General features: G+C 62.7%; 56 protein-coding genes (1 of these 56 running past the window's edge). 38 read left to right on the forward strand and 18 right to left on the reverse strand.

The window, feature by feature from the left end; genetic code table 11:
- Positions 1-236 precede the first annotated feature (236 nt).
- A complete protein-coding gene (locus tag NKH90_RS15970; RefSeq protein WP_352820048.1) occupies positions 237-1658 on the reverse strand; it encodes an MFS transporter in 1422 nt (473 codons plus the stop codon).
- 295 nt (positions 1659-1953) lie between these two features.
- On the opposite strand from NKH90_RS15970, the gene guaB reads away from it, so the two are divergent.
- The 3 genes from guaB to NKH90_RS15985 are packed head-to-tail and all read left to right on the forward strand — an operon-like array spanning position 1954 to position 4474.
- A complete protein-coding gene (guaB, locus tag NKH90_RS15975) occupies positions 1954-3456 on the forward strand; it encodes an IMP dehydrogenase (protein WP_352458563.1) in 1503 nt (500 codons plus the stop codon).
- A gap of 31 nt (positions 3457-3487) precedes the next feature.
- Positions 3488-4027, forward strand: coding sequence for a hypothetical protein (locus NKH90_RS15980; protein WP_352766924.1), 540 nt, complete (start codon positions 3488-3490; stop codon positions 4025-4027).
- A gap of 27 nt (positions 4028-4054) precedes the next feature.
- Positions 4055-4474 carry an MAPEG family protein gene (locus NKH90_RS15985; protein ID WP_352766922.1) on the forward strand — a complete coding sequence of 140 codons (420 nt, stop codon included), beginning with the start codon at positions 4055-4057 and terminating at the stop codon, positions 4472-4474.
- A 12-nt stretch (positions 4475-4486) separates the two neighbouring features.
- Here NKH90_RS15985 and rnd read toward each other — a convergent pair whose 3' ends face one another.
- Positions 4487-5638: a ribonuclease D gene (gene rnd, locus NKH90_RS15990; RefSeq protein WP_352766920.1), complete on the reverse strand. Its 1152-nt coding sequence runs from the start codon at positions 5636-5638 to the stop codon at positions 4487-4489.
- Between the two features lie 73 nt (positions 5639-5711).
- Positions 5712-6959: an MFS transporter gene (locus NKH90_RS15995; RefSeq protein WP_023674455.1), complete on the reverse strand. Its 1248-nt coding sequence runs from the start codon at positions 6957-6959 to the stop codon at positions 5712-5714.
- Positions 6960-7349: 390 nt separating this feature from the next.
- Here NKH90_RS15995 and NKH90_RS16000 point away from each other — a divergent pair, with 390 nt between their 5' ends.
- The 4 genes from NKH90_RS16000 (at position 7350) to aspS (ending at position 12387) form a co-directional block, all read left to right on the forward strand.
- Complete coding sequence (locus NKH90_RS16000) at positions 7350-8618, forward strand: ABC transporter substrate-binding protein (protein WP_352766918.1); 1269 nt, start codon at positions 7350-7352, stop codon at positions 8616-8618.
- 68 nt (positions 8619-8686) lie between these two features.
- Positions 8687-9559 carry a carbohydrate ABC transporter permease gene (locus tag NKH90_RS16005; protein ID WP_352472057.1) on the forward strand — a complete coding sequence of 291 codons (873 nt, stop codon included), beginning with the start codon at positions 8687-8689 and terminating at the stop codon, positions 9557-9559.
- Between the two features lie 19 nt (positions 9560-9578).
- The gene (locus NKH90_RS16010; protein WP_352472041.1) at positions 9579-10403 is read left to right on the forward strand and encodes a carbohydrate ABC transporter permease; all 825 of its coding nucleotides are present in this window, start codon (positions 9579-9581) and stop codon (positions 10401-10403) included.
- 193 nt (positions 10404-10596) lie between these two features.
- Positions 10597-12387: an aspartate--tRNA ligase gene (aspS, locus tag NKH90_RS16015; RefSeq protein WP_352820089.1), complete on the forward strand. Its 1791-nt coding sequence runs from the start codon at positions 10597-10599 to the stop codon at positions 12385-12387.
- Positions 12388-12467: 80 nt separating this feature from the next.
- On the opposite strand, the gene NKH90_RS16020 is transcribed toward aspS, so the two are convergent.
- Complete coding sequence (locus NKH90_RS16020; protein WP_352820049.1) at positions 12468-13661, reverse strand: aq_1923 C-terminal domain; 1194 nt, start codon at positions 13659-13661, stop codon at positions 12468-12470.
- A 361-nt stretch (positions 13662-14022) separates the two neighbouring features.
- Between NKH90_RS16020 and parC the strand changes: the two genes are divergently transcribed.
- Together parC and NKH90_RS16030 are read left to right on the forward strand one after the other, a co-directional pair.
- Positions 14023-16275, forward strand: coding sequence for a DNA topoisomerase IV subunit A (parC, locus tag NKH90_RS16025; protein ID WP_352820050.1), 2253 nt, complete (start codon positions 14023-14025; stop codon positions 16273-16275).
- Between the two features lie 247 nt (positions 16276-16522).
- On the forward strand, positions 16523-17743 hold the full coding sequence (locus tag NKH90_RS16030) for an AI-2E family transporter (RefSeq protein WP_352542394.1): 1221 nt from the start codon (positions 16523-16525) through the stop codon (positions 17741-17743).
- Here the strand turns inward: NKH90_RS16030 and NKH90_RS16035 are convergent.
- The 3 genes from NKH90_RS16035 to NKH90_RS16045 all read right to left on the reverse strand — a co-directional run bounded on the left by NKH90_RS16035 (position 17731) and on the right by NKH90_RS16045 (position 20123).
- A complete protein-coding gene (locus NKH90_RS16035) occupies positions 17731-18627 on the reverse strand; it encodes a DMT family transporter (protein WP_352472036.1) in 897 nt (298 codons plus the stop codon). The two genes, NKH90_RS16030 and NKH90_RS16035, sit on opposite strands and share 13 nt — an antisense overlap.
- A 122-nt stretch (positions 18628-18749) precedes the next feature.
- Positions 18750-19514, reverse strand: coding sequence for an arginyltransferase (locus NKH90_RS16040; protein WP_352472035.1), 765 nt, complete (start codon positions 19512-19514; stop codon positions 18750-18752).
- Between the two features lie 138 nt (positions 19515-19652).
- Entirely contained in the window at positions 19653-20123 is a 471-nt protein-coding gene (locus tag NKH90_RS16045) for an RDD family protein (RefSeq protein ID WP_352472034.1), read from the reverse strand.
- A gap of 210 nt (positions 20124-20333) precedes the next feature.
- Between NKH90_RS16045 and sthA the strand changes: the two genes are divergently transcribed.
- Positions 20334-21722: a Si-specific NAD(P)(+) transhydrogenase gene (gene sthA, locus NKH90_RS16050; protein ID WP_352472033.1), complete on the forward strand. Its 1389-nt coding sequence runs from the start codon at positions 20334-20336 to the stop codon at positions 21720-21722.
- Positions 21723-21731: 9 nt separating this feature from the next.
- Here the strand turns inward: sthA and NKH90_RS16055 are convergent, their stop codons facing one another.
- Positions 21732-22406 (reverse strand): alpha/beta hydrolase, encoded by a 675-nt coding sequence (locus tag NKH90_RS16055; RefSeq protein ID WP_352820051.1) that lies wholly within the window; start codon positions 22404-22406, stop codon positions 21732-21734.
- Between the two features lie 216 nt (positions 22407-22622).
- Between NKH90_RS16055 and NKH90_RS16060 the strand changes: the two genes are divergently transcribed.
- Positions 22623-23798 carry an OpgC family protein gene (locus tag NKH90_RS16060; RefSeq protein WP_352820052.1) on the forward strand — a complete coding sequence of 392 codons (1176 nt, stop codon included), beginning with the start codon at positions 22623-22625 and terminating at the stop codon, positions 23796-23798.
- Between the two features lie 23 nt (positions 23799-23821).
- On the opposite strand, the gene NKH90_RS16065 is transcribed toward NKH90_RS16060, so the two are convergent.
- Entirely contained in the window at positions 23822-24904 is a 1083-nt protein-coding gene (locus tag NKH90_RS16065; RefSeq protein WP_352501502.1) for a LacI family DNA-binding transcriptional regulator, read from the reverse strand.
- A 163-nt stretch (positions 24905-25067) separates the two neighbouring features.
- On the opposite strand from NKH90_RS16065, the gene NKH90_RS16070 reads away from it, so the two are divergent.
- Together NKH90_RS16070 and NKH90_RS16075 are read left to right on the forward strand one after the other, a co-directional pair.
- The gene (locus NKH90_RS16070) at positions 25068-25211 is read left to right on the forward strand and encodes a hypothetical protein (protein ID WP_352472030.1); all 144 of its coding nucleotides are present in this window, start codon (positions 25068-25070) and stop codon (positions 25209-25211) included.
- Between the two features lie 57 nt (positions 25212-25268).
- Positions 25269-25412 (forward strand): hypothetical protein, encoded by a 144-nt coding sequence (locus tag NKH90_RS16075; protein ID WP_352472029.1) that lies wholly within the window; start codon positions 25269-25271, stop codon positions 25410-25412.
- A gap of 26 nt (positions 25413-25438) precedes the next feature.
- On the opposite strand, the gene NKH90_RS16080 is transcribed toward NKH90_RS16075, so the two are convergent.
- Together NKH90_RS16080 and NKH90_RS16085 are read right to left on the reverse strand one after the other, a co-directional pair.
- Positions 25439-25807, reverse strand: a complete 369-nt coding sequence (locus tag NKH90_RS16080; RefSeq protein WP_352542399.1) for a DUF423 domain-containing protein — start codon at positions 25805-25807, stop codon at positions 25439-25441.
- A gap of 53 nt (positions 25808-25860) precedes the next feature.
- On the reverse strand, positions 25861-27111 hold the full coding sequence (locus NKH90_RS16085; protein ID WP_352820053.1) for a multidrug efflux MFS transporter: 1251 nt from the start codon (positions 27109-27111) through the stop codon (positions 25861-25863).
- Between the two features lie 196 nt (positions 27112-27307).
- Between NKH90_RS16085 and NKH90_RS16090 the strand changes: the two genes are divergently transcribed.
- Entirely contained in the window at positions 27308-27970 is a 663-nt protein-coding gene (locus NKH90_RS16090; RefSeq protein WP_352472024.1) for a GntR family transcriptional regulator, read from the forward strand.
- A 96-nt stretch (positions 27971-28066) separates the two neighbouring features.
- Positions 28067-28324, forward strand: a complete 258-nt coding sequence (locus NKH90_RS16095) for a DUF982 domain-containing protein (RefSeq protein ID WP_023674477.1) — start codon at positions 28067-28069, stop codon at positions 28322-28324.
- 51 nt (positions 28325-28375) lie between these two features.
- On the opposite strand, the gene NKH90_RS16100 is transcribed toward NKH90_RS16095, so the two are convergent.
- Positions 28376-28534: a hypothetical protein gene (locus tag NKH90_RS16100; protein ID WP_254817539.1), complete on the reverse strand. Its 159-nt coding sequence runs from the start codon at positions 28532-28534 to the stop codon at positions 28376-28378.
- 113 nt (positions 28535-28647) lie between these two features.
- Positions 28648-29691 carry an aldo/keto reductase gene (locus tag NKH90_RS16105; protein WP_352472022.1) on the reverse strand — a complete coding sequence of 348 codons (1044 nt, stop codon included), beginning with the start codon at positions 29689-29691 and terminating at the stop codon, positions 28648-28650.
- Positions 29692-29971: 280 nt separating this feature from the next.
- On the opposite strand from NKH90_RS16105, the gene ppk2 reads away from it, so the two are divergent.
- Complete coding sequence (ppk2, locus tag NKH90_RS16110) at positions 29972-30892, forward strand: polyphosphate kinase 2 (RefSeq protein ID WP_352472021.1); 921 nt, start codon at positions 29972-29974, stop codon at positions 30890-30892.
- A gap of 48 nt (positions 30893-30940) precedes the next feature.
- Here ppk2 and NKH90_RS16115 read toward each other — a convergent pair whose 3' ends face one another.
- From NKH90_RS16115 to NKH90_RS16125, 3 genes are all read right to left on the reverse strand, one after another.
- Complete coding sequence (locus tag NKH90_RS16115; RefSeq protein WP_352472020.1) at positions 30941-31588, reverse strand: dihydrofolate reductase family protein; 648 nt, start codon at positions 31586-31588, stop codon at positions 30941-30943.
- Between the two features lie 400 nt (positions 31589-31988).
- Complete coding sequence (hemB, locus tag NKH90_RS16120) at positions 31989-33020, reverse strand: porphobilinogen synthase (RefSeq protein WP_352542426.1); 1032 nt, start codon at positions 33018-33020, stop codon at positions 31989-31991.
- An 86-nt stretch (positions 33021-33106) separates the two neighbouring features.
- Complete coding sequence (locus tag NKH90_RS16125) at positions 33107-33931, reverse strand: DUF8605 domain-containing protein (RefSeq protein WP_352472018.1); 825 nt, start codon at positions 33929-33931, stop codon at positions 33107-33109.
- A 145-nt stretch (positions 33932-34076) separates the two neighbouring features.
- On the opposite strand from NKH90_RS16125, the gene NKH90_RS16130 reads away from it, so the two are divergent.
- The 17 genes from NKH90_RS16130 to NKH90_RS16210 all read left to right on the forward strand — a co-directional run bounded on the left by NKH90_RS16130 (position 34077) and on the right by NKH90_RS16210 (position 50457).
- Positions 34077-35120, forward strand: coding sequence for an enoyl-CoA hydratase/isomerase family protein (locus NKH90_RS16130; protein WP_352820054.1), 1044 nt, complete (start codon positions 34077-34079; stop codon positions 35118-35120).
- Entirely contained in the window at positions 35117-35539 is a 423-nt protein-coding gene (locus tag NKH90_RS16135) for a DUF6163 family protein (RefSeq protein ID WP_023674485.1), read from the forward strand. Before NKH90_RS16130 ends, NKH90_RS16135 begins: the two co-directional genes overlap by 4 nt.
- 202 nt (positions 35540-35741) lie before the next feature.
- Positions 35742-36257, forward strand: coding sequence for a transcriptional regulator LdtR (ldtR, locus tag NKH90_RS16140; RefSeq protein WP_023674486.1), 516 nt, complete (start codon positions 35742-35744; stop codon positions 36255-36257).
- 338 nt (positions 36258-36595) lie between these two features.
- Positions 36596-37849 carry a L,D-transpeptidase family protein gene (locus NKH90_RS16145; protein WP_352820055.1) on the forward strand — a complete coding sequence of 418 codons (1254 nt, stop codon included), beginning with the start codon at positions 36596-36598 and terminating at the stop codon, positions 37847-37849.
- A gap of 129 nt (positions 37850-37978) precedes the next feature.
- Positions 37979-39625: a Na+/H+ antiporter gene (locus NKH90_RS16150; protein WP_352820056.1), complete on the forward strand. Its 1647-nt coding sequence runs from the start codon at positions 37979-37981 to the stop codon at positions 39623-39625.
- A 116-nt stretch (positions 39626-39741) separates the two neighbouring features.
- Positions 39742-41055, forward strand: coding sequence for a serine hydroxymethyltransferase (gene glyA / locus NKH90_RS16155; protein WP_352820057.1), 1314 nt, complete (start codon positions 39742-39744; stop codon positions 41053-41055).
- Between the two features lie 70 nt (positions 41056-41125).
- Positions 41126-41707, forward strand: a complete 582-nt coding sequence (locus tag NKH90_RS16160; RefSeq protein WP_352820058.1) for an invasion associated locus B family protein — start codon at positions 41126-41128, stop codon at positions 41705-41707.
- A gap of 152 nt (positions 41708-41859) precedes the next feature.
- On the forward strand, positions 41860-42369 hold the full coding sequence (gene nrdR / locus NKH90_RS16165; RefSeq protein WP_352456580.1) for a transcriptional regulator NrdR: 510 nt from the start codon (positions 41860-41862) through the stop codon (positions 42367-42369).
- A gap of 2 nt (positions 42370-42371) precedes the next feature.
- Positions 42372-43502, forward strand: a complete 1131-nt coding sequence (ribD, locus tag NKH90_RS16170; protein WP_352820059.1) for a bifunctional diaminohydroxyphosphoribosylaminopyrimidine deaminase/5-amino-6-(5-phosphoribosylamino)uracil reductase RibD — start codon at positions 42372-42374, stop codon at positions 43500-43502.
- A gap of 30 nt (positions 43503-43532) precedes the next feature.
- Entirely contained in the window at positions 43533-44150 is a 618-nt protein-coding gene (locus NKH90_RS16175; protein WP_352820060.1) for a riboflavin synthase, read from the forward strand.
- Positions 44151-44280: 130 nt separating this feature from the next.
- Positions 44281-44775 carry a 6,7-dimethyl-8-ribityllumazine synthase gene (gene ribH, locus NKH90_RS16180; protein WP_352820061.1) on the forward strand — a complete coding sequence of 165 codons (495 nt, stop codon included), beginning with the start codon at positions 44281-44283 and terminating at the stop codon, positions 44773-44775.
- On the forward strand, positions 44772-45272 hold the full coding sequence (nusB, locus tag NKH90_RS16185) for a transcription antitermination factor NusB (protein WP_352449306.1): 501 nt from the start codon (positions 44772-44774) through the stop codon (positions 45270-45272). Before ribH ends, nusB begins: the two co-directional genes overlap by 4 nt.
- Positions 45269-46486 carry an MFS transporter gene (locus tag NKH90_RS16190; protein WP_352820062.1) on the forward strand — a complete coding sequence of 406 codons (1218 nt, stop codon included), beginning with the start codon at positions 45269-45271 and terminating at the stop codon, positions 46484-46486. The genes nusB and NKH90_RS16190 overlap by 4 nt, the downstream gene beginning before the upstream one ends.
- A 159-nt stretch (positions 46487-46645) precedes the next feature.
- Positions 46646-47557: a glycine betaine ABC transporter substrate-binding protein OsmF gene (gene osmF, locus NKH90_RS16195; protein ID WP_352472009.1), complete on the forward strand. Its 912-nt coding sequence runs from the start codon at positions 46646-46648 to the stop codon at positions 47555-47557.
- A gap of 43 nt (positions 47558-47600) precedes the next feature.
- Complete coding sequence (locus NKH90_RS16200) at positions 47601-48776, forward strand: ABC transporter permease (protein ID WP_352501519.1); 1176 nt, start codon at positions 47601-47603, stop codon at positions 48774-48776.
- Positions 48773-49711, forward strand: coding sequence for an ABC transporter ATP-binding protein (locus tag NKH90_RS16205; RefSeq protein WP_352770060.1), 939 nt, complete (start codon positions 48773-48775; stop codon positions 49709-49711). The genes NKH90_RS16200 and NKH90_RS16205 overlap by 4 nt, the downstream gene beginning before the upstream one ends.
- Positions 49708-50457, forward strand: coding sequence for an ABC transporter permease (locus NKH90_RS16210; protein WP_352820063.1), 750 nt, complete (start codon positions 49708-49710; stop codon positions 50455-50457). The genes NKH90_RS16205 and NKH90_RS16210 overlap by 4 nt, the downstream gene beginning before the upstream one ends.
- A gap of 27 nt (positions 50458-50484) precedes the next feature.
- On the opposite strand, the gene NKH90_RS16215 is transcribed toward NKH90_RS16210, so the two are convergent.
- A complete protein-coding gene (locus tag NKH90_RS16215; protein WP_352820064.1) occupies positions 50485-50718 on the reverse strand; it encodes a hypothetical protein in 234 nt (77 codons plus the stop codon).
- 79 nt (positions 50719-50797) lie between these two features.
- On the opposite strand from NKH90_RS16215, the gene NKH90_RS16220 reads away from it, so the two are divergent.
- Both NKH90_RS16220 and NKH90_RS16225 read left to right on the forward strand, forming a co-directional pair.
- Positions 50798-51298 carry a DUF2165 family protein gene (locus NKH90_RS16220; protein WP_352820065.1) on the forward strand — a complete coding sequence of 167 codons (501 nt, stop codon included), beginning with the start codon at positions 50798-50800 and terminating at the stop codon, positions 51296-51298.
- 251 nt (positions 51299-51549) lie between these two features.
- Entirely contained in the window at positions 51550-53691 is a 2142-nt protein-coding gene (locus tag NKH90_RS16225; RefSeq protein WP_352501522.1) for a sodium-translocating pyrophosphatase, read from the forward strand.
- Between the two features lie 123 nt (positions 53692-53814).
- Here NKH90_RS16225 and NKH90_RS16230 read toward each other — a convergent pair whose 3' ends face one another.
- Positions 53815-54348, reverse strand: a complete 534-nt coding sequence (locus NKH90_RS16230; RefSeq protein WP_352472003.1) for an outer membrane protein assembly factor BamE — start codon at positions 54346-54348, stop codon at positions 53815-53817.
- Between the two features lie 114 nt (positions 54349-54462).
- On the opposite strand from NKH90_RS16230, the gene NKH90_RS16235 reads away from it, so the two are divergent.
- The 3 genes from NKH90_RS16235 to plsX all read left to right on the forward strand — a co-directional run.
- Complete coding sequence (locus NKH90_RS16235) at positions 54463-55002, forward strand: ubiquinol-cytochrome C chaperone family protein (RefSeq protein WP_352501523.1); 540 nt, start codon at positions 54463-54465, stop codon at positions 55000-55002.
- A gap of 40 nt (positions 55003-55042) precedes the next feature.
- The gene (locus NKH90_RS16240; RefSeq protein WP_352456592.1) at positions 55043-55591 is read left to right on the forward strand and encodes a YceD family protein; all 549 of its coding nucleotides are present in this window, start codon (positions 55043-55045) and stop codon (positions 55589-55591) included.
- 123 nt (positions 55592-55714) lie between these two features.
- Positions 55715-56273, forward strand: the 5' portion of a protein-coding gene (gene plsX / locus NKH90_RS16245) for a phosphate acyltransferase PlsX (RefSeq protein WP_352472001.1). 512 nt of this gene lie beyond the right edge of the window; only the first 559 of its 1071 coding nucleotides appear in the window; its start codon is at positions 55715-55717; its stop codon lies off the right edge, out of view.

A 56273-nucleotide genomic window follows, 5' to 3' on the forward strand; every position in this document is an offset into this window, starting at 1 on the left:
GGCATCCCGAACCTCCCGGCGCAAAGCGCGCCAAACTGTTCGCGATGTCCTCGCACACCTGTTCGCGATGTCTCCGGTCCAAACAGGGGGGAGATCGGATGTCATCGCGACCTTCGCAAACCTTCGACTGTGAAGAGTGAGTGCAGTGCCGAAGCTGCCAATCTCCCTCCTTGAGGGGGAGATGGCCGGCAGGCCAGAGGGGGTGCCGTCGCGCCGGCGGTGGAGGGCGCCACTCCTCAACTCCCCGGCGGGCTCACCGGCTCCAGTGTCTTCGGCGGCGTCAACCGGCCATGTCCAGACACGGCATTGCCGGCGTCCGGCGCCAGCCGCATGAACGACAGCGAGGCTGCCGCCGACACCGCCGCTACGATGAAGAAGGCGGTGTGGAAGTCGCTCAGCGTCAGCGGGCCGCCATGGATCTTGGTCGACACTTCGAGGATGCCGCCGGCCAGCGCCACGCCGAGCGCGATCGCCAACTGCTGGAACACGGCCGTGATCGGCGTCGCCTTGCTGGTGTCGGCGGCCGAAATCTCGGCGTAGGCAAGCGCATTGATGCCGGTGAAGAACATCGAGCGGATGAAGCCCCCGGCGAGGAGCATGGCGAGGATCAGCCCGTAGGGCGTGTCGGGTGTGAACAGGCCGTTGATGGCGATGGACGCGGCAGCGATGAGCGAGCCTGAAATCAGCACCCGGCGGAAGCCGGCGACCCTGAAGATCAGCGCGGTGACGAATTTCATGCCTATGGCGCCGATTGCCGAGACGAAGGTGATCATGCCGGACTGGAACGGCGTCAGCCCGAAACCGATCTGGAACATCAGCGGCAACAGGAAAGGTACGGCACCAATGCCGATGCGGAACAGTCCGCCGCCGAGCACCGACGAGCGGAACACCCGATTGCGAAACAGCTCGAGCGCCAGCAGCGGGTTCTTGGCGCGGCGCGCGTGCAGCAGGTAAAGCACCGCCGATGCCAGCCCGATGGCAACGGTGATAAAGCCGGCGACTGGCGGCAGAGCCGGCAGGCTGACCACCGACAGGCCGAACACGATGCCCGATGCCGCCAGCCCGCTCAGCACGAAACCGATGAGATCGAGCGGCGGCGTCTGCGCGGCGTCGGTCTTCGGCAGGAAACGCGTGGCCAGCCAGATGCCGATCAGCCCGATCGGCACATTGATCAGAAAAATCCAGTGCCAGGAAAAATAGGTGGTGATGAAGCCGCCGACCGGCGGGCCGACCAGGGGGCCGACCAGAGCCGGGACAGTCAGCCACGACATGGCGGCGACGAGCTCGCTTTTCGGCGTCGCGCGTACCAGCACCAGGCGTCCGACCGGCGTCATCATGGCGCCGCCAATACCTTGCAGGAAACGTGACACCACGAAAGCCGGCAGCGAATTGGAAATGGCGCACGCGACCGAACCGACGATGAACACGGCGATCGCGGCGCGGAAGACATTCTTGGCGCCGAAGCGGTCGGCCATCCAGCCGCTGATCGGAATGAAGATCGCCAGCGATACCAGATAGGCGGTCAGCGCCAGCTTGAGCGCGATCGGGCTGGTGTGGATGTCGATGGCGATCGCCGGCAACGATGTCGCAATGACGGTCGAATCCATGTTTTCCATGAATAGAGCGACCGCCAGGATAAGCGGAATGGTGCGGTTCACGATGGATCCGGCCTTGAAATGTGCGTCGCGATTGCTTGCCGGCCCTGGGGGCCAAACCGACAGGTAGGGCGGTTATCATGGTTTGGCCCGGATGTCGTATTAATTTGCTGTCACGTTTGTGCGACCGCAAGTCCCGCAGCCCCTGGGGCAAAATGCAGCTTCGCCACTACACAACCATCGGCTTTTCAACGGCCACGGGACGTGTTACGAGCCAGCGCCAATCCTGAAAGGGAAGAAGACGAGTCGGCGCTGTCCATCCAGGGCGAGCGCCTTTCCTGCATTCCGAGGGCTGGCCATGGCAAAAATCATCGAGACGTCCACCGGCGCATTGGCGCTGACCTTTGACGACGTGCTGCTGCAGCCGGGTCATTCCGAGGTCATGCCCGGCGAGACCGACATCCGCACCCGCATCGCCGGCGACATCGACCTCAACGTGCCGATCCTGTCGGCCGCCATGGACACGGTTACCGAGGCGCGGCTCGCCATCGCCATGGCCCAGGCCGGCGGCATCGGTGTCATCCACCGCAATTTCTCGCCGGCCGAACAGGCCGAGCAGGTGCGGCAGGTGAAGAAATTCGAGTCCGGCATGGTGGTCAACCCGGTCACCATCGGTCCCGAGGCGACGCTTGCCGATGCGCTGGGTCTGATGCGCACCTACAGCATTTCGGGCATTCCGGTGGTCGAGAACGGCGGCACCGGCGGCCACACGGTCGGCCGGCTCGTCGGCATCCTGACCAACCGCGACGTCCGCTTCGCGTCCGATCCGGCGCAAAAGGTCTATGAGCTGATGACCCGCGAGAACCTGATCACGGTCAAGGAGAACGTCGATCAGGACGAGGCCAAGCGGCTACTCCACCAGCACCGCATCGAGAAGCTTGTTGTGGTCGATCGGGACGGCAATTGCGTCGGGCTGATCACGGTCAAGGACATCGAGAAGTCGCAGCTCAACCCGCACGCCACCAAGGATGCGCAGGGGCGCTTGCGCGCAGCCGCCGCCACCAGCGTCGGCGATGACGGTTTCGAACGCGCCGAGCGCCTCATCGACGCCGGCGTCGACCTTCTCGTGATCGACACCGCGCACGGTCATTCGCAGCGCGTTCTGGATGCGGTGACGCGGGCCAAGAAACTGTCCAACTCGGTTCGCATCCTGGCCGGCAACGTCGCCACCGCGGAAGGCACCTTGGCGCTGATCGATGCCGGCGCCGACGCGGTCAAGGTCGGCATCGGACCAGGCTCCATCTGCACCACCCGCATCGTCGCCGGCGTCGGCGTGCCGCAGCTCTCGGCGATCATGTCGGCGGTCGAGACGGCGCAGAAATCCGGCGTTTCGGTCATTGCCGATGGCGGCATCAAATATTCGGGCGATCTCGCCAAGGCGCTGGCCGCCGGCGCAAGTGCTGCGATGATCGGCTCGCTGCTGGCCGGCACGGACGAGAGCCCGGGCGAGGTCTATCTGCACCAGGGCCGCTCCTTCAAAGCCTATCGCGGCATGGGCTCGGTCGGCGCGATGGCGCGCGGCTCCGCCGATCGGTATTTCCAGGCCGAGGTGCGCGACACGCTGAAACTGGTCCCGGAAGGCATCGAAGGGCAGGTGCCGTACAAAGGACCTGTGTCTGGCGTGCTGCACCAGCTTGCAGGCGGCCTGAAAGCCGCTATGGGTTATGTCGGTGGCCGCGACCTTGCCGATTTCCGCGAGCGCGCCACTTTTGTGCGGATATCCAATGCCGGACTTCGTGAAAGCCACGCCCATGACGTCACGATTACCCGCGAAAGCCCGAATTATCCTGGCGGAGCCTAACCGTCATGCGTCTTGGCGCAATCTGGCGGCAATGATCCTGCGGCTGTCGCGCCACGCGGCCGCACTCTGTGTCGCCACCGTGGCGGTTTTCATCATCATGACGGCAATGGAGTTCCTCTATTTTCGCCAATTGAGCGGCGGTCTGCCGTCGCTCGACATGCGCTATGCCGGTTTCACCCCGGATGAGGGCATGGCCTGGCTGACGGCACTCGGCCGGCGCGGCAGCGAAATTATTCTCGTCTGGCATTACCTGACCTTCGACCTGCTTTTTCCGGCGCTGCTGTCGCTGACGATGGTCAGCCTGATCCTGGCCACGGGCCGGCGGCTGAAGAATTTCCGTGCACTGCCTGCGCAAACCCAGTCGATATTCGCGGTTGTGCTGGTGCTGCCCTACCTGCTTACCGACTATGCCCAGAATATCGCCGTGGCTCGTCTTTTGTCCGATTTTCTGTCGGCCAATCCGGATTCGCTATCCTTCGCCTCGGCGCTGATCGTCACCAAATTCGCCCTACTGGCGATACCAGTGACCGTCACTGCGGCTTTCACTCTGATGGCTCAGAGACGGCCTTGAAGGCTGGGTGACAACGAAAGGGGCGTCTTGAACCAGACCGCGATCTTCTGGCCGATGCTGGCGCAGGTGCTGCTGGTCTATATCGTCCATATCATAATGGGCCGGCGCCGCTATGGTGCGGTCAGGTCGGGCGAAGCCAAGACCGGCCAGTTCAAGACGCGCTCGACGGAGCCTGGGTCCAGCATCACCGTCGCCGACAATCTGAGCAACCAGTTCGAACTGCAGGTGCTTTTCTACGTCTTATGCTTGACGCTGCACGTGACCAATGGCGTCAATTATCTGACCTTGGCTCTGATGTGGATCTTTGTCGTCTCCCGCTATCTTCACGCGTCGGTCCACTTGACCAGCAATCGGATAATCCTGCGCAGCAGGGCATTCTACCTGGGCGCGGTAGTTCTTGCACTTGGCTGGATATGGCTAGCGCTGCATCTGCTCGGCTTGGTCTGAGCAAGCTCAAGGCTACAAATCGAACACAGCGATCTTGCGCTTGTCGAACCTGATGGCGAGTTCACCGCGCACCAGCCTGAGCGCGGCCTCGCCGAAGACGGCACGCCGCCAGCCTTGCAATGCTGGCACGTCGGCTTCCTCGCCCTCGGCAGCGATGCGGTCGATGTCGTCGCTGGAGGCGAGTACCTTCGATGCGACGCCTTCCTTTTCGGCAACGATCCGCAGCAGCACCTTCAGCAACTCCGCCGCGGCGCTTGACCCCTCCGGCGGCTGGAAGCTCTTCGGCAGCTTCGGCATCTCTTCCCTGGGCAGGGCAAGGGCAGCGTTTACCGCGCCAAGCAGTGCCGTCGCCGTCGACGAGCGCTCCCAACCCTTCGGCGTGGTACGCAGCTTGCTCAGCGCCGCAGCGTCGCGCGGCGCCTGCTGCGCCACTTCGTAGATCGCATCGTCCTTGAGCACCCGGCCGCGCGGCACGTCGCGCTCGCGCGCTTCGCGTTCGCGCCAGGCGGCCACCGCCTGCACGATCGCCAGTTCCTGCGGCTTGCGCAGCCGCATCTTGAGCCGCTTCCAGGCATCCTCGGGATGCGGATCGTAGGTCTCGCGCGAGGTCAGCACGTCCATCTCCTCGTTCAGCCAGTGGGCGCGGTTTTCCCGCACCAACTCGGCGCTGAGATGCTTGTAGACCTCGATCAGGTGGGTGACGTCGGCGAGCGCGTAGTCGAGCTGCTTTTCGGACAGCGGACGGTGGCGCCAGTCGGTGAAGCGCGAGGACTTGTCGAGCCGCGCTCCGGTGATGCGCTGCACCAGCTGGTCGTAGGAGACGCTGTCGCCGAAGCCGCAGACCATTGCCGCGACCTGGGTGTCGAACACCGGATGCGGCACCAGATCGCCGAGATGCACGATGATTTCGATGTCCTGGCGCGCCGCATGGAAGACTTTGACGATCGCCTCGTTGGACATCAGCCTGAAGAACGGTTTCAGGTCGATGTCGGGCGACAGCGGATCGATCAGCGCGGTCACCCCGGGCGCTGCCATCTGGATCAGGCACAGGATCGGCCAGAAGGTCGTTTCGCGAATGAATTCGGTATCGACGGTCACGAATTCCGCCTTTTCGAAGGCGGCAATAGCGGTCTCGAGTTCTTTCTGGGTGGTGATGACGTGCATCAAATCGCTTTTGGCAAGGGATAGGGTCTCTTTCAATTTCAGCCGCGCGCGCTTTCGTCAAGCGCAAGCACCTCTATCCAGGCTTTGCGGGTTCATCGGGATCGGCATTCCGCTTCGCCAACCGGGCAAAAACCGTCGAGGTGCGCAACAGCGCCGTAAAGCGGCTGCGATGGGTGGCCGGCACGGCGGAGCGCGCCTGCATCCGGTAAAGGATGACGGCCACGAAGATCGCATAGACGGTGGCGCTGAACACGAACAGCGCGCTCGGCCCGAAAAATTGCATCACCGTCGAGGCTGCGAACGGCCCGCCGATGGCGCCGAAGGAATAAAACAGCATCAAGGCAGCGTTGATCAGCACGAACTCGCCCTTGTCGGCGCGGTCGTTGGAATGCGCCGCTGACAACGAATAGAGCGGCATGGCGAAGCAGCCGAAGATGAAGACGAGCAGGAAGTTGAGAAACGGGCTGCCGCCTGCCACGAATGCCAGCGCCAATGCCGCCACCATCGCACAGCACGTCGTCATCAGCAGCACCGAGCGCCGGTCCCAGCGGTCGGAGAGATAGCCAAGCGGGTATTGGATGATGGCGCCGCCGAAAATGCCGACGCTGACGAAGGTGACGACGTCGGCGACCGACATGCCGATCTGCTCGGCATAGACCGGCGACAGGGTGCGGAAGGCGCTGTTTGTGACGCCGACGGCGATACAGCCGAAGCAGCCGAGCGGCGAGATCCGCCAGACGCGCGCCAAATCGAGCTTGACGTCTTCCGGCGGCGTCGGATTGGAGCGGTCGCCGAGCGAAACCGGCACCAGCGAAACGGTGATCATCATCGACATGATGGCGAAGATTGCAAAGCCGCCGGCGCCAAAGATCGGGATCAGGAACTGGGCGCCCGTCACCGAGCCGATGTCGACCATCCGGTAGATGGCAAGCACCCGCGCCCGGTCGGTGTTGGTGACGCCGGAATTCAGCCAGGCTTCCATGATGGTGAACAGGCCGGCAAAGCAGAACCCGCCGGCAAAGCGCACGGCGCACCACATCACCGGATCGATGACCAGCACCAGAAGCAGCGTTCCCGCCGAGGCGATCGCCGCAAGTGCCGAAAAGGCGCGCACATGGCCGACGGACTTCATGATGCGGGTCACGGCAAGGCAGCCGAGCAGGAAGCCGGCGAAATAGAACGTGCCCATCAGGCCGATCGAGGAAGCGGGAAAACCTTCCTGCGCACCACGCAGCGCAATCAACGTGCTCTGCAGGCCGTTGCCGCCGAGCAGGATGCCGGCGGCGATCAGGAGGGGGATCAGCGGGCGGATGGAGGACATGAAGGAAAGCCTGTCGTTGATCCTTCTTGAACCATCGGCTTCGCCAATGCCAGCGGCAATTCCCGGTGGCGTTGGGGCCAGCCGGGGGCCTTAATGCATGTCGCGCAAAAGTGTGCAGCGGTTTTGCGATAACGACATGTATAAAAACAAGGACCTAAAGCGCGTCGCATGAGGCCGATCGAACGCGACACGTTTTAGGTGCATTACCGCGGGGGAACTTGCGCTACCGCGTGGCGCCGGACCCTCCGTGTTGGGAACCAAGGCGTATCTTTGTAGTTCAGTGCTGGTGGGCGAATACGCGTCTTGTGAGCCGCCGGTGTGCGGAGACGGTGTCAGCATCGACGTCGTTTCTGCTGCCCGGCCTGAAGCTCCAAAGGGAGGTCCGCCATCATGAAATTTCATTCCGCATTTGCGGCATTTGCCGTGGCCGCAGTTCTGGCGGCCGGGCCGGCGCGGGCTGTCGACCTCGCCATGGTGTCCGGAGATACCGGCAACGGCCAGAGAATCCTTCGCGAGATCCTCGATCAATACGAGAAGAAGACCGGCAACAAGGTTAGCGTCGTTCCGCTGCCTCCCTCGGCGACGGACCAGTTTGGCCAATACCGGCTCTGGCTTGCCGCCGGAAGCAGCGACGTCGACGTCTATCAGACGGACATCATCTGGGCCCCCCAGCTTGCAAGGCAGTTCATCGACCTGACCGAAGCGACCAAGGATGTCGTTGGCGCCCATTTCCCATCGATCATCAAATCGCAGACCGTTGACGGCAAGCTCGTCGCCTTGCCGATATTCACCGACGCTCCGGCGCTCTACTACCGCAAGGATCTCCTCGACAAATACGGCGCCGGGGTCCCGGCCAGCTGGGCTGAACTTGCCGATACCGCCAAGCTTGTCATGGACAAGGAGCGCGCGGCCGGCAACAAGGACATGTGGGGTTTCGTTTTCCAGGGCAACGCCTATGAGGGGCTGACCTGCGATGCACTCGAATGGGTGAAGTCGAACGGCGGCGGCCAGATTATCGAGCCGGACGGCAGGATCTCCATCAACAATCCGCAAGCAGCTGCGGCGCTGGAAATGGCGAGGAGCTGGGTGGGAACCATCTCACCGCCCGGCGTTCTGGCCTACCAGGAAGAAGAGTCGCGCGGAGTCTGGCAGACCGGCAACGCCGTCTTCATGCGCAACTGGCCCTACGCCTACGCGCTTGGCAACAGCGAAAGCTCCCCCATCAAAGGCAAGTTCGAGGTGACCACGCTGCCGCCGGGGTCTGGTGAGGGCGCGCACCCGGCAGCAACGCTTGGCGGCTGGAATCTCGCGGTTTCCAAATATTCGAAGAACCCGGATGCAGCGATCGAGCTGGTCAAATGGATCGCCTCGCCTCAGATGCAGAAGTACCGCGCCTTGAAGGGGGCATATCTGCCGACCATCCAGGCACTCTATGACGATGCCGACATCGCCAGCGCCCAGCCGGTGATTCCGCGCTGGAAGGAAGTCGTCCTCAACGCGGTGCCGCGTCCCTCGGCCCAAGCCAAGAGCCGGTACAATGAGGCATCGAGCGAGTTCTGGACCGCCGTCCACAACACGATTTCCGGCGAGGGCACAGCCGCCGACAACCTTGCCGATCTGGAGTTCTCCTTGACCAGGCTCAAAGGCACCGCCTGGTGACCCCGCCGCGCTCAGGCTCGCTGCTGGCGCGTCAACGTACGCGCTCGGCATGGCTGTTGCTTGCCCCGATGCTCATCGTGCTCGCCGCCGTTGCCGGTTGGCCGTTGATGCGCACGATCTATTTCGGCTTCACCGACGCCTCGCTCGCCGACCTCGAAGCCCGCCGCTGGGTTGGCTTCGCCAACTATTTCTCCGTCGTGCAAATGCCGAGCGGCCGCGTCGTCTATGACGGGCTGCTCGCCGATCCGGTCTGGTGGCGCGCCGTCTGGAACACGGTGCGCTTCGCGGTGATTTCGGTGACCTGCGAGACGGTGCTCGGCATGATCGTCGCGCTGGTGCTCAACGCCAGGTTTCGCGGCCGCGGTATCGTGCGCGCCGCGATCCTCATCCCTTGGGCGATCCCGACGATCGTCTCGGCGAAAATGTGGCAGTGGATGCTCAACGACCAGTTCGGCATCATCAACGACGTCCTGCTCAAGCTCGGCCTGATCAGCACCAAGATCGCCTGGACGGCCAGCGCCGACACGGCGATGGTCGCCGTCCTTGTTGTCGACATCTGGAAGGCAACCCCCTTCATGGCGCTTCTCATTCTCGCCGGCCTCCAGATGCTTCCACAAGAAATCTACGAGGTCGCCAAGCTCGACGGCGTCGGCGCGTGGAGAATTTTCTGGAAGATCACTTTGCCGCTCATCCGACCGGCGTTGATGGTGGCCATGATCTTTCGCGGTCTCGATGCCCTGCGCATCTTCGATCTGATCTACGTGCTTACGCCAAACAACATACACACCAAGTCGATGTCGGTGTTTGCCCGCGAGAGCCTGTTTGAGTTCGACAAGTTCGCTTCCGGTTCCGCCGCCTCGACGCTTCTCTTCCTTATCCTCGCTCTGCTGACCATGCTCGTTCTTTGGCTCGGCCGGATACGACTGGACAAGGACTATTGATCATGGGGGACAACTGACCATGTGGATCGTCAAGCGCACGGCTTTCTACCTCCTCGTCGCCGTTATCGTCGTCGTCGCGGTGTTCCCGTTCTACTACGCCATCATCACCAGCCTGAAATCGGGGACGGCGCTCTTCCAGATCGACTATTGGCCGAAGACGATTACCTTCAGCAATTACAGGACCGTGTTCACCGAGGGGACCTTCCTGCGCAACCTCGTGAACTCGCTGTTCATCTCGAGCGCCGTTGTCGTCATTTCGCTGTTCCTCGGCGTCACCGCCGCCTATGCGCTGGCGCGCATCCGCTTCCGCGGCCGCTCGGCTCTGCTCCTCACTATCCTGTCCGTTTCGATGTTCCCGCAATTGGCGGTGCTTGCCGGGCTTTTCGAGCTGATCCGCATCTTCGGCCTCTACAATTCGCCGTTCGCGCTGATCTTGTCCTACATGATCTTCACCTTGCCGTTCACCGTCTGGGTGCTCACCGCCTTCGTTCGCGACCTGCCGATCGAGCTGGAGGAAGCGGCGATCCTCGATGGCGCCACGCCCTGGATCATCATCAGCCGCGTCTTCCTGCCGCTCATGTGGCCGGCGCTGGCGACCACCGGGCTTCTCGCCTTCATCGGTGCGTGGAACGAGTTCCTGTTCGCCCTGACGTTTACCTCCAGCAACGAGCAGCGAACCGTGCCGGTCGCCATCGCTCTGCTCTCCGGCAGCTCTCAATTCGAGATCCCGTGGGGCAACATCATGGCCGCATCGGTGATCGTCACCGTGCCGCTCGTCGTCCTCGTTCTCATCTTCCAGCGCAAGATCATTTCCGGTCTCACGGCGGGCGGGGTGAAGGGGTGAGTGCATAGTTGAACTGCCGGCACAGAGCAGCGAACTCAGATTGACGCCTCGAGCATAAATTGATGCCGGTGGGACTCGACCCGGCTGCAGCTTGCCTTGACAAATGCACCCTCTCATGTGCTTTTCGCGCAAATTTTCAGGCTGGGCCATCATGCCTTGGCCGCAACCCAACATCCGGACTTTAAGAATGACAATGCATCGTTACCGCAGCCATACCTGTGCCCAGTTGAGGAAGGCCGACGTCGGCTCGACCGTTCGCCTGTCGGGCTGGGTGCATCGCGTGCGCGACCATGGCGGCCTGCTGTTCATCGATTTGCGCGACCATTACGGCCTGACCCAGATCGTCGCCGATCCGGATTCGCCCGCCTTCAAGATCGCCGAGACCCTGCGCGGCGAATGGGTCGTCCGCGTCGACGGCGAGGTCAAGGCGCGCCTCGCCGACACCGTGAACCCTAATTTGCCAACCGGCGAGATCGAAGTCTTCGCGCGCGAGATCGAGGTACTGTCGGCCGCCAGGGAATTGCCCCTGCCGGTCTTCGGCGAGCCGGATTACCCAGAGGACATCCGCCTCAAATACCGCTTCCTCGACCTGCGCCGCGATACCCTGCACAAGAACATCGTCGCGCGCACCAAAATCATCGCCGAGATGCGCAAGCTGATGGGCGAGGTCGGCTTCACCGAATTCTCGACGCCGATCCTGACCGCCTCGTCGCCGGAAGGGGCGCGCGACTTTCTGGTGCCGTCGCGCATCCACCCCGGCACTTTCTATGCGCTGCCGCAGGCACCGCAGATATATAAGCAGCTGATCATGGTGTCCGGCTTCGACCGCTACTTCCAGATTGCGCCCTGCTTCCGCGACGAGGACCCGCGCGCCGACCGTCTGCCGGGTGAATTCTACCAGCTCGACGTTGAGATGAGCTTCGTCGAGCAGGAGGATGTGTTCACCACCATGGAGCCGGTGATGCGGGGGGTGTTCGAGACCTTTGCCGCCGGCAAGCCGGTGACGGAGAAGTTTCCGCGCATCGCCTATGATGTCGCCATGCGCAAATACGGCACCGACAAGCCGGACCTGCGCAACCCGATCGAGATGCAGGCCGTCTCGGATCATTTTCGCGACTCTGGCTTCAAGGTATTTGCCAACATCCTTGCCAACGATCCGAAGGCCGAGGTCTGGGCCATTCCGGCCAAGACCGGCGGGTCTCGCGCCTTCTGCGACCGCATGAACTCATGGGCGCAAGGCGAGGGTCAGCCCGGCCTCGGCTACATCTTCTGGCGCAAGGAGGGCGAGAAGCTCGAAGGCGCCGGGCCGCTGGCCAAGAACATCGGCGAGGAGCGCACCGAGGCGATCCGACAACAACTCGGCCTCGCCGATGGCGATGCCGCCTTCTTCGTCGCCGGTGATCCGAAGAAGTTCGTCTCCTTCGCGGGAGCGGCGCGCACCCGCGCCGGCGAGGAGCTCAATCTTGTCGACCGCGACCGCTTCGAATTGTGCTGGATCGTCGACTTCCCGTTCTTCGAATGGAACGAGGAGGAGAAGAAGATCGACTTCGCGCACAATCCTTTCTCGATGCCACAAGGCGGCATCGATGCGCTTAACGGCGAGGATCTGCTCGGCATCAAGGCGTTCCAGTACGACATGGTCTGTAACGGTTTCGAGATCGCCTCCGGCGGCATCCGCAACCATCTGCCCGAAACCATGGTCAAGGCGTTCGAAACCGTCGGGCTGGACCGCGCAACGGTCGAAGAGCGCTTCGGCGGCCTTTATCGCGCCTTCCAGTATGGCGCGCCGCCGCATGGCGGCATGGCGGCCGGCATCGACCGCGTCGTCATGCTTCTGGTCGGCGCCAGGAACCTGCGCGAAGTGACTATGTTCCCGATGAACCAGCAGGCCTACGACCTGTTGATGAGCGCGCCGTCGGAAGCCAGCCCGCAGCAGCTTCGCGAATTGTCGCTGCGCGTGGTGGCGACGAAGAAAGAGGTTTAGAAAACGCTCCGAACCGGTGCTGTTGATTCATAAAAAAGCCCGGCATCGCTGCCGGGCTTTTTGCTTGAAGCCTGTCTCGGTCAGTCTTCGTTTGCCGTAACCGTCACGCCGAGCGTTTTCGGCAGGTCGAGCGGGTTGGACATGGCGCCCGCCATGATCAGCGCGAACGGCACCGCTGCCGGCGGCTCGGCCGAGACCTCGATGCTTTGCGGATCGTCGAGGAACTTGTTGACCGCGGCCGAAACCTGCGCGGTCAGTTCCGGATTGTTGAGCTGCGCCATGCCGAAGGGCACGATCGCCTTGGCCTGGTTGGCGATGTCCTTGCCGGACATGCCTTGCTGCTTGCCGGCATAATCGAGCACCTTTTTGGTCAACGAATCGTCGTCGAAGCGGATCGAGGCGCTGTTGAACGAAAGCTGCTGCAGCAGCCCGAGCATGGCCATGCCTTGCGCCGAATTGTCCGCGCCTTCGGGCTGCGCTGCCATCTTCTTCTGCATCTCCTGCAGTGATTTGATGACGTCCAGCGTGTAGCCGCCGAGATCGAAGGTCATGCCGAGCGTGCCGGCATTGTCGACCGATATTTCGTATTTCGACAAGTCCATCCTGCCGTCGGTAGGCTGCCAGGTGCCTTCCATCTCAAGATTGCCTGTTATGTTCTGGTAGCCGAGTGCGTTGATGACTTCCTTGGACTTCGGATCTTCGACCAGGGTCAGGTCGGCAGCGAATTTTTCCGTAGTGCCGGAAAACGCCATGGCCTTGCCGTCGGCCGGCGGCGTGATTGCGATGGCAAGCCCGTCCATCGAGAAAGCAGTTTTGTCAGCCACTTTGACTGTCATGTTGTCGAGCTCGGCCGATTTGTACATCATCAGCGAGCCCAGCGGACCGGTTGCGCCTTCGGCCGGAACCGTCATGTCGTGGATGACGAAGGGGCTGAGATTGAGCGTGACGCCATCTTCGCTGTGTTCGAACGGCGACGTCGATACGGTCGCGATTTGATAGCCGCCATTGGCTTCGGTCACACCTTCGAGCTTGACGTCGCCGATCTTGAGCGCCTCCTTTTCGGCCGCCGGTTTGACCGCTACGCCTTGCAGAACCATGCTGGAGGTGTCGCCGGTTACTCCGGTCCAGGAGAGGTCGACACCCTGCGCGGCGAGGCCCGCCTTCAGCCGGTCGGCGACTGCGGTATCCTGCGCGAACGCCGCATTCAGCGGCAGCGTCAGCAAAAAGGTCGAAAAAGCCAGTCTCTTAATAAGTGTCGAGTGTCTGATCGTCATCGAGAGCTCCCCTGAGAGTGTCCTGAAATTCTTTTCAAATCGTCGCGTCGTCACCATTCGGTGACGAACTGGACCGGAAAAAGGCGGGCCTCGGCACAATGGTCGAAAATCGCGGCCAAAGGCAAACCCGATCCATCAGCCTTGCGATAGAAGCAGGATGTAACGGATTGATGTTGGCCGGCGTCGCGACGCTTCCAATTCCTGTTGCATAATGGATGTCGCGCAACGGTTTTGCGGTAACGACATGCATCAAAACAAGGGCCTAAAGCGTCGCATGGGCCGGTCGAACGCGATGCGCTTTAGGAGCACGCATACCGGTGTGCCTCTTGCCGCGAATCACCCGCTCGGCTAGTGCCAGCCCATGGGAAAAAGGCTTTTGCCGCCTGAAACTGGCGGCGGCGATAATATTGAGCCGGTCGATCTGAAGAAGGCGCTGGAAGAGCGCTATCTCGCCTACGCGCTGTCGACCATCATGCACCGGGCACTGCCGGACGTGCGCGACGGGCTGAAGCCGGTGCATCGTCGCATCATGCATGCCATGCGCCTGTTGCGGCTTAACCCCGACCAGGGTTTTGCCAAATGCGCCCGCATCGTCGGCGAGGTGATGGGCAAATTCCATCCGCATGGCGACCAGTCGATCTACGACGCGTTGGTGCGGTTGGCGCAGGATTTTTCGATGCGCTACCCGCTGGTCGACGGGCAGGGCAATTTCGGCAATATCGACGGCGATAACGCCGCCGCCATGCGCTACACCGAAGCGCGCATGACCGAAGTGTCGACGCTGCTGCTGGAAGGCATCACCGAGGACGCCGTCGATTTCCGCCCGACCTACAACGAGGAAGACGAGGAGCCGGCCGTGCTGCCCGGCGCCTTCCCGAACCTGCTCGCCAACGGCTCGTCCGGCATCGCCGTCGGCATGGCGACCTCGATCCCGCCGCATAATGCGGCCGAGCTCTGCGACGCCGCGCTTCACCTGATCGATCATCCGGATGCGCCCGTCACCAAGCTGATGGATTTCGTGCAAGGTCCGGATTTCCCGACCGGCGGCATCATCGTCGACAGCCGAGCCTCGATCCTCGAAGCCTACGAAACGGGTCGCGGCGGCTTTCGCGTCAGGGCGAAGTGGAGCCAGGAGGACCAGGGCAGGGGCACCTGGAACATAGTCGTCACCGAAATCCCTTACGGCGTCCAGAAGGCCAGACTGATCGAAAAGATCGCCGAGCTCTTGATGGCGCGCAAGCTTCCGGTGCTCGAGGATATCCGCGACGAGAGCGCCGAGGACATCCGCGTCGTGCTGGTGCCGAAGAGCCGCTCGGTCGATCCCGGCATCATGATGGAATCGCTGTTCAAGCTGACCGAGCTCGAAAGCCGCTTTCCGCTCAACATGAACGTGTTGTCGCGCGGCAAGGTGCCGAACGTGCTGTCGCTGAAAGGTGTGCTCAAGGAATGGCTGGAGCACCGCCGCGACGTCCTGATCCGCCGCTCCAAGCACCGCCTCGGCGAGATCGAAAGGCGGCTGGAGATCCTCGCCGGCTATTTGATCGCCTACCTCAACATCGACGAGGTGATCAGGATCATCCGCGAGGAGGACGAGCCCAAGCAGGTGATGATGGTGCGCTGGTCGCTGACCGACACCCAGGCTGAAGCCATCCTCAACATGCGGCTGAGAGCGCTGCGCAAGCTCGAGGAATTCGAAATCCGCGAGGAATTCAATGGCCTGACCGGCGAGAAGAAGCAGATCGAGGCACTGCTTGCGTCCGACGCCAAGCAGTGGGCGACGATCAAGTGGGAAGTCGCCAATGTTCGCCAGAAATACGGGCCCGACACCGAGATCGGCAAGCGCCGCACCGAGTTCGCCGACGCACCCGAGCATGACCTGACCGATATCGCCCACGCCATGATCGAGCGCGAGCCGGTCACCGTGGTGGTTTCGGAAAAGGGCTGGCTGAGGGCCATGAAAGGTCATCTGACCGACCATTCGGCCCTGACCTTCAAGGAAGGCGACAGCCTCAAGCTCGCCTTCCACGCCCAGACGACCGACAAGGTGCTGGTCTTCACCACCGGCGGCAAGTTCTACACGATCGGCGCCGACCGGCTGCCGGGTGGGCGTGGCCACGGCGAGCCGATCCGCATCATCGTCGACATGGACAACGACCAGGATATCGTCACCGCTTTCGTCCATGATCCCAAGCGCAAGCTGCTGCTGGTGTCGCATGAGGGCAACGGTTTCATCGTGCCGGAAGAAGAAGTCGTCGCCAACACCCGCAAGGGCAAGCAGGTGATGAACGTCAAGGCGCCCGACGAAGCCCAGCGCTGTGTGAGCGTCGCCGGCGACCATCTCGCCATTGTCGGCGAGAACCGCAAGATGCTGGTGTTCCCGCTGGCCGAGATCCCCGAGATGGGACGCGGCAAGGGCGTGCGCCTGCAGAAATACAAGGATGGCGGTGTCCTCGACCTCAAGACCTTCACGCTGGCAAGCGGCCTGTCCTGGCAGGATTCGGCAGACCGCACCTTCACCAAATCGCGTGACGAGCTTGCCGAATGGATCGGCGCCCGCGCCTCGGCCGGCCGCATGGTGCCGAAGGGTTTCCCGAGGACTGGCAAGTTCGGGTGAAGCGGTAATCTCCCCCCTCGAGGGGGAGATGGCCGGCAGGCCAGAGGGGTCCCCGCGCATGAAGCGCCAGCCTGCTTTGTTCGTGGTAAGGTCGCGTCAGGACGTCCCGACCCCCTCTGTCGCCTTCGGCGACATCTCCCCCTCAAGGGGGGAGATTAGCAGCGCCACCCGAACATTTGGAATGCGTCACGATTGCTGCACTATATCAGTGCATAAGCGATGCGATGGGCTAGGGAGAATTGGGCGCTTGAAGGAAATCAGGATCCAGAAGCCGGAGCGGCAACAGCGTCTGTTTGGCCTGTCGACGCCGCTCAGGGCCGCTGTCATTCCACCGCTGTCGGCGGCGCGCTGGCTCCTGGTGCTGATCGTCGCCGCCGGCGTATATTTTTTCCACGGCTTCCTGTTCCCGGTCCTTGCCGCCCTGGTTATCGCTTTCGCCAGTTGGCCGCTCTATCGGCGGCTGCTCGCAGGCGTCGGCGGCAACCGCACGATTGCCGCTACGCTTGCGATCCTGTTCATCCTGACCTTCCTGGTGGTGCCGATCGCGCTTGCCGGCACCTACGCCATCAACGAGGTGCGCGAATGGGTCGGCTGGGCTATCGAGACCAACCGCTACGGCGCGCCGACGCCGCACTGGATCGCCACGCTGCCTGTAGTAGGCGAATGGCTCAATGAACAGTGGACGGTCAACGTTGGCCATCCAGGCGGTATCGGCGAACTGATCCAGCTGATCAGCGGCGCCAATATCGGCAGCATCTATCGCGGCGCGCTTGCCGCCGGCGGCAGCGCCTTCGGACTTTTGCTGACGCTGCTGTTCATGATGATCGCATTGTTCTTTGCCTATCGCGACGGCGAGCATTTCGCCGGGCAGGTCGATCGCCTCGGCGAACGCATCCTGCCGGCCCGATGGGAACGGATCTCACGCGTGGTGCCGGCGACGATCTCGTCGACGGTTACCGGTATGACCGTTATCGCCATCGGCGAAGGACTGGTGCTGGGCATCGCTTACTGGTTGGCCGGCGTACCGTCGCCGGTGACGCTCGGCGCGCTGACCGGCATCATGGCGCTTATCCCCGGCGGCGCGCCGCTGTCGTTCACGCTGGTCTCGATCTATCTCGCCGCCAGCGGCTCGCCGATGGCGGGGCTGGCGCTGTTCGTCTGGGGCGCGGTCGAACTCTTCATCGTCGACAAGACATTGCGCCCGAAGCTGGTCGGCGGGCCGATAAAGCTGCCCTTCCTGCCAACCTTTTTCGGCCTGATCGGCGGCGTCAAGACAATGGGTTTTCTCGGCCTGTTCATCGGCCCGGTGCTGATGGCCCTGCTGGTCGCAATCTGGCGCGAATGGCTGCGCGAGGTGGAACTGACCGATGAACTCGCTGCCGCCGAACCGGCGGAGCAGGAAGATGCACCGCCGCAGATTGAAATTGTTGCCGAACGCGCCGCCGCGAAAAAGAATCAGGCCGGGTGACTGACGGCGAACGTGGCGCGGCGCTTGCGCCCGTCGTGCAACTGCCAGAGCGAATGGCCGATCAAGGTCATGATGAGGATCGCGCCGCCGATCAGGCTGTTGCGCGTCGGTGTTTCGGCGAAGATCATCCACACCCAGACCGGCGCCAGCACGGTTTCAAGCAGGTAGAACATCGCCACCTCCGGCCCGGAGATGTATTTCGGGCCGTTGGCGAGGCAGAAGAAAGAGATCGGCATGATGACGGCACCGTTGAAGACGATCCACCATGGCGCGTTGACGTGAAAACCCACCTTGGAAACCATCAGGGTGGCGACGGCCAGCGGCAGGACCACTCCGATCAGCGCCGTGAAACCCATATCCTTGCCGCTGGCGCGCGAGATGGTGATGGCCGCGGCGATCATGAAAGCCGAGCATAGCGCCATCAGGTCGCCGAAGAGATGTCCGGTTCCAACGGAATCGCCGACAATGATCGTCACGCCGACGATCATAAGTGCCAGCGCTGCAAGCGTCAGGGGCCGTGGCCTCTCCTTCAGGAACAGCCATGACAAAAGGGCCGCGAACATGGTTGTGAACGCCAGGATGAAAACGAGGTTGGCTGTCGAGGTATTGTAGACACCGGTGATGAAGGCGATCGAGCCGAGCCCGTAGAGGCCGGCAACGATGAGCCCTGACCAGCCCGGTACAAGCTGCGGTGCCTTTGCGCTCAGCGATCGCCAGGCGGCCCAGATGATAAGCGTGGCGACGAAGGTCGTGCCGGTGCGCAACAGCAGGATCGTCCACGCCTCGCCGTCGGCGAGCCGGATCAGCGGAATGTCGACGGTCAGCGTCAGCCCGCCGATGGCGGTGATCAGAAGGCCTCTCTGGTGGTCGTTGTGGGAAGACATGCGGCAATTCTCGCGTAGGCTTGGAGGCGCAAAATTGACCCGCCCGGTTTCCCAGCCGATCGGCCGGAAGCCCAGCGGCATCCTCCTCGAAACAATTTAAGAGTGAATACCGAAAGCGAAGATCAGCGCGAAACCGCTTCGTGATTGTAGCGTTCCCAGCCTTTCGGGCCGAGATGCTCCTGCGGCTGGAAGCGCATCTTATAATTCATCTTGCGCGAGCCGTTGACCCAGTAACCCAGGTAGACATGGGGCAGACCCATCGCCCTGGCGCGGGCGATGTGATCGAGGATCATGAAGGTGCCGAGCGAACGGTCCTCGAAGTCCGGGTTGAAGTAGGAATAGACCATCGACAGGCCATCGGCCATCTTGTCGGTAAGCGCCACGGCGATCAGTTCGCCCTGGCCCTTGCCGGTAATGAAGCTGTCAGGTCCGCGGCGACGGTATTCGATGACCTTGGTGTCGACATGGGTATCCTCGACCATCATGGCGTAGTCGAGCACGGTCATGTCAGACATGCCGCCACGGCGGTGGCGGACGTCGAGATAGCTGCGGAACAGCGAATACTGTTCGGTGGAGGGTTCGGCGTCGTGCATGGCGCCGACCAGATCCGAATTATGCTGTATGACCCGTTTCATGTTGCGGCTGGCGGTGAATTCCTGCGCCAGGATGCGCACGGACACACAGGCGCGGCAGGTCTCGCAGGCCGGCCTGTAGGCGATGTTCTGCGAGCGCCTGAAACCGCCCTGCGTCAACAGATCGTTCATCTCGGGGGCCTTGTCGCCGACCAAGTGTGTGAACACCTTGCGCTCGAACTGGCCCTCGAGATAGGGACATGGCGAGGGCGCGGTCAGAAAGAACTGCGGCGACTGGGTCGGGTGCTGCGTCATCGAGCCTTGGAAATACTCCTGCGAATCGCTCTACCTTTGGCGCGGACGCCGAAAAATTCAACAGGATTGTGAAAGCCTGGTTGATTGGACGTCTTCACATTTGTGCGCAAAGGCTGCGGCCGCGCTTCAAAAGTCTGCTCAGCGGCCACTGCGGCTGACAACGGTGCCGAGCAGCAGGTCGTGCAGCGTGCGCTTGCGGTCGGAAAACAGGCTCACCAGCAGGACCAGCGGCGAAAGGATGACATTACCGGCCCAAAACAGCACCGAATGCACGACGGCGGTCAGCCCGTCGATGCGGCTGCCGTCGAGTCGGTCGAGCCGGATGCCCATCATCTTCATGCCGGTGGTGGCCTGGTCTTTACTGCCGAGCGTGTTCCAGATGTAGAGGATGGCGACGGTCGGCACGAGAATGGAAAACAGCATCCAGCCGAGGCCGAGCGTCAACAGCCCGAACAGGAACACCAGGATCGCGAATGGAATGGTGAGCAGCGCGACGATGAAATAGTCGATGACGAAAGCGAGAATGCGCCGCGTGCGCACGCCCTCATAAGAGCGGACATCTTCGAGCCTGCTGGTGATGATTTCGCCGTCGAGAACGCGAGCGTTCATGCCATTTCCTCGTAATCGAACCCGGGTTAATGCACGGGCCGCGTATTGATGAAATGGTGAAGGTTCGCGGCGGAATCAAGATCGAGCCTTTCGCCGCCGTGTAGATGGCGACAGAGCGCCTGGGGCCGTCTGACTTGTTGAATTCACGGCGCGGATAGCGTTAGTTTGCTGCGGCGCACAAAGCGCGCCGAGCCGAGGGGACGGGGCGACATGGACTACGACATGCTGGTCATCGGCAGCGGCCCATCCGGGCGCCGCGCCGCGGTGCAGTCGGCCAAGCTCGGCAAGTCGGTGCTGGTGGTCGACAGGGGCCGGCGTCTCGGCGGCGTTTCGGTGCATACCGGCACTATACCGTCGAAGACGTTGCGCGAGACGGTGCTCAACCTCTCCGGCTGGCGCGAGCGCGGCTTTTATGGACGCGGCTACCGCGTCAAGCAGGACATTTCGGTCGGCGATCTGGTCGAGCGCCTGCACAAGACGCTCGACCATGAGGTCGAGGTGCTGCAGCACCAGTTCATGCGCAACACGGTCAAGAGTGCGCGCGCCGCGGTAAAATTCCTGGGCCCCAACAAGGTCAGCCTGACCACCGACACCGGCGACTACAGCGAGGTTGGCTTCGCCCATGCGCTGATCGCGGTCGGCACCCGGCCGCACCGGCCGCGCGACGTGCCGTTCGACAAGACACGGATCTTCGACAGCGACGAGATGCTGGAGCTCGATCGGCTACCGCGCACGCTGACGGTGATCGGCGCCGGCGTCATCGGCGTCGAATATGCGACAATCTTTTCGGCACTCGACGTTCCGGTGACACTGGTCGAGCCGCGCAACACGATGTTGGATTTCGTCGACCGCGAGATCGTCGACGACTTCATCCATCAGATGCGCGACCGCGGCATGACCATCCGATTGGGCAGTGCCGTCAAGGAGATCGCCTCGAAACCCGACTATGCTGAGGTGACGCTGGCCGACGGCCGCACCATACGTTCCGAGATCGTGCTTTATGCCGCGGGACGCACCGGCAATGTCGGCAATTTAGGGCTCGACGCCGTCGGCATCGAGGCTGATTCGCGAGGCCGCATCAAGGTCGATCCGCAGACCTTCCAGACCAGCGCGCCCAACATCTATGCCGCCGGCGATGTCATCGGCTTTCCGAGCCTGGCATCGACCTCGATGGAGCAGGGCAGGGTGGCCGCCTGCCATGCCTTCGGCGTGCCCTTGCCGCCCCCGCCCGAAACCTTTCCCTACGGCATCTACGCCGTGCCGGAAATCTCCACCGTCGGGCAATCCGAGGAGCAGGTGCGCGAGAGTGGTGCCGCCTACGAGGTCGGCGTGGCGCGGTTCCGCGAGACATCGCGCGGCCACATAATGGGCGTCAACACCGGTTTCCTGAAGCTTCTGTTCTCGATCGAAACACGCCGTCTGCTCGGCGCCCATATTGTCGGCGAGGGCGCGACCGAACTCATCCACATCGGCCAGGCGGTCATCAATCTCGGCGGCACCGTCGACTTCTTCGTCAACAACACCTTCAACTATCCGACGCTGGCCGAAGCCTACAAGATCGCCGGGCTGGACGCCTGGAACCGCATGGGGCGAGGGTAGCTTCGGGGCTCATCGATCCGACGCTGCAACGGCGACCGCAGGATCCGCCAGCCATTGCCTGACGATGTCGGCGTCCGGATCGCCAATTTCATGGCCGGAGGCGACGGTGTGGGCCTCGACCTTGGCGCCATGCGAGTTCAGTAGAGCGGCCAGCACCGGCGCGAATGGCACGTAGGTCAGGTCGGCGGCGCCGGCGATGATCAGCGCCCGCGCCTTCGACAGGTCGGCCGGCGGCACCTCGTCGAGCACCGGCATCGGACGCAGCAATGCAGCGCGCTCGATGAAGCCCGGATGCAGCAGCATGACGCTTGAGACCAAATTGGCGCCGTTCGAATAGCCGAGAAAGGTCGCGTGGCGGAGATCGAGGCTGTGGCGCTTCGCGACGCCGGCGACGAAGGCCGCGAATGCCTCCGCCTCCGCGCGGATGCTTGCCTGCTCGAATCGCGTCGGGGTGATTCGCGTGAACCAACGGAACCCGTCCTCCTGAGGGATGCGGCCACGGACCGCAACCAGCGCCGCATGCGGCGCGATTTGCCGACCAAGCGGCAGCAAGGACGTCTCGTCGACACCCGATCCATGCAACAGGAACAGCCAGTCACCCAGTAAGTTGGCGGGTCGATGGAGCCGGTAGAAAAAGCCTGAATTCTCCTGCAGAATACCGTCTTCGAGGCTCTCCTCGGCCATGGTCACATCCTCTTGATTTCGCGTTACTTTCGTTAATTTGCCGGCTTCAAAACAAAATATTTTCAAGCTCCGCGAAAGTTGATTGAACCGGGCGCATTTCAGTCCGTTTCTTTGCCGATATAATCCCCGCGGGGGGATCGAAGCAGTGTGCGCCGGGTGGTCGCCCGAGGGATCGCATGCCGGACATAAAACAACCAGCTTTAAGGCCTTTTATCGATGACCATGCCAGTTTCGCCGGAACGCGATACGCGTATTGACGTGTTCCGGGCTCTCGCCCTCCTGTCCATATTCATCGACCACGTGCCGGGCACCGTTTTCGAAACCCTGACCTATAAGAATTTCGGGTTTTCGGATGCGGCCGAGGCCTTCGTGCTGATCTCCGGCATGTCCGTCGCTCTTGCCTACGGCACCAAATTCCAACCAGGAAACCGGCTGGTCGCAACGCTGAAGATGTGGCGCCGCGCCGGCGTGCTCTATGTCACCCACATCGTCACGACGATGGTGGTCATGGCTATCTTCTGCGCAGCGGCGGTGTTTGCGAAACGGCCGGACCTTCTGACCCTGATCAACATCGAGCCGCTCGTCAGGAACCCGCCGCAAGTCCTCGTCGGCATCGTCACGCTCGGCCATCAGCTCGGTTACAACAACATACTGCCGGTCTATGCGGCCCTGCTGTTGATGGCGCCGGCCTTCCTGCTGTTCATCAGCTACAGGCCGCTGGCGGCGCTTGCCGTATCCGCAGCCCTTTGGCTGATTGCCGGTATCTACCAGATCGCGCCGCCGAACTACCCGGAGCCCGGTTTCTGGTTCCTCAATCCGCTGTCATGGCAATTGCTGTTCAATATCGGCATGGCCAGCGTGTTGCATGTGCGGCGCGGCGGCACCGTCCCTGTCAATCGCTGGCTGGTCGGCGCGGCCGCCGCCTATGTGCTGACGGCGCTCGTCTGGGTGCACAGCCCGCTGTGGGGGCATGTGTCATGGCTTGACCTGCCGGTGGTGCTGACCGGTTTCGACAAGACGTTCCTGTCGTTGCCGCGGCTGCTGCACATCCTGGCGATGAGCTATCTGGTCGTCGCCTTGCCCTTCGTCTCGAACCTGTTCCGCACCGGCCGCGACAATCCGCTCGCCATATTGGGCAAACGCTCGCTGCCGGTTTTCATTGCCGGCACGGTGATTGCCATGGCGGCGCAGGTGATGAAGCTGATCAACCCGGGCGGCATTGCCTATGACAGTCTGCTGCTCGCCGCCGGCATCGCCATGCAGTTCGCGCTCGCCTTCTATCTGGAGTGGCTGTCCGCCATCGGCTGGTCCGGCAAGGGCAAGCCGGTCCGCAACGAGGCGCCGCCTGTCCGTCCATCCTTTGGCATCGGTCCCATGGCGGCCAATAGGTAAGATTTGGAGCCGATCTGCCCCAGTCAGCCTGTACTTGGCGGCGGTCCGGACGATGCCCTGACGACAAGTTCGACGTCGAGCGTTTCTCGCCGCACGGTGCCGTCGAAGTCGAGGATTCTTCGCGCTGCCCGGCGGCCGATCTCGGCGATCGGCTGGGCGATGGTGGTGAGCGGAGGCTCGCAAGTTGCGGCTTCAGGCACGCCGTCGAAGCCGACGACGGAAACATCGCGGGGAACCGCGATGCCCCGTGCGTTGAGCCATTCCAATGCCACCATCGCGATCCGGTCCGACATCGCCAGGATGGCGGTCGGCGGTTCCGCCGAGGCGAAGATGGTTTCGACACCGGCCCTTGTGCTCGCCTTATCGTTTTCCGTCTCGTAGACCGGCACCTTGGCGGTGTCGACACCAAACCGGGAAAGCTCTTCGAAATAGCCGAGGAGGCGGTCACGGGTTCCGGTATAGACCGCGGTCCGGACCTGCTCGGGCGAGACAAGACCGGTGCTGTCGTCGGCGAAGGCCAGCGACAGCACGGCGAAGCGGCGATGTCCAAGTTCCGCCAGATGGCGCGCCGCGAGCCGGCCGCCGGCAACATTGTCGATACTGATCGCCGAGACCGTCTCGTCCTGCGAGCCGAGCTCGAGCGCGACGAAGGGGAGCTTTCGTTCGCGCGTCAGCTCAACGAGACGCGGACCGCCCTCGATGCAGAAAAGGATGAAGCCATCCACGAGGGCGCTCTGGATATTCCAGGCAAGTTTTTCCTCGTTGCCAGCCGACACGAGGGCTATCCCCGCGCCGGTGGCGTCGCAGGCTTCCGAGATGCCGGCCATCATCACGCGGGCAAACGGGTCGTCGAAGAAATAGGACAGCGGCTCGGTTGTGGCGACGCCGATTGCATTGACCTTGCCGGCGCGCAGCAGCCGGCCCTTGGGATCCGGGCCGGCGTAGCCCAGCGCCTCGGCCGCCGCCTTGACCCGCTCGCGGACTTCCTCGCGCACGATTTCGGGACGGCTGAAGGCATTGGAGGCAGTGCCGTGCGATACGCCCGCGGCTTTGGCGATGTCTGCCAGCCGGATGGGCCTCCTGCTGCCCTCGGTGGGTGATGTCATTTGTTCGTCTCCAGGACTCCTGTCCGACAGTAGTGCCGATTACCTAACATCTTCCTTGGATCGATTCAAATTTTTGCTTGACATTTATGCTGTGACGCATATTCTTGAATCGATCCAAGAGCGGTTTTGCCCGCACATTGGATCGATACAAGAGGAGAGTGCCATGCACCCCGTCAATTATCTGTTCGAGGACATTTACCGGAACGACTGGAGCATCCGCTCGAGCGCGGAGGCCCGCAAGGGGCGCGACAGGACCGGTCCGTGGATTCGCGACCTGCGTTTCCTCGTAGGACGCAAGCGGAGCTGATCGGCGGCCTATTTTTTGTGCCCGCTGATTGGATCGATTCAAAAAGGAGATTAAGCCATGCACCCGATCAAGCATCTGTTCGAAGACATCTATCGCAATTATTGGGGCATATCGCCGGCCACCGAACGGCCGGAGCGGCGGCGTGTGGTCAAAACGGCCAAACGCGACGGCCAAGTCCGGCCCGAACGTCGCCAAGACTGACAGAACCGGCGAACCTGGCTGCCGCGTCAAGGGCGCGGCCGCACCAGCGCCGAGGCGGCCATCATCAGCCAGCCGCCGATGAGCAACGTGCCGCCGATCGGCGCCGACATCGGGAACAGCCGCGAGCCAAGGAAGTCGCGGGCCAAAAGATCTCCCGAGAACAGCAGAAGCCCGACGAGAAGGATGAGGCTTCCGGTTCGCAGGATGCTATTGCCACCGAGCAGCCCGACGGCAAGGAAGACCGGCGCATGCAAGAGCAGGAAGGATGCGGCCGTACCGACCAAAGCGCCGCCGAGATGCGCCGCCGCCGCCGAAAGCGCCACGCCAGCCGCGCCGCATAGGCCGCCGGCAAAAACCAGAATGCGGCCGCCTGCCGCGTGTTCATCCGTGCTCATGTCCACGCCTCCGTGATTCCTGGCGACCGCCTGAGATAGTGCTGCGAACCGTGTCAGGATTTGCCGGCTTCCGCCAGCATGTCGCGCTCGCGGCGCGACTGGACCAGCCAGTTATAGGCCGCTCCGCCCGCCATCAGAATGGATGTGCCGAGAAACACCGAGCGCATACCGAAATGGCCGCCGGCAAAGCCGCCGAGCAACGGTCCGGCGACCTGCCCGACATATTGTGCCGAGATCGACAAGCCCAGCACATTGCCGCCGACCCCGTCGGGCACATTGTGGCGGATGACGCTGGTGATGCAGGGCAAAAGACCGCCAAGCGCTAGGCCCATCAGGAAACGCAGGCCGACGAGTTGCCAGCCCTGGGTAACGAAGGCCTGCGGGATCAGCAGCAGCGCCGAGACGGCGAGTGCGGCAACGATGACGTTCCAGTGGCCGATACGGTCGGCGAGATTGCCGAGCCGCGACGCCGACAGGATGGCGCCGAGCGCTGCCGCTGACATGACGATGCCGGAGACCAGCGTGACCTGGCACTGATCTTCGATGAGCTGCTGGACATAGACGGTGATGATCGGCTCGATCGACATGGTGGCGAAACTCAACAGCATGCCGGTCGCCAGCATGGCGACGACGGGGCGCTTGTCGGGAATCTGCGACCAGCTGTCCTTCACTTTTTCTTCTGACGCGGCCTTGGCGGCAACCGGGCGAGGCGCCTCCTTGATCAGCAAGGTGGTTGCCAGAAAAGCCAGGAAAATGACGCCGCCGGCGAGCAGGAATGTGGCGCGTATGCCAATCAGCGGCGGCAGCGCGCCGCCGAGCAGCGGACCGACCAGGGCACCGGCGGTGATACCGGCCGACAGAACGCCCAGCGCCCAGCCGGAGCGATCCTTCGGCGTCTGCATGGCAACCAGGATGGTCGAACCCGAAGAATAGCCGCCGGCAAAGCCGATCAGCAGGCGCAAGAGCACCAATTGCCAGACAGTCTGCACCATGCCGGTCAGCGACATGCACAGCGCCATGCCGAAACTGGCGCGCACCAGCATCAGTTTGCGGCCGTAACGGTCGCCTAGCCGCCCCCACAGGGGCGCGACCAGCGCGGCGGCAAGGAAGGTGGCGCCGTAGGCGACGCCCGACCACTGCGCGATCGCCGCATGGCCCTCTGCGCCCAGCTGCTCGACGTAAAGCGGCAGGAAGGGCAACAGCAGCGTCATCGCTACAAGCGTGCTGAACGAGCCGGCAAAACACACGGCGAGATTGCGGCGCCAGTGGACGTTGTGCGTGGCGCGGTTGGCGTCTTGCGGCATGTCTGTCCTGTCCGGCCAGCTTGCATGGAACTTGCTGTGGATACCAATTTGGGATACCAAGCTGGTATCTGTCATGAACGCAAGCCCCGTCGCTGTCAATGCGGGCCTCTCAAACATGATCGACAAAGGCCGGCGTGATCGGCCAACGCCGGCCAGTGACCCGATTGCCGGAACGAATGACCTGAACGGAACGCCAATGTCGCAGATGCAGAACGTCGAAAAGCAGCTTCGCGAGATGATCCTCGGGCTCGAGATTGGTCCCGGCGAGCGGCTGACGGAGCGCTGGGTCGAAAGCCGCTTCGGCGCCTCGCGCACGCCGGTCAGGGCTGCGTTGCTGCGGCTCGAGACCGAAGGCCTGATCTGCCGCGATGGCCGCGGCTGGACGGTCTCGCCAATCAATCTTGCCGAGCTGGAGCAGATCGCCGTCTATCGCGAGGCGGTCGAGGTCGCGGCAGTCAGGCTGACTTGCACCTTGCAGGACAGAAGTGCCGTCGAAATCATCGAGGCGATGCTCGATTCTTGCGACGACAAGACGCCGCGCGAGGAATGGCATCGCGTCGGCAGGGATTTTCATATCGAGCTGGCACGCCTGTCAGGCAACGAGTTCCTGTTCAGAGCGGTTCGCGATGCGATGACGCGCCTGTCGCGCGCCCGCTGGCTCGAGGTTCGCGACGAGGCAGCGCTCGGCCGCGCCTGGGCCGAACACCATGCCATTCTGTCGGCGGTGCGGGCCGGCGATGCCGATACCGCCGCCCGCCTGCTTTCGGCCCATATCATCGGCAGCCGCGACCGGCTGGTGACCTCGCTGCGCAACGACCGGCGCGGCCTGCGCGCCCGTGGATTTGCCGTCGTCGCTTGAGTGAGGATCGGCTGCCATTGATCACGAAAAGAGCAGATGAGCGAAGAATGCTACTTTCGGTCTCGCTTCGCAAATGCCGATGGCGTAAGAGCGGCGATGGAAAACAACCGATTTGACACACCCGTGACCGTCAAGGGCGCGGCGGGAAGCAATCAGCTCTTGCGTACGGCCCGCGAGGCTTCCGACTACCTCCTCAACAATTGGCCCGGCAAGCGCAGCCCCAAGCACCGCGAAGCGTTGCAAGCCTGTCATGATGCGCTGGCCGGCGACAAGCCGGCCATGAACGCAAGACGGGCCTTCATTGCCGCCGCTCGTGAAGTGAACGTCTTCGTCAGCGACAAGGCGCCTGCCTGAGGCATAGCGGGATTTGACCGAGGCCCGGCCCGCCTGGCAGCCCGGATATCATCACTCTGCCGTTTCGGTTTTGGTTTGGGACTCGCTCTCGCCCTCGGGCTTCGATCGCTCCTTGGCTGCGACCTTGGCAGCCTGCTTTTCCGCCTTCTTGGCAGCCTTCTGCCGGTCGCGTTCCTTGCGTTCCTGACCGTAGTTCGGTGCTCGTGCCATATCGTTTCCTTTCGTTGTGCTTGGCCTTTGCCTAGGAGCATTGGACCGCAAACACAACACCGCAAGGCACGATCGGGCTCCATATCTCGGCGCAGTCCGGAGAGCCCGGCTTTTCAGGCGCCGTCGCGGTCGAGAACGAGATCGGCCGGCCCGAACCGGTCCTTTGCCGTGAATTGCTGGTGCCAGTAGGGATAGAGCACGGGCGGCCTGCTGACCACATCGAGCCGTGTGCGCTCCTCATCGGCAAGCACAAGGCTTGCAGCGGCGATATTGTCTTTGAAATGGGCTTCGGTTCGTCCGCCGATCACCAGCGAACTGACAGCGGGCCGGCCGAGCAGCCAGGCAAGCGCCACCTGCGCCGCCGACACGCCGTGATTATTGCCGATATCGATCAGCGTGTCGACGATCCGCCACAGCCGGTCCTCGTCGCGGATCGGCGGTTCCGACCAGCCGCTGAGCTGGCGGGCGGTCGGCTGGTCACGGTGGTATTTGCCGGACAGCAACCCGCCGGCAAGCGGGCTCCAGACCAGCACGCCGAGCCCCTGGTCGACCGAGATCGGCAACAATTCATACTCGGCCTCGCGCGCTTCCAACGTGTAATGGATCTGCTGGGTGACGAAGCGCGGCTGGTGATGACGGTCGCTGATCCCCAGCCCCTTCATCACTTGCCAGCCGGAATAATTGGAGCAGCCGACATAACGGACCTTGCCCTGCGCGACCAGCGTGTCGAGCGCGGCGATGGTTTCCTCAAGCGGTGTCAGGCCATCCCACTCGTGCAGGAAATAGATGTCGATGACATCCGTCCTGAGCCGCTTCAGGCTCCTCTCGCATTCGCGGATCAGATGGTAGCGCGACAGGCCTTCATCATTGGGGCCTTTGCCGATCCGCATGCGCGCCTTGGAGGCGATCAGCACGTCGCCCTTGCGCTTGCCGCCGAGCGCCTCGCCGATGATCTCTTCCGACACGCCGTTCGAATAGACGTTGGCGGTGTCGATGACATTGACGCCGGCATCGATGCAAAGGTCGATCATCCGGCGCGCCTCGTCGAGGTCGGTCTTGCCGACCGCCGAAAACGCGCCGCCGCCGCCGAACGTCATGGTGCCCATGGTCAGCGTTGAAACCTTCAGCCCGGAACGGCCGAGAGTGCGGTATTCCATGTCGTATCCTCACAATTTATCGGGAAAGGGCGTTGCAGACGACAGCCCTCAATGAACCAGCTATTTGTAGGATAATTCGTTCCGCTTGTCGCCCGTTCCGCAGGGCAAGCTCGATCACATCTTGCGGATTGAAACGCACAGCCAGCTCAGTAGTGGCTGCAATAAAACCGTCATTGCCGGCCTATACTAACATCGGTCCAGCGCTTCGATTTCCGGCCGCCGGGCCGGGCGGCAGAGCGCCTGACAGCGGCCGGCAAGGCCTGTAAGCGGAGCAGCGTAAATGACCGAGATAAAACAGAATTCCCCGGCCAGGGACTGGCTGGAAGCGGAACTCGCCGACACGCTGGATGAAGACTATGAACTGGAAATCTCGGAGCCGGCGCTGTCGATGGAGATCGCCAAGATCTACAAGAATGCACATCCGCCATCGATCGACCGCCTGCAGTATTTTCGCGATCTCATCACGCTGCAATCCGAGTTGATCAAGCTGCAGTCCTGGGTCGCCTATCACAAGAAGAAGCTCGTCGTGGTTTTCGAGGGCCGCGACTCGGCGGGCAAGGGTGGTGTTATCAAGCGCATCACCCAGAGGCTTAATCCGCGCATCTGCCGCGTCGCAGCACTTCCGGCGCCGACCGAGCGCGAGAAGTCGCAATGGTATTTCCAGCGCTACGTTCCGCATCTGCCGGCCGGCGGCGAGATCGTGCTGTTCGACCGCTCCTGGTACAACCGCTCCGGCGTCGAGCGGGTAATGGGCTTTGCCCAGCCGGATCAGGTCGAGGAGTTCTTCCGCGACGTTCCGGATTTCGAACGCATGCTGGTCCGCTCAGGCATTACGCTTGTCAAATACTGGTTTTCGATCACCGACGAGGAGCAGCAGATGCGCTTTTTGATGCGCATCCATGACCCGATGAAGCAATGGAAACTGTCGCCGATGGACCTCCAGTCGCGCGTGCGCTGGGAGCAGTACACCAAGGCCAAGGAAGAAACGTTCGCCCGCACCAATATCCCGGAAGCCCCGTGGTTCATCGTCGAGGGCAACGACAAGAAACGGGCACGGCTGAACTGCATCGACCATCTCCTCAAGCAGATGCCCTATGAGGAGGTGCCGCACGAGGAGATCACACTGCCGGAGCGCGTCTTCAATCCCGAATACGAGCGCCAGGTACTGCCGCGCGAACTGTATGTGCCGGAGAAGTACTGACTAAAGCGGCGAGGAGGGCGCCGCTCCATGGCGGCACCCTGCAACAAGCTAGGTGCGCTCGATGATGACATGCGTGGCCTTCGGTGTCGCGACCTGCTCGCTGCAGCGATAGCCGAGCTTGGGCATGTCGATGCCGGCAAAAAGGCTCTCGCCGGCGCCTAGCAGGACCGGTGAGATCGCCAGATGCATTTCGTCGATGAGCTTTTCCTTGAGATATTGCCGGATCGTAGAAACGCCGCCGCCCAGCCGTACATCCTTACCGTCAGCCACTGCCTTCGCCTTCTCCAGCGCTGAGTGGATGCCGTCGGTCACGAAATAGAAGGTCGTGCCGCCCTCCATGACAATAGGATCACGCGCATGGTGCGTGAGCACGAAGACCGGCACGTGGTAGGGTGGGTTGTCACCCCACCAGCCTTTCCAGCTGTCATCCGGCCATTCGCCGCGGATCGGCCCAAACATGTTGCGGCCGAGGATCCATGCGCCGACATTTTCGAAGCTGCGTGCCGCGAACGCCTCGTCGGTGTCCGTGGTCCCGCCATCCTTGCCGAGGACCATCTTGCGGAAGGTGCGGGTGCCGAACATCCATTCGTGCAGGGCTTCTCCGCCAACACCCAGCGGGTTCTTCAGGTCTTGGTCGGGACCGGCGCCGAAGCCGTCGATCGACAGGGTGAAGGCGCTGACGCGAAGTTTGGACATGAGAGCCTCCTCGATAGCCAATTGTGAGATGCAAGCAGTTATTGGGGTAGCTTAACTGATTGCATTTTGCAAGCGGTATTTTGAATCGCCGGCGGGGCAATCGCTTCCAAATCATGTTGGAATAACCAATCTCAATGTCGGCGCCGCCCGTCATCCGCCTGCCGGCAGCTTCTCCCTGTATAGTGACGGGGAGAAGGGGCTGGCCGCAACGTCGATGTTTTTGCAACGCTGGAGATTGGTGAAATCTTTTACGAACGCGTCTTTCTCCCTGCCACTTTACAGGGAGAAATGCCCGGCAGGGCAACGAGGGGCAGCGTAAACTTGAAGCGATGTCCTGCGGCGTTCCATGTCGCGCTTTGGACGAACGAACACTACTCGATGTAGACGCTACAAAGGCGCATCACCCCTTGAGCATCGCCGCCACTTCCGGCGCGAAGTAGGTCAGGATGCCGTCGCAGCCGGCGCGCTTGAAGGCGAGCAGCGATTCCAGCATCGCCTTTTCGCCGTCGATCCAGCCATTGGCGGCGGCGGCCTTGATCATCGAATATTCGCCCGAGACCTGATAGGCAAAGGTCGGCATCTGCAACTCGACTTTCAGCCGGCGGATGATGTCGAGATAGGGCAGGCCGGGCTTGACCATCAGCATGTCGGCGCCCTCGGCCAGATCCTGCTCGGCCTCGCGCACCGCTTCGTCGGAATTGGCGTGATCGATATAATAGGTCTTCTTGTCGCCCTTGAGCAGGCCGGCGGTGCCGACCGCCTCACGGTAGGGGCCGTAAAAAGCGGATGCGAACTTGGTCGCATAGGACATGATCGCCACATCCTGAAATCCATTGGCGTCGAGCGCATCGCGGATGGCACCGATCCTGCCGTCCATCATGTCCGAGGGGGCAATGATGTCGGCCCCCGCCGCCGCCTGGATGACGGCCGCCGCCGTCACTTGCTCCACCGTTTCATCATTGACGATAATACCCTCGCGCAAGATGCCGTCATGGCCATGCGAGGTGAACGGGTCAAGCGCCGCGTCGGTGATGATGCCGATCTCCGGCACCGCCCGCTTGATGGCGCGGGTGGCGCGGTTGATGATGTTTTCCGGATCGAGGATGTGCGAACCGGTCTGATCGCGCAGGCCGAGCTCCACATTGGGGAAAGTGGCGATCGCCGGAATGCCAAGCTTGGCCGCGCGCTCAGCCTCCTTGACGGCGAGGTCGAGCGACAGGCGGAACACGCCGGGCATGGCGGCGATCGGTTCGCGCACTTGTCTGCCGTCGACGACGAAGATCGGCCAAATCAGATCGTCGACCGAGAGCCGGTTCTCCTGGACAAGGCGGCGCGACCAATCGGCCTTGCGCATGCGCCGCAGACGCCGGCTGCCGGTGATCTCGTCGACGCTGCGCGCGCCGGCAGGCTTTGCAGGGGTGAATTTGTTCATCGCAAAAACTCCGGATCGGGCGGCTTTTACCACGAGCCTCCGCTGCTGACCAATGCGACACGATTGTGCCAGGGTCCTGTCGGGCGCTATTCTGGTTGGCCATTGCCCGACAGGATCTGCGCAGCACCCCGCATGGCGACGCGGAATGCCTCGTCGAAGCTGACGCCGCGCACTTGCCAATTGTAGCTCTTGCCATTCAAGGCAAGCCGCCAGTCGGCTATCCAGCCCAGTTCCTTGTCGCTCCAGACGATACTGCCGGCGAGCGCCTGGTCGGCTCCGGCCTTCCTGGCAAGCTGGTCCAGCGTCGTGATATCGGCATGGCGCAGGGCCTGGTCGTCAAGCTTCGAGGCCGACAGCAGTGACGCTTCGGGAAACACAATCGGCATGACCAGCGGACCGGTGGCATTAACGAAGGATTCGCGCATCGCCGCCCCGCGCTCATCGTCGGCGGTCAGCACGAACTGCCTTGTGCCTTGCTCCGCCGCCAGGAAAATTGCCAGGCGTGGCCGCTCGCCAAGCCATGGTTTGCTGCCAAGCGCGGCAAGCACCGGATCGATAACGTCAGGCCTGTACAGACAAGTGAGATCATGCGGCCGGTCATGGGTGCCTTGTTCGTCATGGATTGGAATGCCTTCGAGACGGTCGCGATAGCGGAATTCGGCAACGAAGCTGCCGGCCTTGTCGCGCAGCGCCGCCATCTCAGTTCTCTTCGGCAGCCGCTGATCGCCGGACACACGAACCAGCACCGCATCGAGGCAGGCCTTGAAGCCGATCTGCCTGTTGACCTCGCCCTGGCCGGTGACGATGGTCTGCGATTGATAGAGCTCGTCGACGGTTTCGGCCGATACGGGAGGAGTGTTCGCAGCGATCAGGCCGACCACCATAACAGCAAGGCGCGGCAACCAAGGCATGGTTCAACCTTCCGGTTCAAAGCGCCAGCATTAGCACTGGGTGACGCCGACGACCATGCAGCGGATTGGCCGCCGCCATTGACGCGGCCATGCGCCACGCTTTAGCACTTCACTCCCGGCGGGCGCGGGGAGGGATTCTCTGGCGATGGATTTTGGCGGAGGCGACGAGATTCGCTTCGAAAGATTGGGCAGGGCTGGCGTCGTCACGCTGACGCGGCCGCAGGCGCTCAATGCCGTAACCCACCGCATGGTCAAGGCGCTGGACAAGGCGCTGCGCAGTTGGGAGCGCGACGACGGCGTCGACGTTGTCGTCGTCAAGGCCGAGGGCAGGGCATTTTCGGCGGGCGGCGACATCCTCCACATCTACGAAGCCGGCCGCGCAGGAAGGCCTCCGGTCGATTTCTTCGCCGATGAATACCGGCTGAACGCCCGCATCGCCCGCTTCAAGAAACCCTATGTCGCGGTGATCGACGGCATCGTCATGGGCGGCGGCGTAGGTATCTCCTTCCATGGTTCGCAGCGAGTGCTGACCGAGAACGCCCAGTTTGCCATGCCCGAGGTCGGCATCGGCTTTTTCCCGGATGTCGGCGCCAGCCATTTGTTGCCGGATCTCGGCGGCAGCTTCGGCATGTATCTGGCGCTGACCGGCAACCGCATCCGCTATGGCGATGCTTTGTGGTCGGGCCTCGCCACCCATACGATCAAGGCGGAGGACCAGGCCGGCTTCCTCGACCGTCTGGCGGAAAGCGGCGACCCGGAATCGGTGCTGCGCGGCTGCTTCGTCCCGGCCAGGCGCGAGACCGACAGGCCGACGCTGGAAGCCATCGCCCGGCATTTCGCGCAGCCGTCGCTGGCCGATATCGTCGCCAGTCTGGAGCGGGCAGCCGCTGCCGACGAGTTCGCGGCGAAGACGCTGGCCACCATCCGCACACGTTCACCGACCAGCCTGCATGTTGCATGGCGCCAGATTAGCGCCGGGCAGACGTTGTCGATGGACGAGTGCATGAAAATGGAGTTCCGTATCCTCAACCGCATGCTTGCCGGGCACGACTTCTATGAAGGTATCCGCGCCGCCATCATCGATAAAGGCTCGACGCCGCAATGGCGGCCGGCAGGTATCGATGACGTCAGCGCCGCCAACGTCGATGCCTATTTCGCACCGCTCGGCGAACGGGAACTGAAGCTGTGAGCGAGGTCGCCTCGAGACGCGTGGTGCTGCAGCCCTCGACGATCGAGGTCATCTTCGCCTGGTTCCAGCGCGTCATCGCCGGCTACTGTCTGCTGTTCGGCATCTTGTACTGGATCCGGCTGATCGGCTTTTACCCCGGCCCGTTGTGGCGCTTCGACCTGATGCCGGTACACTGGCAGGTGGCGGCGGTGGTGCTGGCGGTGTTTTTTCCGTTCGCTGCCGCCGGCCTGTGGATGCTGGCGTCCTGGGGGCCGGTGATCTGGTTCATCTGCGCGGTGACCGAGTGCGTCATGTATGCTGGCTTCCCCGAGTTGTTCGGCCACCGGCCGCTGATCGTCGCCTCGCACCTTGCGGTGGCGCTGCTCTACATAGTGTTCCGCGTGGTGATCTGGATCCAGAAGCGGCAACCCCGGCGATAGCAATTCCGGCCAGGATCGTTGGCTAAATCTTTAGGTTAATTATCCTTGCTCGGGTGACCGTCCGTTAAGCCTCTTTCGAAACCCCTTACCGGTAAGCTCTTGTTAGCCTTGGCGTTTAAGTCGAATTTTATGAGTATTCGATAGTGTCGCGATCAAGGTGAAGAACAAAAAATCACCGGGCGACAAACGAGAGGCAAAGACAATGATCAATTCGCGTCCGGCGGCGAAGACCGCCAACGTATCCGATGACCGCCGCGAGGCGATCCGTTCGCTGTACATGGAATCGCTGCAGCTGGTCGAGCGGCTGCATCGCCGTCTGCTTGATGTGATCAAGGACGAATTCGACCGCAACGGTCGCTCCGACATCAACGCCATCCAGGCGCTGCTCCTGTTCAACATCGGCAATTCGGAGCTGACCGCCGGCGAACTGCGCTCGCGCGGCTATTATCTCGGCTCGAATGTCTCCTACAATCTGAAGAAGCTGGTCGATCTCGGCTTCATCAACCACCAGCGCTCGCGCATCGACCGCCGTTCGGTGCGGGTTTCGCTGACGCCGAAGGGCAATGAGGTGGCGGAAGTCGTCGCCGGCCTCTACGAGCGCCATGTCGGTTCGATCGAGCAGGTTGGCGGCATCAACACGGAAGAGTTCAAGCAGATGAACCGCGCCCTGCAGCGCCTGGATCGGTTCTGGAACGATACCATCGCCTACCGGATGTAATCGCATCCGCCGCATCTAGATCTGAAGCTGGACTACGGAAGTGCTGCCGCGGAGTGGACCAAAGGCCGGTGCCGAAAAGCACCGGTCTTGCCGTTTCGTCAGGCCGGCCGATCCAAATTCGAGCAACAGCCACGTTGCCGCCATATTCCAATGGAACCGAAGATGCGGGTGATGCTGGGGCCAAAGCCGTGCATTTGTCCTGTGCTCAAGTCACTTCCCATGTGGTTTTACACCGAAGTGATGCGGGCCATGGTTGGCTAATTGTTAAGAAGCCAACTCTAGAGTGCGGGCGAGACCGCCCGGTGGGTTGAATTGTAGCAAGAATGTCTGGAACGTCCATGAGAACCAGCCGCCGTTTCTTCCTTTCAGGAGCCTCCGCGCTCGCAGCCGCAATGGTCGCCGGCCGCGCCAGTGCGCAGGATGTGATCGGGGATATCCTGAAATCCTCGGCGCGCGGCAATTGGGACGACCAATTCGATGCGCGTGCCAGCGAAGGCGGCAAGGTTGCCTCGACGCTGCCGATCTTCAGCCTGCAGACGGTGTCCTTCACCGAGCAGGCGATCATGCAGTATCAGAATATCGTCGCGCAAGGCGGCTGGGAACAGGTTCCAGACACCAAGAAGCTGCAGCTTGGCGTCGAGGATCCCGATGTGGTGCCGCTGCGCAGGCGCTTGATGATATCGGGCGATCTGGCGCAGAGCGCCGGGCTCTCGGAAGCGTTCGATTCGTACGTCGACTCGGCGCTCAAGCGCTTCCAGTTGCGTCACGGCTTGCCGGCCGACGGAACCACGGGCAAATATACTTTCGCGGCAATGAACGTGTCGGCGCCGGTTCGGCTTGGTCAGCTCCAGACCAATCTGCAACGGCTGCGTGAGCGGGCCGGCACGCTTGGCAACCGCTATGTTCTGGTCGACATCCCGGCGGCGCAGATCGAGGCTGTCGAGAACGACCGCGTTGTGCTGCGCCACACCGCAATCGTCGGCAAGATCGATCGCCAGACGCCGATCGTCAATTCCAAGATCAACGAAATCATCGTCAATCCGTACTGGAACGCGCCGGTCTCGATCGTGCGCAAGGATATCATTCCGCTGATGCGGAAGGACCCCGACTATCTCAAGGATAGCCATATCCGCCTGTTTGCGCCGGACGGCAGCGAGGTCGACCCAATGACGGTCGACTGGTCGACCGATGATGCCGCCAAATACCGCTTCCGCCAGGATCCCGGTTCCGGCAACGCGATGGCCTCAGTCAAGATCAATTTTCCCAGCCCGGACGGCGTCTACATGCACGACACGCCGCAGCAGAGCCTGTTCGGCAAGCTGATGCGCTTCGATTCCTCTGGCTGCGTGCGGGTTCAGAACGTGCGCGACCTCGTCACCTGGATTCTGCGCGACACACCGGGCTGGGATCGCCAGCATTTCGAGGCGGCGATCAAGACCGGGGAGAACACGCCGGTGCAGGTCACCAATCCGGTGCCGGTTTATTTTCTCTACGTCTCGGCCTGGTCGACAGGGCCGGGCGTGGTCCAGTTCCGTGACGACATTTACGGCCTCGACGGGGCCAACGAGCTGCAGATCACATCCGCGCTCTAAGCAGCTGAGTTCATTTGCAAAAAGGCCGCCGGAAGGGCGGCCTTTTTCGTTGCCGGGGTCTTTCGCGGCAAGCTTTGCTGGACTGATTGCCGGCAAAGAACGCGTGGCGCTGTAGTCGGAAATCGCATCATGCATGTCGCAATGTTCATTCTGGTCGTGCTCATCTTCGTCGCCGTTTCGGGCGCGCTGGTCCGGCTGGTGCGGGTGCCGCTGCCGGTACTGCAGATCGCCATCGGCGCGGCACTGGCTTGGCCGGTGCGCGGAATGCATGTCGAGATCGATCCCGAGCTGTTCCTGCTGGTGTTCATCCCGCCGCTGCTGTTCAGCGACGCCTATGGTGCGCCCAAGCGCGAACTGATCGCGCTGCGCGGGCCGATCCTCGACCTCGCCATCGGGCTGGTCTTCTTCACCATTGTCGGCTTCGGCTACGCTTTGCACTGGCTTGTCCCGAGCATCCCGCTCGTCGTCGCTTTCGCACTTGCTGCGGTGCTGTCCCCGACGGATGCGGTGGCCGTCTCCTCGATAGTCGACAAGAGCCTGGTCCCGGCCCGGCTGATGCACATCCTGGAGGGCGAGGCGCTGCTCAACGATGCGTCGGGCCTCGTGATGTTCCGCTTTGCGGTGGCAGCTGCCTTGACCGGCAGCTTCTCCTTCGTCGCGGCATCCGTGACTTTCCTCTATGCCGTCGCTGCCGGCATCCTGGCCGGCGTGGCTGCCTTGTTCGTCGCCGCCAAGGTGCTGCAATTGCTGAACCGTATCGGCGGCGTGCCGTCCGAGGCGCAGGTGCTGGTCATGGTCCTGCTGCCGTTCATCGCCTATCTCGGCGCCGAGAATGTCGGCGCCTCGGGCATTCTGGCGGCGGTCACGGCCGGAGTGCTCACCGGCGGTTCCGGGATTTTCCGCTTTCTCGGCGTCTCGGCGCGCATACAGACCGTATCGCTGTGGACGACGCTATCCTTCGTCTTCAACGGCGCGCTGTTCATCCTGCTCGGGTTGCAGCTTCCCGAAATCATCGGCAACGTGCCGCCTGAGCTCGGCAGCCGCTATCCGGTCATCCAGCCAATCGCCACGGTGGTCGCGCTGACACTATGCCTGATCGGGCTGCGCTTCCTGTGGATCTGGGTCGGCGACATCGCGACGCGCGTCTCGGCGCGATTACGCGAGCAGAAGGCCGAGCCGTTCGGGCTGCGCGTCCGGATCGCCGGCTCTGTTGCCGGCGTGCGCGGCGCCATCACGCTGGCCGGCATCCTGTCGCTGCCGCTCACCATGCCGAATGGTTCGCCCTTTCCGGCGCGCGACGTGGTGATCTTCCTCGCCGCAGGCGTCATCATCTGCTCATTGCTCATAGCCAGCCTTGCCTTGCCCAAGGTGGCACGGGGGCTGGTCGAGCCGGGCGAGGATCCTGGCGCTGCCGAGGAGCGTCTTGCGCGCGTGGGCGCGGCCAACGCCGCCATCGCCCGCATCGAGAGCATGGCCGGCGCGACCGACGGCGATGAAGGGGAAATACCCGGCGCCCGGCTTGCCGCCGCCGACAGCATCGTCGCCGGCTACCGTCGCCGCATCGCTGCCTCCGACGAGGCCGACGAGGCGCGCGCCGAGGCCCGCGAGGCCGGACGGCTGGAGCTCGAATTGAGGCTGGCGGGCATTGAGGCCGAACGCGCAGCGGTTCGCGCAATGTTTCGCAGCGGCCAGATTAACGACCATACGATGCAGGCGCTGTTCACCGAGATCACGCTCACCGAGGCCCTGCTGAAGGGCCGGCAGGCAAGGAAATAGAGGCTGCCAGTCTCTCTGGCGCAATCCGGCCAGCAAATTTCGCGCTGCAAACGTGGCGGGCCGAAAGCAACTGTGTTAATGGCGCGACAGACCCCGAACCTTGAGGATTTCAGCCCATGGCAACAGCAGCGGCAGTGTCGAACAAATTCGAATCCTTTTTCGAAACCACGCTTGCCGATGCCGACCCCGAGATTTTCGGCGCAATCCGCAACGAACTCGGCCGCCAGCGCCACGAGATCGAGCTGATTGCCTCGGAAAATATCGTCTCGCGTGCCGTGCTCGAGGCACAGGGGTCGATCATGACCAACAAATATGCCGAGGGCTATCCGGGCAAGCGCTACTATGGCGGCTGCCAATTCGTCGATGTCGCCGAGGAACTGGCCATCGAACGCGCGAAAAAGCTGTTCGGCTGCAACTTCGCCAACGTCCAGCCGAATTCCGGTAGCCAGATGAACCAGGCGGTGTTCCTGGCGTTGCTGCAGCCCGGCGACACCTTCATGGGCCTCGACCTCAATTCCGGCGGACACCTGACACATGGCTCGCCGGTCAATATGAGCGGCAAATGGTTCAAGGTCGTCTCCTATGGCGTACGCCGGGACGATCATCTGCTCGACATGGATGCGATCGAGAAGACCGCCCATGAGACCAGGCCGAAATTGATCCTGGCCGGCGGCACAGCCTATTCACGTGTCTGGGACTGGAAGCGTTTTCGCGAGATCGCCGATTCGATCGGTGCCTATCTGATGGTCGACATGGCCCACATCGCCGGCCTGGTCGCCGGCGGCATGCATCCGTCGCCGCTGCCGCATGCCCATGTGGTCACCACCACGACGCACAAATCGCTGCGCGGGCCGCGCGGTGGCATGATCCTTTGCAACGACGAGGATATTGCCAAGAAGATGAATTCGGCCGTCTTCCCCGGCCTGCAGGGTGGACCGCTGATGCATGTGATCGCCGCCAAGGCGGTGGCTCTGGGCGAGGCGCTGAAGCCGAGCTTCAAGATCTATGCGGAGAGCGTCGTCGCCAATGCCAAGGCGCTGGCCTCCAGTCTGCAGGAAACCGGTCTCGACATCGTCTCCGGCGGCACCGACAACCATCTGATGTTGGTCGACCTGCGTCCCAAGAACGCCACCGGCAAGCGCGCCGAGGCTGCCCTTGGCCGCGCCAACATCACCTGCAACAAGAACGGCATCCCCTTCGATCCGGAAAAGCCTTTCGTGACATCGGGCGTTCGGCTCGGCACGCCGGCCGGCACCACGCGCGGCTTCGGTCAGGCCGAGTTCCGGGAGATCGGCAAGCTGATCGCCGAAGTGCTGGATGGACTGAAGGTCGCCAATTCCGACGATGGCAATGCGGCCGTCGAGGCAACCGTGAAGGCAAAGGTGGCGGCATTGACGGATCGTTTTCCGCTTTACCCGTATCTTGGTTGACGCAGGGCGTCGTTCCCCCAACTGTGACGGCGCCGATCAACTGGGCACGGCTGCATCTCGGAGACGCTTGATGATGATGCGAATTTTCCGTTTCGCCAGTGTTGGCGCTGCCTTGCTCACCTTAGCCACCTCGCTACTCGGCGCGGCCTTTGCGCAGACCGAGCCGACCCCGGCAGCACCCAAGACAGAGACCTTCGGCAGTTGGTCCACCACGGTGGACGAGGTCAACACCGGCGAGGATGTGCGCAAGACCTGCGCCGCCTCGACGGTCTTTTTCGACGCTAACGGCACCAGTGGCACCCTCACGCTGGCCATCTCGAATGGCGACGTACTGCCACCCGAGGGCTATCCGAGCCTCATCATCGCCGTGAGAAACAGTGACTTGCCCAAGGGGGACAACATCCCGGCGGTGTTCCGCGATGTCAACGACAAGATCAAGGCTGGTTTTCATATTATCGCCGACGGACAGTGGATGATGGACAACAAACCCGAGACCACGGTTGCCATACTGCGTGCCATGCGCCGTACCAGCGCCCTCGATGTCAGCTTCGCCGACAAGCCGGTCGCGACGATATCGATGGACGGCTTCACCAAGGCCTATCGCTATCTCGGCACGTCCTGCGGCTTCCCGACCGGCGACGTCGCGCCCTGATTGGCGGACCGCTGTCAACTGATTGCCGCTCTCGCAATTTTCCTCGCGCCTCGCTATCTCTGAGGCGCGATCGGTCATCGGCCATACTTTGCCATCGTGGCAAAAACCTCTAAGCCGTTCGCACTACGAGAATCGCGAACCGAAGGCTCTCCATGCGCTGTCCCTACTGTCAGTCCGAAGATACGCAGGTGAAGGATTCGCGCCCTGCCGAAGACGGCGCAGCGATCCGCAGGCGGCGCGTCTGCCCGGATTGCGGCGGCCGCTTCACCACTTTCGAGCGCGTCCAATTGCGCGATCTCGTCGTGGTGAAGAAGTCTGGACGCAAGGTGCCGTTCGACCGCGACAAGTTGCTGCGCTCTGTCGAGATCGCGGTACGCAAGCGCAATGTCGACCCGGAACGTATCGACCGGGCGGTGACCGGCATCGTGCGCCAGCTCGAAAGCTCGGGCGAGACCGAGGTGGCCTCGGGGGAAGTCGGCCGGCTGGTCATGGAGGCGCTTAAGTCGCTCGATGATGTCGCCTATGTGCGCTTTGCCTCCGTCTACCGCAATTTCCGCGAGGCCAAGGATTTCCACGACGTGTTGGGCGAACTCAAAGGCGACGAGCCCAAAACCGACGAGCCCAGGGGCGAAGAGCTGAAGAGCGAAGAGGACGCCAGCTGAGCATGGCAGGGTCCGGACGCCGCACGGCTGAACAAGAGGTCCTCGATCGCCGCTATATGGCGGCAGCCCTCAGGCTGTCGCGCAAGAATGCCGGGCGGACCTCGACCAACCCTTCCGTCGGCACGCTGATCGTGCGCGATGACGGCGACGGGCCGATGATCGTCGGCAGCGGCGTCACCGCCGTCGGCGGCCGGCCGCATGCCGAGACCGAGGCTTTGGCAGAGGCCGGCGAACTGGCGCGCGGCGCCACCGCCTATGTAACGCTGGAGCCCTGCGCCCATCACGGCCGCACGCCGCCTTGCGCCAATGCGCTGGTCAGTGCCGGCGTGGCGCGTGTGGTCGGCGCTGCCAGCGATCCTGACCCGCGTGTTTCCGGCAAGGGCTATGCAATCTTGCGTGCCGCCGGCGTCGAAGTGGTGGAAAAAGTGTTGGCGGCCGAGGCTGCGGAGCAGATGGCCGGCTATTTAATTCGATCTCTGAAAAAACGCCCGGAAGTGATCCTGAAACTTGCGCTTTCGAGCGACAACAAGATCGGCGTGAAAGGCGAGGGACAGCTCTCCATCACCGGCGATATCGCCCGGCGCGAAGTCTATCTGATGCGCGCCGAAGCCGATGGCATTTTGATCGGCATCGGCACCGCACTGGAGGACGATCCGGCGCTGACGGTTCGGCTTCCGGGACTGGAGAGCCGTTCGCCGGCGCGCATCGTACTCGACCGTCAGATCAGGCTACCCGAGACTTCGAAACTGGTCGCCGGCGTCGACCGTGTGCCGCTCTATGTCGCTGCCTGCGCCGAGGCCGATCCGCACCGGCGCGCCGCGCTCGAACGTGCCGGCGTTCGCTTCATCGGTACGGAGACCTATGAAGGCGATATCGCGCTGCCGGAACTGTTCGAGGATCTGGCGGCGCTCGGCATGGCAAGCGTCCTGGTCGAGGGCGGCGCGAGGGTGGCCAAGGCGTTCCTCGACGAACAACTGGTCGATCGTATCGTGCTGTTTCAGGGGCCGGACGCGATCGGCGGGGGCGGCATTGTATCGCCGATCGATGCCAACAATATCCCGCCGGGATTTCGCAAATTGCGCAACATGCGTTTCGGCGAAGATACATATGCGGAATGGATAAGAGACATCTAGGACCGACCTGATGTTCACGGGGCCAAACTAATGTTCACTGGAATCGTCACCGATGTCGGCACCGTCGCTGCCGTGAAGCCGCTCAGGGAAGGCGTCGGTTTGCGTATCGACACCGCTTACGATCCGCAGACCATTGCCATCGGTGCCTCGATTTCCTGTGGCGGCGTCTGCCTGACGGTGACGGGATTGCCGGAAGACGGCGCCAACGCACGCTGGTTCGAGGTCGAGGCCTGGGAAGAAGCACTCAGGCTGACGACCGCGATGGGCTGGAAATCCGGCACGCGCATCAACCTGGAGCGGGCGCTGAAGATCGGCGACGAGCTTGGCGGCCATATCGTGTCGGGCCATGTAGACGGCATGGCCGAGATCGTGGGGCGCAAGGAGGAAGGCGACGCCGTTCGCTTCACCCTGGATGCACCGCGAGAGCTGGCCAAATTCATCGCGCCCAAGGGCTCCGTCGCACTCGACGGCACTTCGCTGACCGTCAACAACGTCGAAGGCAGCCGCTTCGACGTGCTGTTGATCCACCACTCACTGACGGTCACCACCTGGGGCGAACGCCAGGTCGGCGATCGCGTCAATCTCGAGATCGACACCATGGCCCGCTATGCGGCGCGACTGGTGGAGGCGGCTAAAGAGGGGCTTTGAGGCGCTCGTCCATAAAGCCCATTCCCTGATGCGACCGCCGCCGAGTTGGCCTTGAAAGTTCCTTCGGCAATCTTCCGCTTGCGATCAAACCGGCTTCGGCCTAAGTCACCGGCGATCCCCGGAGACATCTATGGCAGGCACATCCCAACACGGCAAAGCGTTCATCCGTCCGAAGAAGAAGGCCCACCTTCTTGTCATCGAGGCGCGCTTTCACGACGACCTTGCCGACGCGTTGCTCGAAGGCGCGACAAAGGCCCTCGAGGAAGCGGGCGCGACATACGATGTCGTCACCGTTCCGGGCTCGCTCGAAATCCCGGCGGTGATTACCTTCGCGCTCGACGGTGCCTCCGAAGGCGGGACGAACTATGACGGCTTCGTCGCCCTCGGCACGGTGGTCCGCGGCGACACCTATCATTTCGATATCGTCGCCAATGAATCCAGCCGTGCCCTGATGGACCTGTCCGTGCAGGATGCGGTCTGCATCGGCAACGGCATCCTGACCACCGAAAATGACGAACAGGCCTGGACACGGGCCAGGCGTTCGGAAGGCGACAAGGGCGGCTTTGCCGCGCGTGCGGCGCTGACCATGATCGCTCTAAAGGAACAGCTGGGAGAGCGAACGTGAGCGAACCCGCTTCGCCCGGCCAGCCTGCGGTTCGCCATGCCAACAAGCGCGGTGCTGCCCGTCTGGCCGCCGTGCAGGCGCTCTACCAGATGGACGTCGCCGGCAGCGGTGTGTTTGAGATCACCGCCGAGTACGAGGCGTTCAGGCTCGGCAAGGAAGTCGATGGCGCGCTCTATCGCGAAGCCGATGCGCAATGGTTTCGCGCCATTCTTGCCGGCGTTGTCGAGCACCAGAAGACCATCGATCCAGTCATCCGACAGGCGCTGACCGAGGACTGGCCTCTGTCGAGGCTCGATTCCACATTGCGCGCCATATTGCGCGCCGGCGTCTATGAGCTGATGCAGCGCGAGGACGTGCCGGTGGCGGTCATCGTCTCCGAATATGTCGACATCGCCAAGGCATTTTACGAGGAAGACGAGCCGAAACTGGTCAATGCGGTGCTTGATCGCGTGTCGCGCCGGGTGCGTGGCGAGGGCCGCGGCAAGGACGCCTCATGACTGCTATCGTCGCCGTTGGGGCGGGCAAGGAAGCGCGTCGCACCGCCTTCATCCTCGCAGCCTCGCAGGCGATCATCGGCTCGGCCGCACCCATCGCCATTTCCATGGGCGGATTGGCCGGGCAGTACCTGCTCGATGCTGACAAGTCGCTGGCAACCGCGCCGATCACCGGTTTCAATGTCGGCGTGGCGCTCGGTTCCCTGCCGGCCGCGGCGATCATCCGCCGGCTCGGCCAGCGCGACGGCTTCATGACCGGCACAGCGGTCACGGCGCTTGGCGGGCTGGTCGCCACGCTGGCGCTGTTTCATGCCAGCTTCTGGCTATTCGCTTTCGGCTTGGCCGTGATCGGCATCGGGGGCGCTTTCGTCCAGCAGTTCCGCTTTGCCGCCGCCGACAATGCGCCGCCTGAATTCAAGGCGCGCGCCATCTCCTTCGTGCTGGCCGGCGGCATCGTCACCGCCATCCTTGGACCGCAGATCGTCATCTTCACCGGCGATCTGTTCTCGCCGGTGAAGTTTGCCGGCTCGTTTGCGTCCATCCTGGTGCTGGCGGCGGTCGGCGCCGCCATTCTCTCTTTGTTGCGTATCCCGGCCAACGCAACCGAGAAGGTGGAAATTTCCGACAGCGACGCCCGGCCGCTCTCGGAAATCGTCATCAGGCCACGCTTCGTCGCGGCGTTGTTTTGCGCCGTCGGCAGCTACGCGCTGATGAGCTTCGTCATGACGGGCGCGCCGCTGGCCATGGTCGGCTGCGGCCTTTCGACCGACGACGCCACGCTCGGCATTTCCTGGCATGTGATGGCGATGTTCGCGCCGAGCTTCTTCACGGGGTCGCTGATCTATCGCTTCGGCGCTGAGCGGATCCTGGCCATCGGCCTGGTGCTGCTGATTGGCTGCGCCATAGTGGCGCTGTCAGGGTTGGCACTGTGGCAGTTCTGGACGGCGCTGATCCTGCTCGGCCTTGGCTGGAACTTCAGCTTCATCGGTGCCACCGCCATGGTGGCCGACAGCTACCAGTCATCCGAAAAAGGCAAGGTCCAGGGGTTTCACGATTTCGTCCTGTTCGGCTCCGTCGCCTTCGCCTCGCTGATGTCGGGGGCGGTCTACAATGCCTGGGGCTGGGAGATGTTGAACTGGATGATTTTCCCGGTCGTCGTGCTGTGCTTCGTGGCACTGGGCGTGTTGAAGATGACGGGCTTGCGCGCGGCCAGCTGACGTCACGCTGTCGGGACGAGGCAACGGCGGAGTCACTCGCATCCGAACAAAATTATTGCGCCCATCCCCTTTCTTATGAAACCGTGTACCCCGACGGGGCATCGAAGCCATGCTCATATGCGGCAGCCGTATTCCGGTTCACAGCAAGGGATTTGTGAGATGTTTTCAATCAAGGTTCTGGCCGGCGCTGTACTGGCGCTCGGAGTTGCGTTGGCCTCGGCGAGTGCCCAGGTGGTGGTGTCGTCGAAGATCGACACCGAGGGCGGCGTGCTCGGCAATATCATCCAACTGGTGCTGAACGCCAACAATATCCAGACCACCGACCGCATCCAACTCGGCGGCACACCTGTGGTGCGCAAGGCGATTACAGCCGGCGAGATAGACGTCTATCCGGAATACACCGGCAACGCCGCCTTCTTCTTCGAGAAGGCCGATGATCCGGTGTGGAAAGACGCCGCCAAGGCCTACGAGACTGCCAAGAAGCTCGACTACGACGCCAACAAGATCGTCTGGCTGTCACCGTCACCGGCGAACAATACCTGGGCGATCGCCCTGCGCAAGGAGGTCGCCGATACCAATAAGCTCGTCACCCTTTCCGACTTCGGCAAATATGTCTCGGGCGGCGGCAAGGTGGTGCTGGCGGCCTCCGCCGAGTTCGTCAATTCGGCGGCCGCGCTGCCCGCTTTCCAGAAGACCTATGGCTTCACGCTGAAGCCGGACCAGTTGATCACGCTGTCGGGCGGCGACACGGCGGCGACAATTGCCGCCGCAGCCAACCAGACCAACGGCGCCAACGCCGCCATGGTCTATGGCACCGACGGCGGCATCGCGCCCTCCGGCCTCGTCGTGCTTGAGGACGACAAGGGTGTGCAGCCGGTCTACCAGCCGGCGCCGATCATCCGCGAGGCGGTGCTGAAGGAGCATCCGGAGATCGAGACGCTGCTGAAGCCGGTGTTCGCCAAGCTCGATCTCGTCACGTTGCAGGAGTTGAATGGTCGCGTGCAGGTTGGCGGCGAGCCGGTCAAGGGCGTCGCCGAGGACTTTTTGAAAAAGAACGGCTTCCTGAAGTAAGGCGATTCCGGCGCTCCGCTTTCGAGGTGCGCCGGATCGGCCGATGGGGGAGGGCGTGCGCATCCGGTTCGACAAGCTCGGCGTGGTCATCGCGGCGATATCGGCCTATGCGGCTTTTGCGGCGCCATTCGCCACCTTCCGCGCCAATCGCATCGTACCCGGCGAGGCGCGCTCGATCCTCGAATCTTTGCCTGCGACGGTCGGTCCGCTGTTGATGGCGATTGTCGTCGCAGCGGCGCTCATTGCGCTGCTGAAAACGCCGCTTGCTCTGCGCCTCGCCGCCAGTGTGGTTGCGCTTGCAGCGCTGGCGCTGCTGATCGGCGTCGCCGGCAGTTTCCTGACACCCGCCGGCAACACCTTCGCCCGTATCTCGCCGGCTTCGGGCTTTTGGCTGCTCATCTTCGCCTTCACGCTTCTGCTCGCCGACGTGCTTACGCGGCTGAACCTGTCGCCGCAGGCACGGATCGGCGTGCTTGTTGTCGCCGCCGCGGCGATCGGGCTGCTGCTCGTCTCGGGAAGCTGGAACAGCCTGTCGATCCTCAAGGAATATTTCAATCGCGCCGATAGTTTTTGGGCGGAAGGCTCCAAGCACGTGACGCTGGCGCTGGGTTCGCTGGCGGCAGCGGTGATTATCGGCCTGCCGCTCGGCATCCTCTGCCATCGCGTCGAGAAATTGCGGGCCGGCGTGCTCAACGTGCTGAACATCATCCAGACCATTCCTTCGATCGCGCTGTTCGGCCTCTTGATTGCACCGCTCGGCTGGGTCGCTTCGCATGTTCCGGGTGCTGCCGCGCTCGGCATTCGCGGCATCGGTACAGCGCCGGCTTTCGTCGCTTTGTTCCTCTATTCACTGCTGCCGGTAGTGGCCAACACCGTGGTCGGCCTTGCCGGTGTGCCGCGTGCCGCCAACGACGCAGCGCGCGGCATGGGCATGACCGACCGCCAGCGGCTGTTCGGCGTCGAGTTTCCGCTGGCCTTCCCGGTGATCCTCACCGGCATCCGCATCGTGCTGGTGCAGAATATCGGCCTCGCCACGATTGCCGCGTTGATCGGCGGCGGCGGCTTTGGCGTGTTCGTATTCCAAGGGGTCGGCCAGACGGCGATGGACCTGGTGCTGCTCGGTGCTGTTCCGACGGTGGTGCTGGCCTTCGCCGCTGCCATCATCCTCGATGCAGTGATCGAAATGAGCGCCAGCAAGCGCAGGGTTGAAACGGCATGATCGAGATCGAAGGCGTCACCAAGCGCTTCGGCGAGACGACAGTCGTCGACGACGTGTCGATAGTAATCGAGCCGCGCAGCATCGCCGTCATCGTCGGCACCTCCGGCTCCGGCAAGACGACGCTGCTTCGCATGATAAACCGGCTGGTCGAGCCGACATCGGGCGTGATCAAGCTCGACGGCGTCGACAACCGCTCGGTCCCGGATTATGAGCTGCGCCGCAGCATCGGCTATGCCATCCAGGGCCACGGGCTGTTTCCGCATCGCACGGTGGCGCAGAACATCGCCACTGTGCCGGTATTGCTCGGCTGGGACGCCAACCGCATCAAGGCCCGCGTCGACGAGCTGATGACGCTATACCAGCTCGACCCGCAAGCCTACGGGCCACGCTATCCGCATGAGCTTTCCGGCGGTCAGCAGCAGCGCGTCGGCGTCGCCCGGGCGCTTGCCGCGGAACCCAACGTGCTGTTGATGGATGAGCCCTTCGGCGCGCTCGATCCGATCATCCGCAACAAGGCGCAGGAGGATCTGCTGGCGATCCAGAAACGCTTCGGCACCACCATCATCCTCGTCACCCATGACATGGAAGAGGCCGTTCACATGGGCGACAAGATCGCGGTGATGGATGGCGGCAAAGTAGTGCAATATGCCGCGCCGGCCGAGATACTGGCGAAACCGGCCAGCGCGTTTGTCGAGACCCTGGTTGGCGCCAGTGAAAAACCGTTCCGGCTGTTGTCGCTTGGCCGGGTGCGCGACGCGGTGGAAAAAGGCACGGCCGAAGGCGAGGCGATCCCCGGTGACGCCAGCCAACGCGACGCGCTCGCCGAACTCCTGTGGTCGGGCCGCCCGGCACTTCCGGTGAAAGATGCCGACGGCAAGCCGCTTGGCCGCGTCACTGTGGACGGGCTGGTTAAGCGCGCGGCGAGGCCTGCATGAAAGCCTGGTTTCCCTTGCTGCTCAGGCTTGCCCTGGTGGTGATGCTTATTGCCTTCGTCACCAATCCCGGCTGGTTCGAACCGCTGCTGAAGCCGCTGACAGAGAACAACGCGCCGGTAATCTACAATCAGGGCAGCCTTTTGACGTTGACGCTGCTGCATCTGCGGACCGTGCTGATCGCGACCGTTGCCGCGACGGTCGTTGCGGTCGCGCTCGCCATTCTGGTCACCAGGCCAGCCGGCGCCGAATTCCTGCCGCTGTCGCGCAGCCTGGTCAATATCGGCCAGACCTTTCCGCCGGTGGCGGTGCTGGCGCTTGCCGTGCCGGCCGTCGGCTTCGGCGAAAAGCCGACGCTGATTGCGCTGTTTCTCTACGGACTGCTGCCGATCTTCGAGAATGCGCTGACCGGCCTGACGACGCTGCCGGCCAACGTAGTCGAGACGGCGCGTGGCGCCGGCATGACCGGCTGGCAAAGACTGGTCAAGGTCGAGCTGCCGCTCAGCGCGCCGATCATTCTCGGTGGTATCCGGCTGTCGGTGGTGATCAGCCTCGCCACCGCGACCATCGGCTCGACGGTAGCGGCGAGGACACTGGGCGAGGTGATCATCGCCGGCCTGCTGTCGAACAACCTCGCCTTCATCCTGCAGGGTGGCCTGATCGTCGCCGCCCTTGCCGTGCTGATCTATGACGGGCTGTCGGCGGTCGAGCGCTATACCGCCCGGCGCATGGGACGCGAGCCCGAGTAGCGTCTCGGGGCGAAGTTCGCTCTTTTTTCAGTGGCCGGTCGACCGCGTCGGATGATCGAGCGTCAGTTCCAGCGTTGTGCTCGTCTCGCCGGTGATCCAGCGGCGGCGGATGATGGCGAAGTCGTGCTGTGTGTCGGCTCTAACCACAGAGACCAAGTCGCCCACCGCGCAATCACTGTCGAGATCGAGGGCTTCGACAGTCTCGGCAATGTCTTGCTTGCCGGCATAATGTCTCGCAATGGCTGTGAGCACGATGATCACTGGCCCACCCGTTGCGCGATCTTCGGGACTCGGCGATTGATGAGTGCGATGCCCCGATCTTTCAGCAGGAGTTCTTGCCATGACCGCGCGTTTCTCCAAGATCGTCATGTGTTTGTGTCTGGCGGCTTTCGCCTTCCTCGTCGCCTTCGGCAACATCACCGATTACGGCTCAAACTTCGCCTTTGTCCAGCATGTGCTGAGCATGGACACGACCTTTCCCGGCAATGCACTGATGTACCGCTCGATCATCAACCCGTCGCTGTGGACGGCTGGCTACTGGCTGATCATCATTGGCGAGGCTCTGACCTGCCTGCTTTACCTAATCGCCGCCTGGCAACTCTGGCAGGCACGCAACGCCAGCGGACAGGCTTTCAACGATGCCAAGAAGTTCGCCATCATTGCCGCCACAATGGGCTTCCTCGTTTGGTATTTCGGCTTCATGGTCGTTGGCGGCGAGTGGTTCGCCATGTGGCAGTCTTCGACTTGGAATGGTCAGGAGGCGGCGTTCAAATTTTACATCACCATGCTGCTGGTGCTGGTCTTCGTCGTCCAGCCGGACGGGGACCCGCGTAAAGCCTGACCACTGTTCGCCGATTTCAACCGATCTAACCGGATGGCAGTGTCGACAGGCGCTGCCGTCCAGCCTTTTGGGCGAAACCCGGGATCTTTTGGGCGAAAGCCGGACAGGAACGGAACAATATCTTGACGTTCCGAGCCCTGTTTCGCATAAGCCGCTGCGAAGGGACGGATTCCGGTTGCGGAAAATTCGTCCCCTGTCTCAACGGCCCGGGGAGGGGTTCTTTTGGGCCACCAATCGAGGAAAATTCGGCAATGACCATAATTTCAGCTGTCATCGCCTGCGGTCTGCTTTCAGTCCTTTACGCCATCTGGGCGACACGTTCGGTCCTCGCGGCCGATCAGGGCAATGCACGCATGCAGGAAATTTCCGCGGCCATCCGCGAAGGCGCGCAGGCTTATCTGGCGCGCCAGTACACCACCATCGCCATCGTCGGCGTCGTGGTCCTGCTGCTTGCCTGGTGGCTGCTTTCGATCACCGCCGCCATCGGCTTCCTGATCGGCGCCGTTCTATCGGGTGCCGCTGGCTTCATCGGCATGCACGTCTCGGTGCGCGCTAATGTGCGTACCGCGCAGGCGGCTTCCAACAGCCTCGCTGCCGGCCTCGAGATCGCCTTCAAGTCGGGCGCCATCACTGGCATGCTGGTTGCTGGCCTGGCGCTGCTCGGCGTCTCGATCTACTACCTGATCCTGACCCAGTTCATGGGTCTGCAGCCAAACGATCGCGTCGTCATCGACTCGCTTGTTTCGCTCGGCTTCGGCGCCTCGCTGATCTCGATCTTCGCCCGTCTCGGCGGCGGCATCTTCACCAAGGGCGCCGACGTCGGCGGCGATCTTGTCGGCAAGGTTGAAGCCGGCATTCCCGAAGACGATCCACGCAATCCGGCCACCATTGCCGACAATGTCGGCGACAATGTCGGCGATTGCGCCGGCATGGCCGCCGACCTGTTCGAGACCTATGCGGTGACCGTGGTCGCCACCATGGTCCTCGCCGCCATCTTCTTCGGTGGCACCGACGTTCTCGGCGCGGCCATGCTCTATCCGCTGGCCATCTGCGGCGCCTGCATTCTCACCTCGATCGTCGGCACTTTCTTCGTCAAGCTCGGTTCCAGCGGCTCGATCATGGGCGCGCTCTACAAGGGCCTGATCGTCACCGGCCTGCTGTCAATTGTCGGCCTTGCCGTGGCCACCTCGGCATGCATCGGCTGGGGTGAGATCGGCACCGTCGCCGGCATGACCATCACCGGCACGAACCTGTTCATCTGCGGCCTTGTCGGCCTTGCGGTGACCGGCCTCATCGTGGTGATCACCGAATATTATACCGGCACCAACAAGCGTCCGGTGAACTCCATCGCCCAGGCCTCGGTCACCGGTCACGGCACCAATGTCATCCAGGGCCTCGCGGTCTCGCTGGAAGCGACGGCGTTGCCGGCGATCGTCATCGTCGGCGGCATCATCTCGACATACCAGCTCGCCGGCCTCTACGGCACGGCGATCGCGGTGACGACGATGCTTGGCCTCGCCGGCATGATCGTCGCGCTCGATGCCTTCGGCCCGGTCACTGACAATGCCGGCGGCATTGCCGAAATGGCCGGCCTACCCAAGGAAGTGCGCCAGTCAACCGACGCGCTCGACGCTGTCGGCAACACCACCAAGGCGGTAACCAAGGGCTACGCCATCGGTTCGGCCGGCCTCGGCGCGCTGGTGCTGTTCGCGGCCTACTCTAACGACCTGAAGTTCTTTGCCGCCAATGGCGACAAATACCCCTACTTCCAGGGCATGGGCGACGTCTCCTTCGACCTCTCCAATCCTTACGTCGTCGCCGGCCTGATCTTCGGTGGCCTGATCCCGTATCTGTTCGGCGGCATCGCCATGACCGCCGTCGGCCGCGCCGCGGGTGCTATCGTCCAGGAGGTGCGCAAGCAGTTCCGGGAGGATCCGGGCATCATGGCAGGCACCTCGAAGCCGAACTATGCGCGCGCCGTCGACCTTCTGACCAAGGCAGCGATCCGGGAGATGATCGTTCCGTCATTGCTGCCGGTGCTGGCGCCGCTGGTGGTCTATTTCGGCGTCCTCCTGATCTCCGGTTCGAAGGCATCCGCCTTTGCCGCGCTTGGCGCCTCGCTGCTCGGCGTCATCGTCAACGGCCTGTTCGTCGCCATCTCGATGACCTCCGGCGGCGGCGCCTGGGACAACGCCAAGAAGTCGTTCGAAGATGGTTTCGTCGACAAGGACGGCCTCAAGCACATCAAGGGCTCCGAAGCGCACAAGGCTTCGGTGACCGGCGACACGGTCGGCGATCCCTACAAGGATACTGCCGGCCCAGCGGTCAACCCGGCGATCAAGATCACCAACATCGTCGCGCTGCTGTTGCTGGCCGTTCTCGCGCACGGCTAAGCTCGGTCGCTATGGCCTTAAAACAAAACCCGCGGGATCGCTCCCGCGGGCTCTTCATTGCCTGAGATATCCCGCTTACAGGGAAGCGAAAGGAACGGAAGGAAGCCGACACCCTCGGGTGGATCAGCTGCCGCCGAGCGTGCTGCCGCCGCTGGCGCCGGGAATACCAGGCGCCAGCTTGCTGGCGCCACTGATGATCTGGCTGAGGAAGTTCTGGTCCTTGCCGCCGGTCGGCGTGGTGCGCGAGATGAAGTCGAACACCTTGCCGTCCTTCAAGCCGTAATTGGCGATCTGGGTGACGCGCCCGTCATCGCCAAAATAGACCGCCAGCACATGCTGGTCGACCAGCCGCGGCTTGTCGAAGGCGACATAGCGCTTGCGCGTCTGCGAAATGTAATAAAAGGCCTCGTTATCGAAGGTCGCCTTCGTCGAGGGAGTGCCGAGCGCCAGCAGCACCTGTTCGCGGCTTGAGCCGACCGGCACCAGGTCGATCGCCTGCTGGTCTATGACGTAGCCTTGCGTCAGCGTCTCGCTCGGATTGAGATCGCCGATCATCTTGGACGAATTGCAGGCGGAAAGTGCCGCAGCGATCACCAGCAGCGAAACCGCACCGCCGGGCTTGGGCAGGAAAGTCGACTTGAATTTCAGCGCGCGCAACTACAACTCCATAAGCTGGCCGCAACTTGCGCTGGGCCGCAAAACCGGTAAACCAGCTTGCTTGCCGATGCAACAAGGCCACTTCAACAAACGGTCCCGGGAGACCACCCTCAAATGTTCCAGCGCCTCTTTGGCCGCGAACGACATGCCAACCGCGCCATCACCGAGGCGCTCTACGCACAAATCGTGGCGGCGGCGCGGCAAACGGTGTTTTATTCCGCCTGGAACGTACCGGACACGCCGCTCGGCCGCTTCGAGATGCTGTCGTTGCACATGTTCCTGTTTCAGCACCGGTTGCGCGGCGAGGGCGGTGCTGCGGCAGAGGTTGCGCAGGTGCTGATCGACGAGTTCTTCATGGATGTCGAACATTCGTTGCGTGAATTGGGCATTGGCGACGTCGGCGTGCCGAAGCGAATGCGGAAACTGGCGAAAATGTTCTATGGCCGTACCGCCGCCTATGATGATGCGCTGCAAAGAAATGACCATGATGCACTCGCCGTCGCCCTTGCCCGCAATGTCAGGCCGGATGCCGGCGCCTGGCCGCAAGCGTCGCAACTGGCACTCTATGCCGCCGATGCATCAAGGCAACTCGCGGAACAGCCGACCGAATCGATCGTTTCCGGAACGGTGTCATTTCCCGTGGCCAACGCTTGAGCGACGGCAGGCCGATGAAGGTGGCGAAGTGGAGGCGAAGATGAAACACCCTGATACCCACAGCCCAGTGTCATTCCTGGCAAATGTCGCCCGGCTGCCGCAAAAGGGGCTGCCGGTGGTGATCGATGCCGACGCTGGGCAGCGCGCCCTGCTGGCCGTCGAGCACGAGCTGCTTTCGGTCGAGAATTATCGCGCCGAACTCCTGGTCGAGCCCTGGAAACGCAACGGGGTGAAAGTCAGCGGCCATGTCGAGGCCGATATAACGCAGGCCTGCATCGTCACCCTCGACCCGGTCGAGGCGCATATCGACGAGCCGGTCGAAGCGCTGTTCCTGCCGGAGCAATCCAAGCTCGGGCGGCAAGGTTTCGACGGCGGCGGTGAGATTCTGCTCGACGCCGAAGGCCCCGACAGCCCGGAAACCTTTTCCGGCGATGCGATCGACGTCGGGGCGCTTGCCGAGCAGTTCTTTGGCTTGGCGATCGATCCATATCCGCGCAAGCCGGGTGTATCGCTGGAGGCCGCCGGCGATGCCGAGCCTGTGGAGAATGAATTCCAGCAAAAGCTCAGATCACTGTTGGGAAAATCCTGATGGCTGACCCAATTTGAGAAAAGTTGGTTGTGCGGCAGCCCAAAACCGTTATTTTCGCCGAACCTTCGCGAGCCCCGCACCTTGGCAAGCCCGCTGGCCAATCAACCGTGAGATGAACACCGCGTGATCAGGATTTCCATCGATGCCATGGGCGGCGATCACGGGCCAAGCGTGGTCATCCCGGCGCTCATGACTGTCGCCACCCGCCGTCCGGATATACGCTTCGTCATTTATGGGCGCGAAGAAGTGGTACGGCCCGAACTCGCCAAATTCCCCAAGCTGGCGGAAGTGAGTGAGTTCGTGCACTGCGAGATCGCAGTGCGGATGGACGACAAGCCGAGCCAGGCGCTGCGCCATGGCCGCTGGAAGTCATCGATGTGGAAGGCCGTCGAGGCGGTCAAGGCAGGCACTGCCGACGCCTGCATCTCGGCCGGCAATACCGGCGCGCTGATGGCAATGTCCAGATTCTGCCTTCGCACCATGGCGACCATCGATCGCCCGGCAATCGCGGCGCTCTGGCCGACATTGCGCGGCGAGAGCGTGGTGCTGGACGTCGGCGCCACCATTGGCGCGGATGCGCATCAACTGGTTGATTTTGCCATTCTGGGCACCGGCATGGCGCGCTCGGTTTTCGGCATCGAACGGCCGAGCGTCGGGCTGCTCAATGTCGGCGTCGAGGAGA

This window comes from Mesorhizobium sp. M0898 (genome assembly GCF_040319695.1).
In the GTDB taxonomy this organism is placed as follows: domain Bacteria; phylum Pseudomonadota; class Alphaproteobacteria; order Rhizobiales; family Rhizobiaceae; genus Mesorhizobium.

Bases quoted from the DNA above. Each gene is read 5' to 3' on its own strand.
- NKH90_RS16210 (WP_352820063.1), top strand. From the start codon at position 49,708: ATGAAAGCCTGGTTTCCCTTGCTGCTCAGGCTTGCCCTGGTGGTGATG.
- NKH90_RS16070 (WP_352472030.1), top strand. From the start codon at position 25,068: ATGCACCCCGTCAATTATCTGTTCGAGGACATTTACCGGAACGACTGG.
- NKH90_RS16010 (WP_352472041.1), top strand. From the start codon at position 9,579: ATGTGGATCGTCAAGCGCACGGCTTTCTACCTCCTCGTCGCCGTTATC.
- sthA (WP_352472033.1), top strand. From the start codon at position 20,334: ATGGACTACGACATGCTGGTCATCGGCAGCGGCCCATCCGGGCGCCGC.
- NKH90_RS15980 (WP_352766924.1), top strand. From the start codon at position 3,488: ATGATCCTGCGGCTGTCGCGCCACGCGGCCGCACTCTGTGTCGCCACC.
- NKH90_RS16225 (WP_352501522.1), top strand. From the start codon at position 51,550: ATGACCATAATTTCAGCTGTCATCGCCTGCGGTCTGCTTTCAGTCCTT.
- rnd (WP_352766920.1), bottom strand. From the start codon at position 5,638: ATGCACGTCATCACCACCCAGAAAGAACTCGAGACCGCTATTGCCGCC.
- NKH90_RS16200 (WP_352501519.1), top strand. From the start codon at position 47,601: ATGGGGGAGGGCGTGCGCATCCGGTTCGACAAGCTCGGCGTGGTCATC.
- NKH90_RS16130 (WP_352820054.1), top strand. From the start codon at position 34,077: ATGGATTTTGGCGGAGGCGACGAGATTCGCTTCGAAAGATTGGGCAGG.
- hemB (WP_352542426.1), bottom strand. From the start codon at position 33,020: ATGAACAAATTCACCCCTGCAAAGCCTGCCGGCGCGCGCAGCGTCGAC.
- NKH90_RS16100 (WP_254817539.1), bottom strand. From the start codon at position 28,534: ATGGCACGAGCACCGAACTACGGTCAGGAACGCAAGGAACGCGACCGG.
- NKH90_RS16115 (WP_352472020.1), bottom strand. From the start codon at position 31,588: ATGTCCAAACTTCGCGTCAGCGCCTTCACCCTGTCGATCGACGGCTTC.
- NKH90_RS16160 (WP_352820058.1), top strand. From the start codon at position 41,126: ATGATGATGCGAATTTTCCGTTTCGCCAGTGTTGGCGCTGCCTTGCTC.
- NKH90_RS16040 (WP_352472035.1), bottom strand. From the start codon at position 19,514: ATGACGCAGCACCCGACCCAGTCGCCGCAGTTCTTTCTGACCGCGCCC.
- NKH90_RS16220 (WP_352820065.1), top strand. From the start codon at position 50,798: ATGACCGCGCGTTTCTCCAAGATCGTCATGTGTTTGTGTCTGGCGGCT.
- NKH90_RS16205 (WP_352770060.1), top strand. From the start codon at position 48,773: ATGATCGAGATCGAAGGCGTCACCAAGCGCTTCGGCGAGACGACAGTC.
- NKH90_RS16075 (WP_352472029.1), top strand. From the start codon at position 25,269: ATGCACCCGATCAAGCATCTGTTCGAAGACATCTATCGCAATTATTGG.
- NKH90_RS16060 (WP_352820052.1), top strand. From the start codon at position 22,623: ATGACCATGCCAGTTTCGCCGGAACGCGATACGCGTATTGACGTGTTC.
- aspS (WP_352820089.1), top strand. From the start codon at position 10,597: ATGCATCGTTACCGCAGCCATACCTGTGCCCAGTTGAGGAAGGCCGAC.
- NKH90_RS15995 (WP_023674455.1), bottom strand. From the start codon at position 6,959: ATGTCCTCCATCCGCCCGCTGATCCCCCTCCTGATCGCCGCCGGCATC.
- NKH90_RS16145 (WP_352820055.1), top strand. From the start codon at position 36,596: ATGAGAACCAGCCGCCGTTTCTTCCTTTCAGGAGCCTCCGCGCTCGCA.
- NKH90_RS16045 (WP_352472034.1), bottom strand. From the start codon at position 20,123: ATGAACGCTCGCGTTCTCGACGGCGAAATCATCACCAGCAGGCTCGAA.
- glyA (WP_352820057.1), top strand. From the start codon at position 39,742: ATGGCAACAGCAGCGGCAGTGTCGAACAAATTCGAATCCTTTTTCGAA.
- guaB (WP_352458563.1), top strand. From the start codon at position 1,954: ATGGCAAAAATCATCGAGACGTCCACCGGCGCATTGGCGCTGACCTTT.
- nrdR (WP_352456580.1), top strand. From the start codon at position 41,860: ATGCGCTGTCCCTACTGTCAGTCCGAAGATACGCAGGTGAAGGATTCG.
- osmF (WP_352472009.1), top strand. From the start codon at position 46,646: ATGTTTTCAATCAAGGTTCTGGCCGGCGCTGTACTGGCGCTCGGAGTT.
- NKH90_RS16105 (WP_352472022.1), bottom strand. From the start codon at position 29,691: ATGGAATACCGCACTCTCGGCCGTTCCGGGCTGAAGGTTTCAACGCTG.
- ldtR (WP_023674486.1), top strand. From the start codon at position 35,742: ATGATCAATTCGCGTCCGGCGGCGAAGACCGCCAACGTATCCGATGAC.
- NKH90_RS16235 (WP_352501523.1), top strand. From the start codon at position 54,463: ATGTTCCAGCGCCTCTTTGGCCGCGAACGACATGCCAACCGCGCCATC.
- NKH90_RS16035 (WP_352472036.1), bottom strand. From the start codon at position 18,627: ATGTCTTCCCACAACGACCACCAGAGAGGCCTTCTGATCACCGCCATC.
- NKH90_RS16240 (WP_352456592.1), top strand. From the start codon at position 55,043: ATGAAACACCCTGATACCCACAGCCCAGTGTCATTCCTGGCAAATGTC.
- NKH90_RS16020 (WP_352820049.1), bottom strand. From the start codon at position 13,661: ATGACGATCAGACACTCGACACTTATTAAGAGACTGGCTTTTTCGACC.
- NKH90_RS16190 (WP_352820062.1), top strand. From the start codon at position 45,269: ATGACTGCTATCGTCGCCGTTGGGGCGGGCAAGGAAGCGCGTCGCACC.
- NKH90_RS16090 (WP_352472024.1), top strand. From the start codon at position 27,308: ATGTCGCAGATGCAGAACGTCGAAAAGCAGCTTCGCGAGATGATCCTC.
- ribH (WP_352820061.1), top strand. From the start codon at position 44,281: ATGGCAGGCACATCCCAACACGGCAAAGCGTTCATCCGTCCGAAGAAG.
- NKH90_RS16150 (WP_352820056.1), top strand. From the start codon at position 37,979: ATGCATGTCGCAATGTTCATTCTGGTCGTGCTCATCTTCGTCGCCGTT.
- NKH90_RS16000 (WP_352766918.1), top strand. From the start codon at position 7,350: ATGAAATTTCATTCCGCATTTGCGGCATTTGCCGTGGCCGCAGTTCTG.
- ribD (WP_352820059.1), top strand. From the start codon at position 42,372: ATGGCAGGGTCCGGACGCCGCACGGCTGAACAAGAGGTCCTCGATCGC.
- NKH90_RS16085 (WP_352820053.1), bottom strand. From the start codon at position 27,111: ATGCCGCAAGACGCCAACCGCGCCACGCACAACGTCCACTGGCGCCGC.
- NKH90_RS16055 (WP_352820051.1), bottom strand. From the start codon at position 22,406: ATGGCCGAGGAGAGCCTCGAAGACGGTATTCTGCAGGAGAATTCAGGC.
- parC (WP_352820050.1), top strand. From the start codon at position 14,023: ATGGGAAAAAGGCTTTTGCCGCCTGAAACTGGCGGCGGCGATAATATT.
- NKH90_RS16175 (WP_352820060.1), top strand. From the start codon at position 43,533: ATGTTCACTGGAATCGTCACCGATGTCGGCACCGTCGCTGCCGTGAAG.
- NKH90_RS16080 (WP_352542399.1), bottom strand. From the start codon at position 25,807: ATGAGCACGGATGAACACGCGGCAGGCGGCCGCATTCTGGTTTTTGCC.
- NKH90_RS16125 (WP_352472018.1), bottom strand. From the start codon at position 33,931: ATGCCTTGGTTGCCGCGCCTTGCTGTTATGGTGGTCGGCCTGATCGCT.
- NKH90_RS16005 (WP_352472057.1), top strand. From the start codon at position 8,687: ATGCTCATCGTGCTCGCCGCCGTTGCCGGTTGGCCGTTGATGCGCACG.
- ppk2 (WP_352472021.1), top strand. From the start codon at position 29,972: ATGACCGAGATAAAACAGAATTCCCCGGCCAGGGACTGGCTGGAAGCG.
- NKH90_RS16065 (WP_352501502.1), bottom strand. From the start codon at position 24,904: ATGACATCACCCACCGAGGGCAGCAGGAGGCCCATCCGGCTGGCAGAC.
- NKH90_RS16095 (WP_023674477.1), top strand. From the start codon at position 28,067: ATGGAAAACAACCGATTTGACACACCCGTGACCGTCAAGGGCGCGGCG.